This is a genomic window from Streptomyces sp. NPDC005803 (genome assembly GCF_040630435.1).
GTDB lineage: Bacteria > Actinomycetota > Actinomycetes > Streptomycetales > Streptomycetaceae > Streptomyces.
In genome coordinates, this window is record NZ_JBEXXO010000013.1 from 112,920 (window position 1) to 168,458 (window position 55,539).

56 protein-coding genes and 2 pseudogenes (2 of these 58 running past the window's edge) are annotated in these 55,539 nt (G+C 72.0%); 17 read left to right on the forward strand and 41 right to left on the reverse strand.

The window, feature by feature from the left end; all coding sequences use genetic code 11:
* Nucleotides 1-1,040 carry the 3' portion of a DUF885 domain-containing protein gene (locus ABZ454_RS19885; RefSeq protein WP_356317639.1) on the forward strand. 646 nt of this gene lie to the left of the window's left edge, so only the last 1,040 of its 1,686 coding nucleotides appear in the window; the start codon falls outside the window, past its left edge; it ends in the stop codon at nt 1,038-1,040.
* Nucleotides 1,041-1,091: 51 nt separating this feature from the next.
* Here the strand turns inward: ABZ454_RS19885 and ABZ454_RS19890 are convergent, their stop codons facing one another.
* Nucleotides 1,092-1,589 carry a rhodanese-like domain-containing protein gene (locus tag ABZ454_RS19890; RefSeq protein WP_359539553.1) on the reverse strand — a complete coding sequence of 166 codons (498 nt, stop codon included), beginning with the start codon at nt 1,587-1,589 and terminating at the stop codon, nt 1,092-1,094.
* 93 nt (nt 1,590-1,682) lie between these two features.
* On the opposite strand from ABZ454_RS19890, the gene ABZ454_RS19895 reads away from it, so the two are divergent.
* Nucleotides 1,683-2,129, forward strand: a complete 447-nt coding sequence (locus ABZ454_RS19895) for an Lrp/AsnC family transcriptional regulator (RefSeq protein WP_359539555.1) — start codon at nt 1,683-1,685, stop codon at nt 2,127-2,129.
* Here the strand turns inward: ABZ454_RS19895 and ABZ454_RS19900 are convergent.
* From ABZ454_RS19900 to ABZ454_RS19915, 4 genes are all read right to left on the reverse strand, one after another.
* Nucleotides 2,119-5,178 carry an SMC family ATPase gene (locus ABZ454_RS19900; protein WP_359539558.1) on the reverse strand — a complete coding sequence of 1,020 codons (3,060 nt, stop codon included), beginning with the start codon at nt 5,176-5,178 and terminating at the stop codon, nt 2,119-2,121. The two genes, ABZ454_RS19895 and ABZ454_RS19900, sit on opposite strands and share 11 nt — an antisense overlap.
* Complete coding sequence (locus tag ABZ454_RS19905; RefSeq protein ID WP_359539561.1) at nt 5,175-6,341, reverse strand: exonuclease SbcCD subunit D; 1,167 nt, start codon at nt 6,339-6,341, stop codon at nt 5,175-5,177. The genes ABZ454_RS19900 and ABZ454_RS19905 overlap by 4 nt, the downstream gene beginning before the upstream one ends.
* A 234-nt stretch (nt 6,342-6,575) precedes the next feature.
* On the reverse strand, nt 6,576-8,246 hold the full coding sequence (locus ABZ454_RS19910) for a sigma-70 family RNA polymerase sigma factor (RefSeq protein ID WP_359539562.1): 1,671 nt from the start codon (nt 8,244-8,246) through the stop codon (nt 6,576-6,578).
* Between the two features lie 168 nt (nt 8,247-8,414).
* A complete protein-coding gene (locus ABZ454_RS19915; protein ID WP_356317627.1) occupies nt 8,415-9,041 on the reverse strand; it encodes a YigZ family protein in 627 nt (208 codons plus the stop codon).
* A 59-nt stretch (nt 9,042-9,100) separates the two neighbouring features.
* Between ABZ454_RS19915 and ABZ454_RS19920 the strand changes: the two genes are divergently transcribed.
* The 3 genes from ABZ454_RS19920 to ABZ454_RS19930 all read left to right on the forward strand — a co-directional run bounded on the left by ABZ454_RS19920 (nt 9,101) and on the right by ABZ454_RS19930 (nt 11,384).
* Nucleotides 9,101-9,511: a CoA-binding protein gene (locus tag ABZ454_RS19920; RefSeq protein WP_359539565.1), complete on the forward strand. Its 411-nt coding sequence runs from the start codon at nt 9,101-9,103 to the stop codon at nt 9,509-9,511.
* Between the two features lie 75 nt (nt 9,512-9,586).
* Nucleotides 9,587-10,414: an AAC(3) family N-acetyltransferase gene (locus ABZ454_RS19925; protein WP_359539702.1), complete on the forward strand. Its 828-nt coding sequence runs from the start codon at nt 9,587-9,589 to the stop codon at nt 10,412-10,414.
* 106 nt (nt 10,415-10,520) lie between these two features.
* The gene (locus tag ABZ454_RS19930) at nt 10,521-11,384 is read left to right on the forward strand and encodes an alpha/beta hydrolase (RefSeq protein ID WP_356317623.1); all 864 of its coding nucleotides are present in this window, start codon (nt 10,521-10,523) and stop codon (nt 11,382-11,384) included.
* Between the two features lie 89 nt (nt 11,385-11,473).
* On the opposite strand, the gene fxsT is transcribed toward ABZ454_RS19930, so the two are convergent.
* The 6 genes from fxsT to ABZ454_RS19960 form a co-directional block, all read right to left on the reverse strand.
* On the reverse strand, nt 11,474-15,436 hold the full coding sequence (gene fxsT, locus ABZ454_RS19935; RefSeq protein WP_356317621.1) for an FxSxx-COOH system tetratricopeptide repeat protein: 3,963 nt from the start codon (nt 15,434-15,436) through the stop codon (nt 11,474-11,476).
* Nucleotides 15,420-16,790, reverse strand: coding sequence for a TIR-like protein FxsC (locus ABZ454_RS19940; protein ID WP_356317619.1), 1,371 nt, complete (start codon nt 16,788-16,790; stop codon nt 15,420-15,422). Before ABZ454_RS19940 ends, fxsT begins: the two co-directional genes overlap by 17 nt.
* A 149-nt stretch (nt 16,791-16,939) precedes the next feature.
* On the reverse strand, nt 16,940-19,369 hold the full coding sequence (locus tag ABZ454_RS19945; protein WP_359539570.1) for an FxsB family cyclophane-forming radical SAM/SPASM peptide maturase: 2,430 nt from the start codon (nt 19,367-19,369) through the stop codon (nt 16,940-16,942).
* 540 nt (nt 19,370-19,909) lie between these two features.
* Nucleotides 19,910-20,464, reverse strand: a complete 555-nt coding sequence (locus ABZ454_RS19950; protein ID WP_359539571.1) for a YbaK/EbsC family protein — start codon at nt 20,462-20,464, stop codon at nt 19,910-19,912.
* A 44-nt stretch (nt 20,465-20,508) separates the two neighbouring features.
* Entirely contained in the window at nt 20,509-21,081 is a 573-nt protein-coding gene (locus ABZ454_RS19955; protein WP_359539704.1) for an XRE family transcriptional regulator, read from the reverse strand.
* Nucleotides 21,082-21,228: 147 nt separating this feature from the next.
* The gene (locus ABZ454_RS19960) at nt 21,229-21,966 is read right to left on the reverse strand and encodes an acyltransferase (protein WP_356317611.1); all 738 of its coding nucleotides are present in this window, start codon (nt 21,964-21,966) and stop codon (nt 21,229-21,231) included.
* Between the two features lie 167 nt (nt 21,967-22,133).
* Here ABZ454_RS19960 and ABZ454_RS19965 point away from each other — a divergent pair, with 167 nt between their 5' ends.
* A complete protein-coding gene (locus tag ABZ454_RS19965) occupies nt 22,134-22,664 on the forward strand; it encodes a gamma carbonic anhydrase family protein (RefSeq protein ID WP_359539572.1) in 531 nt (176 codons plus the stop codon).
* Nucleotides 22,665-22,703: 39 nt separating this feature from the next.
* Here ABZ454_RS19965 and ABZ454_RS19970 read toward each other — a convergent pair whose 3' ends face one another.
* Nucleotides 22,704-23,363: a DedA family protein gene (locus tag ABZ454_RS19970; protein ID WP_359539574.1), complete on the reverse strand. Its 660-nt coding sequence runs from the start codon at nt 23,361-23,363 to the stop codon at nt 22,704-22,706.
* A gap of 154 nt (nt 23,364-23,517) precedes the next feature.
* Complete coding sequence (locus tag ABZ454_RS19975; RefSeq protein ID WP_359539705.1) at nt 23,518-23,955, reverse strand: DUF4442 domain-containing protein; 438 nt, start codon at nt 23,953-23,955, stop codon at nt 23,518-23,520.
* Nucleotides 23,956-24,112: 157 nt separating this feature from the next.
* On the opposite strand from ABZ454_RS19975, the gene ABZ454_RS19980 reads away from it, so the two are divergent.
* Together ABZ454_RS19980 and ABZ454_RS19985 are read left to right on the forward strand one after the other, a co-directional pair.
* The gene (locus ABZ454_RS19980; RefSeq protein ID WP_356317605.1) at nt 24,113-25,183 is read left to right on the forward strand and encodes a hypothetical protein; all 1,071 of its coding nucleotides are present in this window, start codon (nt 24,113-24,115) and stop codon (nt 25,181-25,183) included.
* 51 nt (nt 25,184-25,234) lie between these two features.
* Nucleotides 25,235-26,542, forward strand: coding sequence for an MFS transporter (locus ABZ454_RS19985; RefSeq protein ID WP_359539575.1), 1,308 nt, complete (start codon nt 25,235-25,237; stop codon nt 26,540-26,542).
* On the opposite strand, the gene ABZ454_RS19990 is transcribed toward ABZ454_RS19985, so the two are convergent.
* From ABZ454_RS19990 to ABZ454_RS20000, 3 genes are all read right to left on the reverse strand, one after another.
* On the reverse strand, nt 26,504-27,349 hold the full coding sequence (locus ABZ454_RS19990; RefSeq protein ID WP_359539576.1) for a fused MFS/spermidine synthase: 846 nt from the start codon (nt 27,347-27,349) through the stop codon (nt 26,504-26,506). The genes ABZ454_RS19985 and ABZ454_RS19990 overlap by 39 nt on opposite strands.
* A gap of 144 nt (nt 27,350-27,493) precedes the next feature.
* Entirely contained in the window at nt 27,494-28,663 is a 1,170-nt protein-coding gene (gene tuf / locus ABZ454_RS19995; RefSeq protein ID WP_359539577.1) for an elongation factor Tu, read from the reverse strand.
* Between the two features lie 308 nt (nt 28,664-28,971).
* Entirely contained in the window at nt 28,972-29,709 is a 738-nt protein-coding gene (locus ABZ454_RS20000) for a DNA alkylation repair protein (protein WP_359539579.1), read from the reverse strand.
* Between the two features lie 49 nt (nt 29,710-29,758).
* Here ABZ454_RS20000 and ABZ454_RS20005 point away from each other — a divergent pair, with 49 nt between their 5' ends.
* The 4 genes from ABZ454_RS20005 (at nt 29,759) to ABZ454_RS20020 (ending at nt 33,709) form a co-directional block, all read left to right on the forward strand.
* Nucleotides 29,759-30,478: a VTT domain-containing protein gene (locus ABZ454_RS20005; RefSeq protein ID WP_359539580.1), complete on the forward strand. Its 720-nt coding sequence runs from the start codon at nt 29,759-29,761 to the stop codon at nt 30,476-30,478.
* A 181-nt stretch (nt 30,479-30,659) separates the two neighbouring features.
* Nucleotides 30,660-31,532, forward strand: a complete 873-nt coding sequence (locus tag ABZ454_RS20010; RefSeq protein WP_356317594.1) for an undecaprenyl-diphosphate phosphatase — start codon at nt 30,660-30,662, stop codon at nt 31,530-31,532.
* A gap of 212 nt (nt 31,533-31,744) precedes the next feature.
* Nucleotides 31,745-33,184, forward strand: a complete 1,440-nt coding sequence (locus tag ABZ454_RS20015) for a PQQ-binding-like beta-propeller repeat protein (RefSeq protein WP_359539707.1) — start codon at nt 31,745-31,747, stop codon at nt 33,182-33,184.
* Between the two features lie 300 nt (nt 33,185-33,484).
* Nucleotides 33,485-33,709, forward strand: coding sequence for a hypothetical protein (locus tag ABZ454_RS20020; RefSeq protein WP_356317592.1), 225 nt, complete (start codon nt 33,485-33,487; stop codon nt 33,707-33,709).
* A 429-nt stretch (nt 33,710-34,138) separates the two neighbouring features.
* Here the strand turns inward: ABZ454_RS20020 and ABZ454_RS20025 are convergent, their stop codons facing one another.
* From ABZ454_RS20025 to ABZ454_RS20035, 3 genes are all read right to left on the reverse strand, one after another.
* A complete protein-coding gene (locus ABZ454_RS20025; protein WP_356317590.1) occupies nt 34,139-34,297 on the reverse strand; it encodes a hypothetical protein in 159 nt (52 codons plus the stop codon).
* 266 nt (nt 34,298-34,563) lie between these two features.
* Entirely contained in the window at nt 34,564-35,184 is a 621-nt protein-coding gene (locus ABZ454_RS20030) for a flavin reductase family protein (protein ID WP_356317588.1), read from the reverse strand.
* A gap of 34 nt (nt 35,185-35,218) precedes the next feature.
* A complete protein-coding gene (locus ABZ454_RS20035; RefSeq protein WP_356317586.1) occupies nt 35,219-35,602 on the reverse strand; it encodes a hypothetical protein in 384 nt (127 codons plus the stop codon).
* 232 nt (nt 35,603-35,834) lie between these two features.
* Between ABZ454_RS20035 and ABZ454_RS20040 the strand changes: the two genes are divergently transcribed.
* The 3 genes from ABZ454_RS20040 to lnt all read left to right on the forward strand — a co-directional run bounded on the left by ABZ454_RS20040 (nt 35,835) and on the right by lnt (nt 39,073).
* The gene (locus tag ABZ454_RS20040) at nt 35,835-36,689 is read left to right on the forward strand and encodes a universal stress protein (RefSeq protein ID WP_359539582.1); all 855 of its coding nucleotides are present in this window, start codon (nt 35,835-35,837) and stop codon (nt 36,687-36,689) included.
* Between the two features lie 125 nt (nt 36,690-36,814).
* Nucleotides 36,815-37,324 carry a nuclear transport factor 2 family protein gene (locus tag ABZ454_RS20045; protein ID WP_359539584.1) on the forward strand — a complete coding sequence of 170 codons (510 nt, stop codon included), beginning with the start codon at nt 36,815-36,817 and terminating at the stop codon, nt 37,322-37,324.
* A gap of 96 nt (nt 37,325-37,420) precedes the next feature.
* The gene (gene lnt / locus ABZ454_RS20050) at nt 37,421-39,073 is read left to right on the forward strand and encodes an apolipoprotein N-acyltransferase (RefSeq protein ID WP_359539586.1); all 1,653 of its coding nucleotides are present in this window, start codon (nt 37,421-37,423) and stop codon (nt 39,071-39,073) included.
* Nucleotides 39,074-39,082: 9 nt separating this feature from the next.
* Here the strand turns inward: lnt and ABZ454_RS20055 are convergent, their stop codons facing one another.
* From ABZ454_RS20055 to ABZ454_RS20065, 3 genes and pseudogenes are all read right to left on the reverse strand, one after another.
* A complete protein-coding gene (locus tag ABZ454_RS20055; RefSeq protein WP_356317578.1) occupies nt 39,083-39,442 on the reverse strand; it encodes a hypothetical protein in 360 nt (119 codons plus the stop codon).
* 110 nt (nt 39,443-39,552) lie between these two features.
* Nucleotides 39,553-40,452 (reverse strand): Gfo/Idh/MocA family oxidoreductase, encoded by a 900-nt coding sequence (locus ABZ454_RS20060; RefSeq protein WP_359539587.1) that lies wholly within the window; start codon nt 40,450-40,452, stop codon nt 39,553-39,555.
* Nucleotides 40,449-40,643 (reverse strand): annotated as a pseudogene (locus ABZ454_RS20065) (hypothetical protein); the annotation flags it as partial. The pseudogene ABZ454_RS20065 and the gene ABZ454_RS20060, both read right to left, overlap by 4 nt.
* 79 nt (nt 40,644-40,722) lie before the next feature.
* Here ABZ454_RS20065 and ABZ454_RS20070 point away from each other — a divergent pair.
* Nucleotides 40,723-41,052 (forward strand): annotated as a pseudogene (locus tag ABZ454_RS20070) (TetR/AcrR family transcriptional regulator); the annotation flags it as partial.
* Nucleotides 41,053-41,181: 129 nt separating this feature from the next.
* Nucleotides 41,182-41,622, forward strand: a complete 441-nt coding sequence (locus tag ABZ454_RS20075) for a hypothetical protein (protein WP_356317574.1) — start codon at nt 41,182-41,184, stop codon at nt 41,620-41,622.
* A gap of 110 nt (nt 41,623-41,732) precedes the next feature.
* Here the strand turns inward: ABZ454_RS20075 and ABZ454_RS20080 are convergent, their stop codons facing one another.
* The 19 genes from ABZ454_RS20080 to ABZ454_RS20170 all read right to left on the reverse strand — a co-directional run.
* On the reverse strand, nt 41,733-42,218 hold the full coding sequence (locus tag ABZ454_RS20080; protein ID WP_359539589.1) for a hypothetical protein: 486 nt from the start codon (nt 42,216-42,218) through the stop codon (nt 41,733-41,735).
* A gap of 177 nt (nt 42,219-42,395) precedes the next feature.
* Complete coding sequence (gene ung / locus ABZ454_RS20085) at nt 42,396-43,079, reverse strand: uracil-DNA glycosylase (protein ID WP_356317570.1); 684 nt, start codon at nt 43,077-43,079, stop codon at nt 42,396-42,398.
* A 111-nt stretch (nt 43,080-43,190) separates the two neighbouring features.
* A complete protein-coding gene (locus ABZ454_RS20090; protein ID WP_356317568.1) occupies nt 43,191-44,771 on the reverse strand; it encodes an ABC transporter substrate-binding protein in 1,581 nt (526 codons plus the stop codon).
* A gap of 118 nt (nt 44,772-44,889) precedes the next feature.
* The gene (locus ABZ454_RS20095) at nt 44,890-45,645 is read right to left on the reverse strand and encodes an SDR family oxidoreductase (protein ID WP_359539592.1); all 756 of its coding nucleotides are present in this window, start codon (nt 45,643-45,645) and stop codon (nt 44,890-44,892) included.
* Nucleotides 45,646-45,665: 20 nt separating this feature from the next.
* Nucleotides 45,666-46,427 carry a 3-oxoacyl-ACP reductase FabG gene (gene fabG, locus ABZ454_RS20100; RefSeq protein WP_136326319.1) on the reverse strand — a complete coding sequence of 254 codons (762 nt, stop codon included), beginning with the start codon at nt 46,425-46,427 and terminating at the stop codon, nt 45,666-45,668.
* A 215-nt stretch (nt 46,428-46,642) separates the two neighbouring features.
* On the reverse strand, nt 46,643-47,026 hold the full coding sequence (locus ABZ454_RS20105) for a DUF3037 domain-containing protein (protein ID WP_356317564.1): 384 nt from the start codon (nt 47,024-47,026) through the stop codon (nt 46,643-46,645).
* A complete protein-coding gene (locus tag ABZ454_RS20110; RefSeq protein WP_359539595.1) occupies nt 47,023-47,874 on the reverse strand; it encodes a HipA family kinase in 852 nt (283 codons plus the stop codon). Before ABZ454_RS20110 ends, ABZ454_RS20105 begins: the two co-directional genes overlap by 4 nt.
* Before the next feature lie 524 nt (nt 47,875-48,398).
* A complete protein-coding gene (locus ABZ454_RS20115) occupies nt 48,399-48,857 on the reverse strand; it encodes an Asp23/Gls24 family envelope stress response protein (protein ID WP_359539598.1) in 459 nt (152 codons plus the stop codon).
* Nucleotides 48,858-49,059: 202 nt separating this feature from the next.
* Nucleotides 49,060-49,338: a gas vesicle protein K gene (locus ABZ454_RS20120; RefSeq protein ID WP_356317556.1), complete on the reverse strand. Its 279-nt coding sequence runs from the start codon at nt 49,336-49,338 to the stop codon at nt 49,060-49,062.
* Nucleotides 49,335-49,562 (reverse strand): gas vesicle protein, encoded by a 228-nt coding sequence (locus ABZ454_RS20125; protein WP_356317553.1) that lies wholly within the window; start codon nt 49,560-49,562, stop codon nt 49,335-49,337. The genes ABZ454_RS20120 and ABZ454_RS20125 overlap by 4 nt, the downstream gene beginning before the upstream one ends.
* Nucleotides 49,563-49,565: 3 nt before the next feature.
* On the reverse strand, nt 49,566-50,381 hold the full coding sequence (locus ABZ454_RS20130; RefSeq protein ID WP_359539602.1) for a GvpL/GvpF family gas vesicle protein: 816 nt from the start codon (nt 50,379-50,381) through the stop codon (nt 49,566-49,568).
* 23 nt (nt 50,382-50,404) lie between these two features.
* The gene (locus tag ABZ454_RS20135) at nt 50,405-50,743 is read right to left on the reverse strand and encodes a gas vesicle protein (protein ID WP_359539604.1); all 339 of its coding nucleotides are present in this window, start codon (nt 50,741-50,743) and stop codon (nt 50,405-50,407) included.
* A complete protein-coding gene (locus tag ABZ454_RS20140) occupies nt 50,740-51,918 on the reverse strand; it encodes an SRPBCC family protein (RefSeq protein ID WP_359539605.1) in 1,179 nt (392 codons plus the stop codon). Before ABZ454_RS20140 ends, ABZ454_RS20135 begins: the two co-directional genes overlap by 4 nt.
* Nucleotides 51,919-51,924: 6 nt before the next feature.
* A complete protein-coding gene (locus ABZ454_RS20145) occupies nt 51,925-52,962 on the reverse strand; it encodes a histone H1-like repetitive region-containing protein (protein ID WP_359539606.1) in 1,038 nt (345 codons plus the stop codon).
* A 7-nt stretch (nt 52,963-52,969) separates the two neighbouring features.
* The gene (locus ABZ454_RS20150) at nt 52,970-53,224 is read right to left on the reverse strand and encodes a gas vesicle protein GvpG (protein WP_359539609.1); all 255 of its coding nucleotides are present in this window, start codon (nt 53,222-53,224) and stop codon (nt 52,970-52,972) included.
* Between the two features lie 2 nt (nt 53,225-53,226).
* Nucleotides 53,227-53,976 carry a GvpL/GvpF family gas vesicle protein gene (locus ABZ454_RS20155; protein WP_359539708.1) on the reverse strand — a complete coding sequence of 250 codons (750 nt, stop codon included), beginning with the start codon at nt 53,974-53,976 and terminating at the stop codon, nt 53,227-53,229.
* A gap of 2 nt (nt 53,977-53,978) precedes the next feature.
* Complete coding sequence (locus tag ABZ454_RS20160) at nt 53,979-54,437, reverse strand: gas vesicle structural protein GvpA (protein ID WP_356317541.1); 459 nt, start codon at nt 54,435-54,437, stop codon at nt 53,979-53,981.
* A 33-nt stretch (nt 54,438-54,470) separates the two neighbouring features.
* Nucleotides 54,471-54,791, reverse strand: coding sequence for a gas vesicle protein (locus ABZ454_RS20165; RefSeq protein ID WP_356317539.1), 321 nt, complete (start codon nt 54,789-54,791; stop codon nt 54,471-54,473).
* Between the two features lie 193 nt (nt 54,792-54,984).
* Nucleotides 54,985-55,539, reverse strand: partial view of an SDR family oxidoreductase gene (locus tag ABZ454_RS20170; RefSeq protein ID WP_359539611.1) — the 3' portion only. Its footprint extends 366 nt past the window's final position; only the last 555 of its 921 coding nucleotides appear in the window; its start codon lies beyond the right edge, outside the window; its stop codon occupies nt 54,985-54,987.

Genomic DNA, 55,539 nt, shown 5'->3' on the forward strand with positions numbered 1-55,539 from the left:
GGATGCGGGAGGTGTACGCCCCAGCGGTCGAGGGTGAGCCGGACACGGTGGGCCGCGAGCGGTACGCCCGCTGGTCGCGCTACTTCAACGGCACGGACCTGGATCTCGACGAGGCGTACGCGTACGGCTGGTCGGAATACCACCGGCTGCTCGCCGAGATGCGGACCGAGGCCGAGAAGGTGCTGCCGGGCGCGGGTCCCTGGGAGGCGCTGGCCCATCTCGATGTGCACGGCAAGCACATCGAGGGGGTCGACGAGGTCCAGGCGTGGCTGCAGGGCCTGATGGACGAGGCGATCGAGGCCCTGGACGGCACGCACTTCGAACTCGCCGAGCGGGTCCGCAGGGTGGAGTCCCGGATCGCTCCGCCCGGCGGCGCCGCGGCGCCGTACTACACGGGTCCGTCCGAGGACTTCTCGCGCCCCGGCCGCACCTGGCTGCCGACGATGGGCGAGACCCGGTTCCCGGTGTACGACCTGGTCTCCACCTGGTACCACGAGGGCGTGCCCGGTCATCACCTCCAGCTGGCCCAGTGGGCCCACGTCGCCGAGAGCCTCTCGCGCTACCAGGCCTCCATCGGCATCGTCAGCGCCAACGCCGAGGGCTGGGCGCTGTACGCGGAGCGTCTGATGGACGAGCTGGGCTTCCTGCCCGACGCCGAGCGCCGGCTCGGCTACCTGGACGCCCAGATGATGCGCGCCTGCCGGGTGATCGTGGACATCGGCATGCACGCGGAGCTGGAGATCCCGGCCGACTCGCCGTTCCACCCCGGTGAGCGGTGGACGCCGGAGCTGGCCCAGGAGTTCTTCGGCAACCACAGCGGCCGGCCCGCCGATTTCGTGGAGAGCGAGCTGACCCGCTATCTCTCGATGCCGGGTCAGGCCATCGGTTACAAGCTGGGCGAGCGTGCCTGGCTGCTCGGCCGGGAGAACGCCCGCGCGGCGCACGGGGACGCCTTCGACCTCAAGGCCTGGCACATGGCCGCGCTGTCCCAGGGGCCGCTGGGTCTGGACGACCTGGTCGACGAGCTGTCGAAGCTCTGACCCGGCCGCCGGCCGGTCCCGGACGGGGTGTCCGGGACCGGCCGGACCGTGTCAGCACCCGCAGTCGTCGGATTCGTCCGGTGCGGTGAGCGGGTCCGCGGTGCGCCGTTCGCGCCCCTGCCAGGTCTCGAACTCGAAGCCCTCACGCACCCAGTACTCGAAGCCGCCGAGCATCTCCTTGACCTGGTAACCCAGTTGGGCGAGGGCGTACGCGGCGCGGGTGGCGCCGTTGCAGCCGGGCCCCCAGCAGTAGGTGACGACGGGCACGGCGGGGTCGAGCAGCTCACGCGCCTGTCCGGCGATGAGCGCCGTCGGCAGATGGACGGCTCCGGGGACGTGTCCCTGGTCCCAGGACGCGGTGGAGCGCGAGTCGAGGAGTACGAAGCCGGGGTCACCGTCGGACGCCAGTGCCGCGGCGACGTCCGAGACGTCGGCGTGGAAGGCGAGCGAGGCGCCGAAGTAGGCGGCGGCCACGGCCGGGTCTGCGGGAGGAACGCGCAGAACGGGGCTGGTGGCGGTGGTGGCGGTGGCGAGGGGCTGCGTAGTCATGGGGGAAAATCTACGAGCGGCGACCGTTCGCCGGAAGAAGGGATCCCCGGCACAGCTCTTGATTCGCCGGGGAATCCCCTGTTTCCTCTCTCCATGACCGACTATTCCCCGGACGCCACCGACTGGCGCATTCTCGACGTCCTGCAGCACGAGGGGCGGGCGACGTTCGCCGAACTCGCGCGAGCCGTCGCGATGTCGTCGAGCGCCGTGACGGAGCGCGTGCGCCGGCTGGAGGAGGCCGGAATCATCAGCGGGTACGCGGCGGTGGTCGACCCGGAGCGCCTCGGTCTGCCGGTTCTCGCCTTCGTACGGCTGCGGTATCCGAACGGCAACTACAAGCCGTTCCACGACCTTCTCGACGCGACACCGGAGATCGTGGAGGCCCACCACGTCACCGGCGACGACTGCTTCGTGCTGAAGGTGACCGCCCGTTCCATGAAGCATCTGGAAGCGGTCTCCGGGAAGATCGGCGCCCTCGGTTCCGTCACCACCAGCGTCGTCTACTCCTCGCCGCTGCCGCGGCGGGCGGTCAGCCGCTGATCCCGTCCGCGGCCCGGAGCCGCACGGCCGACCCGTTCCGCTCCTTCACCACTTCCAGCTGGGCGGGGATGCGGCGGCGCAGGTCGCCGACGTGGCTGACGATGCCGACGCTGCGGTCCCGCTCCCGCAGCGAGTCCAGCACGTCGAGCACCTCGTCGAGGGTCTGCTCGTCGAGGCTGCCGAAGCCCTCGTCGATGAAGAGGGTGTCCAGCCGTACGCCCCCCGCCTCGTCGGTGACCACGTCGGCGAGTCCGAGGGCCAGGGCGAGCGAGGCGAAGAACGTCTCGCCGCCGGAGAGCGTGGCCGTGTCACGTTCGCGCCCCGTCCAGGCGTCGATCACGTGCAGGCCGAGTCCGGCCCGGCGGCCTCCCGTCCGGGCATCGGAGTGGACCAGTTCGTAGCGGCCGGACGACATCCGCCGCAGCCGGGCGGTGGCGGCCGCCGCCACCTGTTCGAGACGGGCCGCGAGCACGTACGACTCCAGCCGCATCTTGCGTTCGTTGTCCGCGGACGTTCCCGCGGTGAGTCCGGCGAGCCGGGCGACCCGTTCGTACTCCTCGCGCACCGGCCCCAGGCCCCGCACCTCCTCCGCTGCGCGGCGGGAGAGCCTGTCGAGCTCGGCACAGCGCTCCCGGGCCGAGGCGAGGGCCGCCGACGCGTCGCGCAGCCGGCGTTCCTCCGTGTCGTACACCTGCTGCGCGGCATCCGGTGCGGCCGGGGCGCGGCCGGCTGCGGCACGGGCGTCGGTCTCGGCGAGCCGGTCGGCCACCGCGGCCGCCTCGGCCTGCCAGGCGTCGATACGGTGCTGGAGCGCACGCTGCACGGAGTCGGGGAGCAGGGTCTCCACCGCCGCCTGCGGTGTGTCGAAGCCGGCCCGGAAGGCGGCGTCCGCGAGCCGGTCGTCGGCCTCCTTCAGCCGCTCCGCCGCGCTCTCCTCCTCGCGCACCGCCGTAGCCGCCTCGACGAGGAGGGCGACGCGGTTCTGCAGCAGGGCGGCGTGCGCGGTGACGCTGTCCGACTCGCCGCGCGCCTGCGCCAGCACCTCTTCCAGGGCGGCCTGTTCACCGTCGAGGCCTTCGCGCCGGGAGGTGCGGGCAGCGGCCCGGCGCTCCGCCTGCTGCCGGTCCTCGGCCCGCCGCTCCTGCTCCCGTTCGGCCGCCGCCAGGGCCTCACGTGCGGCGTGCATGCCCGCGGCGGTCCGGTGCGCCTGCGCGTGCTCACGGGTCAGCGTGTCCACGAGCGCGGCAAGCGCGTCGGCCGTCGGATCGGCCGCCCCGCCCGCCTCCGGGTCCGCCGCGCTGTCGGTGCCGGCCGCCTCCACGGCTTCCGCCCGGGCTGCCGCGTACCGCTCGCGTACGGCTCCGAGCGCGTGCTCCGCCTCGGTGCGGGCCTGCTCGGCCCGCCGGTGGGCTGCCTCCGCCGCGTCCTCGGTCGCCTGGTCGACATGTCCGTCCCCGGGGCGGGCGGGCTGCGGGTGGTCGGCGGAGCCGCAGACCGTGCAGGCCTCGCCCTCGACGAGTTCGCGCGCGAGTTCCGCCGCGATGTCGCGCAGCCGTCGCTCGCGCAGGTCGAGCCAGTGCTCGCGGGTGCCCAGGGCGTGCTCCCGGGCCTCGGCGAGCCGGTTCTCGGCGGACGACGCCTCGGTGGCCAGCGCGTCCCGTCGGCGGGCCGCTTCCAGCCGTCGCCGGGCCGGGTCCAGCCGGCCGGCCAGCAGCTCGGCCCGGGTCGCCGCTTCCTGCGCCGCCTCGATGCGGGCGAGCAGCCCGCTGCGGGTGGCTTCCCAGTCGGCCAGCCAGCCCTCCGCGTCGCGGATCAGCTCGTCGTCCGCCTGGGCCTGCCGCTCCAGCGCGGAGCGTTCGCTGTCGATCTCCGCACTGCGCCGCTCGGCGCGGCGTGCGGCGTCGAGTCCCCCGAGCTCCTCGCGCAGTCTGCGCTCCAGAGCCGCCAGGTGCTCGGCGCCGGCGTCCGCCAGACTGTCCGGCAGCCCGGTCCGGCAGCGGTCGCGGGCCGCGCTCGCGCGTCGGTGGGCCCGCTCGGCTTCGTCGCGCAGTTCCAGTGCCGGGGCGACGCGGTCCGCCTTGCGGGCGCGCCTCAGCTGTTCCTGTGCCTCGTCGTGTCCGGTCCGGCCCGCTTCCGACAGGGCGGCGCGGCGCCTGGTCTCCGCGTACCGCTGCTGGAGTGCGGCCAGTTCCCGTTCGGCGTCCAGGGTGAGCCGGGCCGCCCGGTGGCGGCCCTCGGCCGCGGTCAGCACCACGGCGGCGACGTCGAGCCGCTCCCGGGCACTGCTGCGGGCCGTCGCGGCCCATTCCAGTACGGCGTCGGCGAGTCCCGGCTCGCCCGGTTGGAACTCCGGCATCGGGGCTTCGCGCCCGGCCGGTCCGGCGGCCTGGGCGAGGCGCTGGGCGAGGGCGAGGATCTGCTCGTCTCCGGCCCGCACCTGGCTCTCGGCGACCCGGCGGAGATCGGCGAGGCGCTCCTCGACGGCGGCGAAGCGACGGGTGTCGAAGAGCCTGCCGAGCAGCTTGCCGCGCGCCTCCGCGTCGGCCCTGAGGAAGCGCGCGAAGTCGCCCTGCGGGAGGAGCACCACCTGGCAGAACTGCTCCCGGTTCATCCCGATGAGCTGGGTGATCTCCTCACCGATCTCCTGGTGCGAGCGGCTCAGCGCCCGCCAGCCCTGCTCGGCGTCGTAGGCGCGCAGCCAGCTCTGCGCCTTCTCCGTGGTGTGGCCGCCGCCCCGCTTCTTGGGGCGGGGCTGGGCGGGGCGCCGGGTGATCTCCAGGCGGCGTCCGCCGACGGTGAGTTCGAGGCGGACCTCGGTGGGCAGGTCCGCGGGTGCGTGGTCGCTGCGCAGGGATGTGCCGGGGCTCTGCCGGGCGCCGGGCACGGCCCCGTACAGGGCGTAGCAGACGGCGTCGAGCACCGAGGTCTTGCCGGCGCCGGTCGGTCCGTGCAGCAGGAAGAGCCCGGCTGCGGAGAGCGCGTCGAAGTCGATCTCCTGCGTGGCCCCGAACGGGCCGAAGGCGGTGATGCCGAGCCGGTGGAGCCTCATCGGTTCACCTCGTGCACGGTGTCGTCGACCCGCACGTGGTCGAAGGCGCTGCGCAGCACCGTGCGCTCGTGTTCGTCGGTGCCGTAGCCGCCGCGGACATGGGCCACGAAGTCCTCCGCGATGCTCTGGTCGTCGCGTCCCCGCAGCCGCTGGGCGTAGGAGGTGTGCGGGTCTTCGGGCGCCCGGTCCGGTTCGAGGACGAGGCTGAGCGTGTGCGGGAAGCGCTCGACGAGACGGGCCATCGGGTCGGCCGGGCGGACCGGGTCGGTGAGCGTGGCCTCGACCCAGGAGTGCGCGTGCCGCTCGAGGGCGGGGTCGTCGAGGAGGGTGTCGAGCCGGCCGCGGAGCCGGGCGAGCGGGCGGGGGACCGGGCAGTCGATCCGTTCCGCGGCGACGGCGCCCGTGGCGTCGAGGTCGATCAGCCACATGGTCTTGCGGTGGCTGGTCTCCGAGAAGGAGTAGGCGAGCGGGGAGCCGGAATACCGGACCCGCTCCGCGACGGTCTGGCAGCCGTGGAGGTGGCCCAGCGCCACGTAGTCGACCCCGTCGAAGACCCCGGCGGGGACGGCCGCCACTCCGCCGACGGTGATGTCGCGTTCGCTGTCGCTCGGCTCGCCACCCGCGACGAAGGCGTGGGCGAGGACCACGGACCGGGTGGCGTCCGGCCGTTCGGCGAGATCGGCGCGGACCCGGTCCATGGCGGCGGTCAGCACGGCTTCGTGCCCGGCCCGCTCCGTCTTGAACACGTCCTTGACGAGGGCGGGTTCGAGATAGGGGAGACCGTAGAACGCCACGTCGCCGTGCGCGTCCGGGATGACGACGGGGGTGGCGCACCGGGCGGGGTCGGTCCGCAGGTGGATGCCGGCCCGTCCGATGAGTCCCGCGCCGACACCCAGCCGGCGGGCCGAGTCGTGGTTCCCGGAGATCATCACCGTGGGCACACCGGCGGCGGCGAGCCGGTGCAGGGCGTCGTCGAAGAGCTCCACGGCGGCGAGCGGCGGCACCGCCCTGTCGTACACGTCACCCGCCACGAGCACGACGTCGACGTCCTGGTCGCGCACGGTGGCCACGAGGTGGTCGAGGAAGGCGGCCTGCGCCTCGTGCAGCGAGACCCGGTGGAACGACCGGCCCAGGTGCCAGTCCGATGTGTGCAGAATTCTCAAGAGCCGGCTCCGACCTGCATGTTTCGCTTCCTCGTCCCCGGGGTCCCGCCCGGCCGCCCACGGGGCCGGCCCGGGGCCACGGTGCCGGCGTCCACCCCGCGCGCACGCCCCTGCCCCTGTTCCCTCACGCCCCACAGTGTCCCATCACCGGGGACGGGGCCGGGGCTGCGGGCCACGAGGACGGCTGCGCTTCCCGGGCCGGTGACGCGGCGGGGCCGGCCGCTCCGCCGGGTCTCACATCTTCGCGCCGAAGTCCTGGGTCCACCACGGTCCGCCGGCGCCCCGGTGAACGCCGACACCGATGTCCTTGAAGGAGCAGTTGAGAATGTTGGCGCGGTGGCCGGGACTGTTCATCCAGGACCGCATCACCGCTTCGGGAGTCTGCTGGCCCGCGGCTATGTTCTCGCCGTACGTCGACCAGCGGTACCCGGAGTCGGTGACGCGCCGCCCGGGGTCGGCGCCGTCGGGGTTGGTGTGGGCGAAGAAGCCACGGGCTGCCATGTCGTCGGAGTGCCGCTGGGCCGCGTCCGTGAGCTGTGCGTCCTCCTGGAGCGGCCCGCATCCGGCTGCCGCCCGTTCCTTGTTGGCCAGGGCGACGACCTGGGCCACGGCGCCCGGGGGCGCCGCGGGCGGGGCGGGGGCGCTCGACGCGCGCGGGGTGGCCGTCTTCTCCGGCGCTGGGGCGACGCTCTTGCGCGGTGTCCGGCTCGGGGTGGAGGAGGCGCTCTTCTTCGCCGGGGGCGGGGAGGGCGACGCGGACACCGAGGGCGAGGGCGGTGACGTGGTGGCCGGGGACTCGGGCGCCGCGAGAGCCGTGAGGGGCGCCGCCGGCGTGACCGCCGTGCTGTCCCCGCCGGTCCCCGTTCCCGGGCCCAGGGACAGGTACCCCAGGCCCCCGCCGGCCAGGCACACCACCACCACGGCGCCGCCGGCCGCCCGGCGCCGCGTCCGCCGCCGTCGGCGCGCGTCGGCGCGGGAGGCGCCTCGGCCGCCGGTGTTCCGCCCGCCCGGCGAACGGTGCCGGCCGGGCCGGGCGGGTATCGCGGCGTCGAGCGCCGTGATGTCGTCGGCGGACATGTCGAGCGGGTGGGCGGCGGCGACGGTGGTCATCGTGTCGTGGGCGGGCCACAGCACGAGGAGTGCCGCGGGCACCGGGACCAGCGCCAGCCCCGCCAGCAGGCCCTCGGCGGGCATCAGACCGCTCCACAGCCCGGCGCACCGGAGGCAGTCACGGGCGTGCCGGGCTATGCGCTTGCGCCACAGCGCCGAGGGGCGGCCGTCCCATGGGGCGAGGACGCCGTGGAGTTCCTCGCACGTGGGCCGAGCGCCGAGCGCCCGCACCACGACGCGGGCCGTCTCCAGGTGCGCCTTCATCCGCTGGACCCGGACCGCCGCGTGCTGCGGCGACAGCTCCAGTGCTTCGGCGACCTCGGCCCGGGTCAGCTCTCCCGCGCACTCCAGCCACCACAGCGACAGCAGGCCCTGGTCCTCCGGCTCCAGCCACCGGGTCGCGCGCGCCGTCTCCTGACGCTGCCACGACAGTTGCAGGCGCGTCATCGTCAGATCGACGAAGTCGGCCCCGGAGTCGGCGAGCTCCCCGGCCTCCTCCAGCGTCCCCGGCGCGGCCTTGCGGTCCTGCCAGTGGGCGCGCACCTGATTCATCGCGATGGCCACCAGCCAGGAGCGGAAGTTCTCCGGGGCGCGCAGAGCGCCGAGCCCGTCCAGCGCACGGAGCATGGTGTCCTGCACCACGTCGTCCACGTCCGCCGAACCGTTCAGCGCGCGGCCCACGATGTTGTAGACGAGCGGCAGATACGCGCCGACCAGGGCGTCCTTCGCCCCCGCGTCCCCGTTGCGGACCGCTGTCACCAGTGCCGACGGGTCCACCGTGTGCTGATGGCTCATGTAAGAAGTTCCCTGTCCTGTAGGCCGCTGATGATGCCCGATGACTGGGAGACCGCTGCGGCCGGAGCCGATAACAGTTCTTCCGACGGCAATTTCCCCGGCACGCGACCGGGCAGGGTCCCGGCACCCCGGACCCGGGGGCGTGGCAACCGGGAGACGCTCCAGGACTCAGGCGTCCCCGTACGCCTCTTCGCCGAGTTCCAGTTCCGCCTCGCCCGCCGTGGCGTCGGCCAGCCAGCGCCGGAACTCCTCGACCTCGGCGTCCGGCAGCCCGATCTCGATGGCCACCGCCTCCGCGTACCGGACCTCGCGCACGGTGCGTCCGGTGGCCCGCAGTTCGTTCTCCAGCCGGCCGGCGCGCTGGTGCCCGACGGTGACCGTCGCGATCCGGAACCGCTGCCGGGTGAGCGTGCCGAGGGCGTCGAGGGCCTCTCCGACCACGCCCCCGTAGGCCCGGATCAGTCCGCCCGCGCCGAGTTTCACCCCGCCGTAGTAGCGGGTGACGACGGCGACGACGTACCGCATCTCGCGGCGGGTGAGCATCTGCAGCATGGGGACGCCGGCGGTGCCCCCGGGCTCGCCGTCGTCACTCGCCTTCTGCACGGAGGCGTCGGCGCCGATCACGTAGGCGTAGCAGTTGTGCGAGGCGGCCGGGTGTTCCCTGCGGACGCGTGTGACGAAGTCCTGGGCGTCCTGCTCGGTGGCGGCGGGGGCGAGCGCGCAGATGAAGCGCGACCGGTTGATCTCGGTCTCGTGCACGCCCGCGCGGGCGACTGTCCGGTACTGCTCCTGCATCCGGCCACCCTATGCGCACCTGCGGGAATGGTCCGGAGCGGTCGTCCGTTGTGTGGATCATGTACGCAGACACGGAGACGATCCGCAGGATTCTCGACGGCACGGGCGACACGTGGGCGGTGGTGGGGCTCTCCGCCAACCGCTCGCGCGCGGCCTACGGGGTGGCCGAGGTGCTCCAGCGCTTCGGCAAGCGGGTGGTGCCGGTCCATCCCAAGGCGGAGCGGGTGCACGGCGAGGAGGGGTACGCCTCGCTGGCGGACATCCCCTTCCCGGTCGACGTGGTGGACGTCTTCGTCAACGGCGAGCTGGCCGGGGCGGTGGCGGACGAGGCGGTGGCGATCGGCGCCAAGGCGGTGTGGTTCCAGCTCGGCGTGATCGACGAGCAGGCGTACGCGCGCACCCGGGCGGCCGGGCTCGACATGGTCATGGACCGCTGCCCCGCGATCGAGATACCGGCGCTGCACGGGTAGACCTCCCACGGCGGGCGGTCATATGTGCGGGGTGTCACACTCCGCTCCGGGCTGGGAGAATGACCGGCTGTGACTATGGCCCACGCCACGAGCGTGTCGATCGTTCCGCACACCCGGGCCCGCCTGGCCGGACAGCTGGCCTCGCTCGGTGTCGAGCGCGGCGGTGTGCTGATGGTGCACGCGTCGCTGCGCACGGTGGGGGCGGTGGCCGGCGGCGCGGACGCGGTCGCGGGCGCCCTGCGGGATGTACTGGGCCCCGACGGCACCCTGGTGGTCCCGGCCTTCACCCCGGAGAACAGCGACACCTCCACGCAGTACCACGCCCGGGTCCGCGGCCTCGACGAGCGGCAGCGTGAAGCCGTCCGGGCGGCGATGCCCGCGTTCGACCCGGCCACCACGGCGGCCCCGTCGATGGGCCGGCTCTCCGAAGCGGTGCGCCGGGCCCTCGGCTCCGCCCGCAGCGCGCACCCGCAGACCTCCTTCGCCGCGCTGGGCCGGCTGGCCGGCCAGGTGGTGGCGGACCACCGCCCCGACTGCCACCTCGGCGAGGACTCGCCGCTGGCCCGCCTGGACGAACTGCGGGCCCAGGTCCTGCTGCTCGGCACCGGTTTCGGCTCCTGCACCGCGTTCCACCTGGCCGAGTACCGGGTCCCCTCCCCGCCCCGCCGCACCTATCGCTGCGTGGTGCAAGACGGCGGCGGGCGCCGGTGGTGGGAGTACGAGGACGTGGCCCTGGACGACAGCGACTTCGCGGCGCTGGGCGCGGACTTCGCACGATCGGACCACGGCACAGCCGTCCGCACCGCCACGGTGGGCTCCGGAACGGGCCGCCTTTTCCGCTTCCCGGCGGCGGTCTCGTTCGCCACGCGGTGGCTACCGGCGCACAGGGGGGCGCACTCCTAGCGGCGATTCACGCCCGCGCAGCAACCTCCTGGCCGCTGCATCTATATCCAACTTCCCTCGCGGCACTCATACTTACCGCGTATCGGCCCCGAGGGGAAGGCACCGGATGGAACAGCTGATCCGCACGGAGGACGGCCGGGAGCTGGCCGTGGAACGTTTCGGGAATCCGCACGGCAGACCGGTGTTCCTGCTCCACGGCACCCCGGGGAGCCGGCTCGGCCCGGCCCCGCGCGGGGCCGTTCTGTACCGGCTGGGCATCCACCTCATCGCCTACGACCGTCCCGGCTACGGTGCGTCCGACCGTCTGCCCGGCCGCTCCGTCGCCCACGTCGCCGCCGACGTCGAGGCCATCGCCGACGCCCTGGGCATCGACGAGTTCGCGGTGGTGGGGCGCTCGGGCGGGGCGCCGCACGCGCTCGCCTGCGCCGCTCTGCTCAAGGGCCGCGCCGCCCGCACGGCGGCGCTGGTCGGGCTGGCGCCCCGCGACGCGCAGGGGCTCGACTGGTTCGAGGGCATGATCGAGTCCAACGTCCGCGAGTACATCAACGCCGCGGCCGGGCGGGGCAGGCTGACCGCCGCGCTGGAACGCAGATCGGCGTCGATCCGGGCGGATCCGATGGGCTCGGTGGTCGACATGCACCGCGGGCTGTCGGCCTCGGACCGCGGAATCGTCTCCGACACGGGCATCCGCGCGATGCTGGTGCGCAACTTCGCGGAGGGGCTGCGCAGTTCCGCGGACGGCTGGGTCGACGACGTCATGTCCTTCAGCAGCGACTGGGGGTTCCGGCCCGAGGACATCACCTCTCCCGTGCTCCTCTGGCACGGCGAGGACGACGTCTTCGCGCCGGCCCAGCACACGCGTTGGCTCGGAGAGCACATCCCCGGGGCGGAGACGGTGGTGGAGCGCGGCGCCGCGCACTTCGGCGCGCTGCGCGTCCTCACCCGCGTGCTCGGCTGGGTCACCAGATGACCGGCCGCCCGGCCGCGCCCTTCGAGGGCGGGCAGCCGGCCCGGTACCGCCCGTACCGGGCCGACGCCCACCTCGCCGCCTGAACGGGGTCAGACCGGCTGCGGTTCCAGATCGCGGTTGATGCGCCGCCCGGTGCGGGCCGCCACCGCGATCGGATGGTCCATGCCCAGGTGCTCGACGGCCAGCGGCACGACTTCGGCCCGCAGCCGCTCGGCCTCCCTCTCCCGGTCCATGGAGCGCAGGGTGACGGCCAGGTTGGAGCGGCAGGCCAGCACGTCGGGGTGCGCCGGCCCGTACCGGTCCAGCAGACCGTCGAGAGCGGCCCGTTCCCAGCGCTCCGCCAGTTGCGGCCGGTTCAGGTCGCCGTAGGCGTTGGCCAGGTTGATCGCGGCGCAGAGGGTGAAGGGGTGCTGCGCCCCCAGGCTGTCCTCCAGCGCGGTCCTGACCGCTTCGCCGGCCTCCGCGGCCGACCGGGCCGCGCCCATGCCCCGCAGATAGATGGCGACGTTGTTGCGGCACGCCAGCGTGAACGGGTGGTCCTCGCCCAGGGTGGCCCGGTAGCCGTCGAGGGACTGCTGCGCCAGGTCCAGCGCTGCTTGCTTGTCACCGACCGCGGAGAAGTCCGCCGCGAGGTTGAGCCCGCAGGCGAGCGCGTCGGGCACCTTCGTGCCGTACCTCTCCCGGTAGCGGTTGTACGTCTCCTCCGTCAGGAGCTTCGCCTCGTGCGGGTGGCCCGCCTTGCGGAGGGAGACGGCCAGGCTCTTGGCGGTGCGCAGCGCCTCGGGCACGTCCGCGTTGAGCACCCGCTCGAACGCGGCCTTGACCTCGCGGAGGATCTGCACCGAGGACTCGTACTCCCCGGTCTCCCGCAGGTCGCGTCCCAGGTGGCCCTTGGTCGTCAAGGTGTACGGATGGTCCTCGCCCAGCAGCGCGCTGCGGCGCTCCACGGTGAGGTCGTCGAGCCTGCGCGCCGCTTCGCTGTCGCCGGTGAGCCGGTAGTCGATGGCCAGGTTGTGGGCGGCGACGAGGGTACGCGGATGGTTGTCCCCGAAGGTCTCGCGCATCACGTGGTGGATCTTCTGGTCCCGTTCCAGCGCCTCGTCGAACCGGCCCAGGGCCCTCAGGTCCGCGGCCAGACTGCCGGTGGTGATCAGCAGGCTGGGGTGGTCCTTGCGCAGCAGTCGGGTCTGCCGGGCGAGGGTGTCCTCGTCCATCCGGCGGGCCTGCTGGTACCTGCCCTGGGCGCGCAGGGCGTTGGCGAGCTCGAAGCGCAGGTTCAGCGTCTGCAGGTCGTCCTCGCCCAGTTCCTGCGTCCAGGTCTCGTTGAGCTGGGTGCCGAGCGCCCTGGCGCTCTCCAGTTCGCCGCGCTTGAGGAGGTAGCGGATGCGGTCGACCATCAGCTGCCGGGCCTCGGCCTCGTCGCAGTCGGCGACCCCCGAGGGGCCCAGGTGCGGCCAGATCAGCTCGAAGGCGGGCCAGCTCCTGGGGTCGTTCACCGGGTTGTCCTGGTCCGCGCCCTGGGCCGGCCGGGCCTCGGCGAGGATGCGGTGCACCTCGTGGACGGCCGTGTCCCGTTCCTCGGCCGTCAGTCCGGCACGGACGGCCGCCTGGACGAGCCGGTGGACCTGGATGCTGCTGTCGGCCGGGTCCACCTTGGCCAGGGCGAAGCGGTTGAGCGCCTGGATGACGCGTCCCAGCATGTAACGCTCGCGGAGATCGGAGTCGTACGGCAGGAGCGAGCGGAACATCGAGTCGCTGCCGATGAGCGTCATCGATATGGGCTCGGCGGAGAAGAAGGAGCACAGTTCCAGCAGCCGGACCGCCGCCCTGGACTCCTTGCGCAGCCGGGCGATGGAGATGTTCCAGGTGGCGCCGATCTGGAGGGCGTAGTCCTCGGGCCTGCCGAGGGAGAGGACCTTGGTGCTCTGCTCCCTGAGCTGTTCGACATAGGCGTCGACGGGGGTCGCGGTCTCGGCCAGCCAGGCCGCGGCGACCTCCACCGCCAGCGGCAGGTCACCGACGGCCTCGGCCACCCGGTCCGCGTCCCTGGCCGGCAGCTTGCGCACCCTGCGGCACAGGTGCTCCACGCTCTCCGAGCGGGTGAAGACCTCGACCTCGACCGGCTCCACGCGGCTGGAGATCGGTTTGTTGCGGCAGGTGGCGAGAATGTGACCGTAGAGACCCGCCGTCAGCGGTCCGGTCTCGTCCGGGAGGAGTTCCAGCGCCTCGTCGAGGTCCTCGACGTTGTCGAAGATGAGCAGCCAGCGCGCGTACGGGGCCCCGCTGCGCAGCGCCTGGAGCGCCGCCTTGGCAGCCTCGGCGACCACGTCGCCGGCGCGCAGGTCCATCCGTTCGGCGAGTTCCGCCAGGGACGACACCACCCGGTCGGGCTGCTCGGCCTCGATCCACCACACCAGGTCGTAGTCGGCCCGGAACCGGTGGGCGTACTCGCGCGCCACCTGGGTCTTGCCGACCCCGCCGAGCCCGTAGAGGACCTGGGGCAGGTGCTGTGCGGAGCGGCTGCTGCCGCGTAACTGGTCGCGCAGCCGCACGAGTACGGATCCGCGGCCGGTGAACTCGGCGTGCCGGGGCCGTACGTTCCACACGCCGGGCACCGTCCCGGGGAACCGCGGGCCCCCGGGTGCGGCCGCCGTCGCGTTGTCGACGGCCTCGGCCCGGTCCAGCGCCGTCAGTACGGCGCCGACGGCCTCGCGTTCGTCCAGCCGCGCGACGTCGACGATGCCCCTGCTGTTGAGCGGCATGGTCAGCCGGACGTCGCTGATCCGCACGGGGACCAGCTGGCGCCGGCTCCCCGAGGGGTCGAGTCCCAGGGCGGACTCCCACAAACTGCGGGCGCGGCGCGAGTTCTGGTAGGCCTGGGAGACGATGGGGACGACGCGGAAGGCGCCGGCCGCCGCCCACTCCGCGTCGTTCCAGGCGGTGTGGGAGCTGCGCACGTCCACGGGCATGACGTGGAAGCCGGCGCGGGTGAGGACGGCCTCCAGCCAGTCCGCCCACATCTGGTCCTCCGCCACGTGCGTCAGGACGATGTTGGACGGGGGGACGGGCCGGCGGCGGGTGTAGGCCGCCACATAGGCCAGCCGTTCCGATTCGTCCATCGCGGGCAGCGCGGTGACCCGGCCCTCGGTGAGCACCGCGGTCAGCCGTTCGCAGGAGGTGAGCATGGAACTCGAGATGTTCGGGGCGTCACCGAAGGTGGCGAGGATCTCCTCGTAGGCGTAGAAGGGCCGGTAGGGGATCTCCACCGTGCCCCAGTAGTTGGCCAGTTCGTCCGTGGCCAGACCGCTGGGGAAGCCGGGGAAGCTCTCCCGGGCCAGCGCGCGTCCCGCGTCGGCCTTCTCCTTCTCCCCGTCGTCGATGCGCATCGGCACGGGCAGGATCCGTATGTGCTTGTCGTGGAAGCGCTCCTCGATGTCGCGGGCCACGGCGGACGCGCCCTCGATGCTCTGGTCGCTCAGGGTGAAGCAGACCACCAGTACCTGGGGCATCTGGACGGTGCAGATATCGGCGATGTCGCTCAGTCCGGTCCGGCTGTCGATCAAGGTGAAGTCATAGTGTTTCCGCATGTCGGCCCGCATGGCGTCAAAGAACTGGCCACCGCCGTAGCGTTCGTAGAAATCGTCCCAGTCCATCCGGCCGACGGTCGCGGAATAGTCCCGGTTGCGGCGTCCGGCAGACAGGAAGTCGAGACTTCCGCCGCCCTGGAATGCCCAGTTCAGGGAGGTGGCGTGCGGCCTCACGCGCGCGTATTCACGGTGCCATTCCGGATCCCGGGCCGCGGGCCTGCGCGCCTCTTCCTGGTATTCGGTGATCATATTGATCAGTCCGGGCGTGGCGGCCAGTTCGGAGAGATCGAGAAAGGGGTGGAAGAAGCGGTGCAGACCGGGGGCTTCCAGGTCCCAGTCGACGGCGAGTACCCGGTAGCCGTTCGCGGCCAGGATCCAGGCCGTATTGGCCAGCGCCATGGTGCGGCCGGTGCCGCCCTTGTAGGAGTAGAAGGTGACGACGGTGCCGTCACGGTTCTCGGTCATCTGCTGGGTCCTCCCCCTCGGGGGCGTCACCGTCACCGGGATCGCCCGTGTCGTGGCCCGTGCCGCTGACGGGTAGTGCGGAATTGCTGGTTCCGTAGCCCACGCCGTCGATCAGCAGCCGCGGCATCGCGCCGCCGGGGCCCTCGGGCGGAAACGTCTCGGCGTGAGCGGCGTAGTGACGCTCCGCGGCCTTCACCGCTCCTGGGAGTTCCTGGCTGAAAGCCTCCAGGGTGGGCACGCCTCCGCTGTGCGACCGGTGGCCCAGTTCCCCCTCGGGCCCGGATTCGAGGCACCCTTCGAGCACGGCGCGGAGGTCGGCCTCCCGGTGGCCGGAGTCGGGGTCGTCCCTGTTCCACGGGACCATGACACTGATCCAGGGGCGGCCGTTCTCACTCAGGCGTCTCAGCAGCTCCTGGCGGCGGGGGGTGTCCAGGGCCCACCGGTCCAGCAGCAGCAGCCCCGGGGCCTGGGGCCGCTCGGCGCCGAGCAGCCGCTCGGATTCGGCTTCGAACTCCCCCACCCGCACCTGGTAGTCGAGATTGCGCACGAGGTCGACGGCATGGTCGGCCAGCGGCCTGGCCGATTTGGGATGGTACGGATTCCAGTCGCGCTGGGTGGGCCCGTAGCAGTCGGGCGCACGGCCGGCTGGCAGATCGGAACGGGAGCAGGCGAGGACGGATATCTCCATCTGCCGGGCCCTGCCGGGCGGCCCGAAGGCGCTCGGTACGGCCGCGTAGTCCTGCTGCGGGTCCCCTTCCGGCATCCGGCTCTGCTCCGCCACCTTCACTATCCGCTTGGCCAGCAGATAGACGGCCCTTTCGTACTGGTCCCGCAGATAGCGCAGTTTGATCAGCCCGTAGAAGCCCTCGTCGGCGTACTCCTCACCGAAGGCGGCGTGGTTGAACTGCAGCCGTTCCGCGGGCTGCGGCAGCTGCCGGGGCGGCACGGGCACCCAGAGCGCCGGGACGATGCCGGACATCTGGCCGCCGTTGCTGCGGGCCGCCTGGTAGTGGACCGCGCGACTGGAGAACGCGTACCACTCCCTTCCGCACTGTTCGCTCAGGAAATAGCGCGGCGAGTAAAGCGGAACGAAGACCTTGCAGTACGCCAGGGCTTCGGAAAGGCGCTCCTGCCACCCCTCTCCGGGCTGCATCTGCTGATCCAGGAACCCGGCCGGAACCCCGGCGGGCAAGGACGTGAGCTGCAGGACGTGGGCGCACAGGTCCCGGTAGAATCTCTCGACCCAGAGATTCGGATCTTTGTCCTTCGGATCGTTCCTCGGTGTATGCGCATAGCTGAGGAAGAAGTACGGTCTCGGCTCATCTCCCTGTGCTCCGGCAGCTTCAAGATCCAACGTCTCCCCCGGTCCACGTGTGGGACCTCAGTCTAGGAAGTAAGGAATCTTCGACGGAACGGCAGGAACGCGCCTATTTATCGACCCCGCCCCTCCACTTTCGGTGCTGGACAATCAATTACTGCCATAACCGTCAATTCCGAATCGGATCATGGAGCGAGCTGCGCGGCGTGCACGGGATTGCGCGCCGTCCAGTCGGCGCGGTGCCGTTCGGCCGAGCCCCGCGCCTCAGCCAGGGCGCCGGCGGAGACCTCTTCCGCCTCCCACGCCTCGACCGTATGCCCCATTCCGGCCACGAACCGCTCACCGAGGGGGGTCAGCAGCCCTGATCCGGCCAGTACCCGCACCGCTTCCGTCGTCTGCTCCCGCCACCGGGCGAACTGCGCCTCGGCGGTGCGCGCCGACGCTCCGCCCGCGGTGTGCCTGCGCACGCGCCAGAAGTCCGTGACGGCGATGTGCGCGTACGTGCCCTGGAGCAGGCCCTCCAGCGGTCGCGGATCGGGGCGCCAGGGCGCGTAGAACAGCCGCCCGTCGTCGGCGTGTTGATGCAGGTCGAAGCTGTCCAGGACGGCACCCAGCTTCACATGCTGGAACTCGTGGACGATCAACAGGGCCAGCAGGTCGGGCGTTTCGGGGCGGGCCGCCCCGATCGCGCCGAAGGCGTCGCGGGACGCCGCGCTGACATCACCGCCCCCCGGTGCGTGCAGCGGTGTGACGACCCGGAGGCCGGCCGACACCCCCGGGGCGTAGGCCGGGAGTTCGTCCTGGATCAGCTCCCACGCCTCGGCCAGGTCCTGCGCCCAGAGCTTCGCCTCGCCGGCGGAGAGCCGACCGGCTACGGGCCACTGATGGCGGTCCCGCAGGGGATCGGTGTCCTCCAGCGCCACCGACCAGCCCGGACGTTCGACCACCCGCACCGGCTGCCAGTGCGCGGTGAGGCCGTCCAGCCCCTCCTCCCAGCCGATCCGCACATGGCGGCCCGCCGACCGAACCGAGAACCCCTCGGCGTCCGCGGACACTTCGGCGAGGGCGGCGTCGTGCGGCAGGGTCACCGCGCCGAGGCCGGGCAGGCGGAGCAGCCCCCGGCTCACGGGGACGGCGACGGTGTCACCGCGCCGGGCCCGCAGCGCGGCGGCGGCGGCGATCTCGGCCAGACCGGGGGCGGCGGCCCACCGCGTCCCTGCCTCGAGCACGCGCAGCGCCCAGGGACGTGTGTAGGGGTGCGCCAGCACCGTGTCCAGCGCCTCGGGAGCGTGGCTGTCGAGGTCGACCAGCAGTTCCCAGGCCTGCATCGCCGTGCGGTCACCGCGCGGGGCGCGTTCGCCGACCGCGGCCAGCAGTTCGTGGTTGATCTCCGCCTGGGCGGCCGCGAGCCGGGCCACGGTCGAGGCACCGCCGAACCCCGAGGCCAGCTCGTCGAGTGCGGCCGCGTCCAGTTCCCCGGGGCCGCTCACCACGGGTGCCGTCGCTTCCCGGTCACGAATGTTCATGATCATTTCCATCAGATCGGCGCAGAAGACCGACGGGTTGCGGAACCCGCTTCCGGTCCGGTAGCGGTGCGCGTAGAGGCCGCCTCCGCAGGAGTTGACCACCGGACAGGCCCGGCACTCGTCGCTGAGCTGCTCCAGCCCCTGCTGCCGGGCGAGCATGCCCGGGTGGGCGAGCACCTCGTCGAGGGTGTGGTCGACGAGATTCATGCCGGTGGCGGGGGCCGAGTCGTAGGCCGTCTTGAGGCTGTCCGCCTGTTCGAACGTGCCGTCCGTCTCGATGACCACGAGGTCCGCCGGCGCCAGGCCCAGGGACTCGGTGAGACTGCTCTCCCCGCGCAGTGTCCGCAGCACGGAGTCGAAGATCCGTACCGGCACCGGCCGCCCCGCGGCGTCCCAGCGACGGTAGATCACGTCGAGCCAGTCCGCGTACGGCGTCGCGGAACCGTGCGGCCGGGGCGGCGGCACGTCCCAGGTCGCGTGCGGGAGCAGGAAGTCGATGCGCGGCGGGTCCAGGGAGACGAGGGCGTCGTACACGGCGACCGGATCGTTCTCGACGTCGATGGTGCAGAGCAGCCCGGCGAAGAGCCTGCGGTAGCCCGGCCGGTTGAGCAGCGCCACGGCGCGCAGTACCTGGGGATGGCTGGTGCGTCCGTCCGCGTAGCGGCGGTGGCGGTCGTTGGAGGCCCTGTCTCCGTCGAGCGAGACCCCGACCTTGATGCCCAGTTCGGCGAAGAGTTCGCAGAACTCCTCGCTGAGCAGGACGCCGTTGGTGTGGATGCGCAGATCGAGTGCGCTGATCCCGTCGAGTGCGCGGGTGAGCTCCTCGGCCGCGTTCCGGATCCTTTCGGGCCCCGCGAGCAGCGGTTCGCCGCCGTGCAATACCACATGGACCACGGGAAGCCCGTGTGCCAGGGCGTGTTCGGCGATGCGATCCGCCGCCCTGGCCAGGGTCTGTCTCGTCACTGCCCGGGGCCGGCCACGCCAGCTCGTGTCCGCGTGCTCGTACACATAGCAGTGATCACAGGCGAGATCACAGCGGCTGTGCATCTTCAGCACGAATTGGCTCAAAGAAGGGGGTGGCCGGTCCATGACGGCTATCTGTTCGGCTGCTCAGACGGACGACTGAAAGGCTGCGATCACCAACGGACTCGCCCCGGCGTCGGTCGACATGAGTCGACTGATCGATGCGGGCAGGGCCCCGCCGCCCTGGACAGCGGCTCGCTGAGCGAGCGGCACCCGGGGCACGGCCTGGCTTCGGGGAGCGATCCCCGGCCTGCCGGCCGCCGAGACGAGGGTAGTTTTCATTTAAGGCCCTTCATGTTGAGGACGTCCATGATCGCGGCGAACCCCGATGTGGACAGGGATGAAAATCCCCGGCTTTCCCTATAAATAGGACAAATCTGCAAAGATAGCCACTCGGACACACGCGGGGGCGCCGCGTACCACAAACGCGCGTGCTTGCCCCGCGGTTTCGGTCGTATTCACGCACACCCCCCAGATGGGCTAAACCATGCCCCGCCCGGCCCAGCCGGGATCAGGCTCGGGGCATACCGGGCCCAGCCTCCCGCAGAGCGGAGGCCGGGACCAGACTGATGCACAAAGAGCACCCGCGCCCGAGACACGATTCGGTCAGACTCCCAGGCCTTCGACGACGACCGCGCCCGGCAGCGCCGCCAACGCCTTGCCCGGCACGATCAGCTTGCCCCGGCGGGTGCCGCTGCCGATGAGGACCCACTCCTCGTCCACCACGGCGGGGTCGATCAACAGGGGCCAGCCGTCCGGGAGTCCCACAGGCGTGATGCCGCCGTACTCCATCCGTGTCTCGCCGACCGCCGTGTCCATCGGGGCGAACGAGGCCTTGCGGGCGCCGAGGTGCTTGCGCACGGCGCCGTTCACGTCGACGCGGGCGTGGGAGAGGACGAGGCAGGCGGCCAGCGTCACCTCGCCCCCGCGTTTGCCCGCCACCACGACGCAGTTGGCCGACCGTTTCAGCAGGTCGGCCCCGTGGTGCTCGACGAAGGCCGCCGTGTCGGCGATCTCCGGGTCCGTGTCGACGTGGATGATCTGCTCCACGGGGATGCCGCCCCAGCCCTCGCGTACCGCTCGGGCCACCGGGGCGGTGAGCAGTCCGAGACGGTCGGCAGCGGGGCGGGCGTCCTCGAAGGAGCCGATGGGGGCGCGCATGCGCGCAACGCTAACAGCCCCTGACACCTTGCTGGTTGGGCGTCTCACCTGACGGGCGGGATGGACACGGCCATGGTGACGCCGACGGGCTCGGAGCCCTCGTTGCGGTAGGCGTGCGGGTGGTGCGCCTCGAAGGTCGCGGAGGTGCCGGCGGGCACGGCGTACGCAGCGCCGTCGACGACCAGGGTGAGGGTGCCCGCGGTGACGTGAAGGAGTTCCACGGTGCCCTCGGGGTGCGGGTCGGACGCGCTGCCGTCGCCGGGCATCAGATTCCAGGACCAGAGCTCCAGCGGGCCCCGGGCCTCGGCTCCGACCAGAAGGGTGGTGGAGCTGCCCGCCTCGGTCGACCACATGCGGACGGCCTGGCTCCCGGGGACCAGGCGGACCGGGGCGCCCTGTTCGTAGTCGAGCAGGGTCGTGATGCTGATCCCGAGGGCGTCGGCGAGCTTGACCGTGGTGCCGACACTGGGGTTGGTGCGGGCCTGCTCGATCTGGATGATCATTCCGCGGCTGACCCCGGCACGGGCGGCCAGGGCGTCCAGGGTGAAGCCCCGCTCACCGCGCCAGCGCTTGAGGTTCCGCGCGAGGGACTGGGTCAGCTGGTCGAGATCAGTCACATTGCGTCCCATGTCCTGGATCGGGGGTCGGGGATGCCGCACTACGGCGTGGTGCACCCACCGTTCATCGCACTGTACTGCGAGGGCCGCCCGGCCCAGCACCGTCCGTCCAGGCCAGGGGGCCTGCCCCGGTGGCCGGCGCGGGCGTCAGCTCTCGTCGAGCTCCGCCACGGCCAGGAGCTGTTCGGGGGTCACGCCCTCGGGGATCGGCACCGGGGCCGGCGTCCGCAGGGGCGGCTGCCACCCCTTCTCGGCGTCCCAGCTCCGTACGACCCGGGCCGGGGCCCCGGCCACGACCGCGTGGTCGGGCACTTCGCCGCGTACCACCGCACCCGCGGCCACGACCACGTTGCGGCCGAGCCTGGCGCCCGGGAGGATCACCGCTCCGGTGCCGATCCAGCAGCCGGGGCCGATGGCCACCGGCTCCATCCGCGGCCACTGCTTGCCGACCGGCTCCCGCGGGTCGTCGTAGCTGTGGTTGGTCGAGGTGATGTAGACGTACGGTCCGCAGTACGTGTCCGAGCCGATCGTCACCGTGGTGTCGGCGACGACATGGCTGCCGCGGCCCAGCACCACTCCGTCGCCGAGCGTCAGGACGGTGTCGGAGCCGAGGTCCAGATCGGGCATGAGCCCCGCGGTCAGGGTGACCTGTTCGCCGATGATGCAGTGGGCGCCCAGCTCGATCCAGGGCTCGCCGAACACCGTGCCCTGCGGGAAGGCCAGCCGGGTGCCCTCACCGATCCGGCGGAACCGCAGACCACCGGGGTGTGCCGCCGTGACGGCGCCCGTCTCCCGCACCCAGCGCCAGCAGCGGTGGACGGCCCCGGACAGGACTCGCCGCCGCCAGGCGGTCAGGGAGGAGAACGTGTTTCTGTTCTTCGGCACCCGCACACGGTAGTCGGCGGCCCCGCGGGCGATCCCCGGGCCGGCCTGTGATCTTCACCCCACCGGGTCTCCGGCCGGCAGGAGCGTCGCATACCGTTTGCCGGGCGGGACCGTGCGACGACGCTCGCACGACCCCGCCCCGGAACCGGAGCACGGAAGGACGCGCGATGGCAGAGCAGGCCTTGATCACGGCCATGGGCGGCAAGGAGCCGGTCATCGACGCGGACGCCTTCACCGCACCGACGTCGGTCGCGATCGGTGAGATCACCATGGCGGCGGGCTCCAGCCTCTGGTACCACGCGGTGCTGCGGGCGGACTGCGGGCCCATCGTCATCGGCGCCGGGTCCAACATCCAGGACAACTGCAGCGTCCACGTCGACCCCGGCTTCCCCGTCACGGTCGGCGAGCGCGTCTCGGTCGGACACAACGCCGTGCTGCACGGCTGCACCATCGAGGACGACGTCCTGGTCGGCATGGGCGCCACCGTGCTCAACGGCGCCCACATCGGTGCCGGCTCCCTCATCGCCGCTCAGGCCCTCGTCCCGCAGGGCATGCGCGTGCCCCCGGGCTCACTGGTCGCGGGCGTGCCCGCCAAGGTCAAGCGGCAGCTGACCGAGGAGGAGCTCGAAGGCATCAGGTTCAACGCGGTCGGTTACGTGGAGCTGGCGAAGGCCCATCGCCAGGCGTACGAGGACTGAGCGTGCGGCCCCGGCCGCCCGCCCGGACCCGCTGCCAGGTCAGTCGGCGACCGGTACGGACGCCGGTTCCGACGCGGTCTCGGCGGCGGACTGCGCGGCCGCCTTCTTGGCCCGGTTCTTCAGGATCAGCATCGAGCCGAGACCGATCAGGAGCGCGATCGCCAGACCCAGGTACGAGAACCGCTTGAGCCAGGCCTCGGCGACGACACCCACCGAGTAGATGACCGCCGTGGTGCCGCCCGCCCAGGCGATCCCGCCGAGCACGTTGGCGGTCAGGAACTTCCAGTACGGCATCCGCAGGACGCCGGCGAGCGGTCCGGCGAAGATGCGCAGCAGTGCGACGAAGCGGCCGAAGAAGACCGCCCACATGCCCCACTTCTGGAACGAGCGCTCCGCCAGGGCGATCTGGCTCTCCCCGAAGTGCCGGGGGAACCTGCCCCCGAGCCAGGCCAGCAGCGGCCGTCCGCCCTTGCGGCCGATGGCGTAGCCGATCGAGTCGCCGATCACCGCCCCTGCCGTGGCGCAGGCGCCCAGGATCCACGGGTTGATCCCGTCGTGTCCCGCGGCCAGCAGGGCCGCGCTGATCAGCACGATCTCGCCGGGCAGCGGGATGCCGAGGCTCTCGAGCCCGATGACGACGCCGACCAGGACGTACACGCTGATCGCGGGGACGGTCTCCAGCCACTCCTGGATGTGCAACGCCGGTTCCTCCGTAGTGATGTCCTCATCGCCCGCCGGACAGCTCCACGGCGCACGGCGAAAGCCTACCGGTCGCCGGCCCGGCCCGGACAGGCACGCAGCACCTGTCCGGGCCGGCCGAGGTGGTGGCGGCCCAGGCCGGGGCCGACCGGAATCAGGCGTTCGGGCGCAGCGTCCAGAGCACGGTCATCTCGCCGGTCACGGCGCCGTCGGCGCGCTGGATCCGGACGGCCACCGGGAACTCGGGGCGTGCGCCCGCGTCGAGCTCGGCGACGACGTCGGCCACCGGCCGGCCGAGGGTGGCGGTCGCGGTGACCTCCCCCATGGCCAGCTTCTTGTAGGCGATCTCGGCGTTCACCGCGAGCGGGACGGCTCGCGTCAGCTGCTCGCCGAACGCGGCCATGACGATGGCCCCGCTCGCCGACTCCGCCAGCGTGAACATGGCACCGGCGTGCGGTCCGCCGACGTGGTTGTGGAAGTCGGCCTGGTCCGGCATGCGGACCACCGCGCGTTCGGCTGTGGACTCCAGGAATTCGAGGTTGAGGGTCCGGACCATGGGGACCGACGCGGCGACCATGTCGCCCGCGGTCATCTGTTCAGCGCTCATGCCCCCGATGTTACTCACGAGTAGTGGAGATTGGCCATGCCTTCGCGGCTGCCCGCCCGCGCCCCGGCCGCATCGTTCTTCACCGTCCGCTCACGGGGGCGGCCGTAGCCGCCGGGGTGGCGCCCCTCTATCGTTACTCGCCATGTGGCCAGGACAGCAGCCGCCCGGGGGCGAGCAGAACCCGCAGGATCAGAACCAGAATCCGTACCAGCAGCCGGGGTACCAGCAGCCGAACCCCTATCAGCAGCCGGGGTACCAGCAGCAGGGCCAGCCCGGGCAGCAGCCCGGTTACGGCTACCCGCAGCAGGGCGGCCCGGGATACCAGCAGCCCAATCCGTACCAGCAGCCCACCGTCCCGCAGTACGCGGTGCCCGGCCCGCCCGGCGGGCCCCAGCCCGGCAACGACAAGAAGAGGACGACCGTCGTCGCCATCGTCGCGGCGACCGCGGTCGTCGTGGCCGCGGCGGTCACCGGTGTCGTCGTGCTGAACAAGGACGACGACAACGGCGGCAAGAACGTCGCCGACGACAAGAAGTCGTCCGCACCCGCCAAGCCCTCCGACGCCGCGTCCTCACCCGTGGCGAATCCGCGCGGCACCGACGGGGACGCCAAGCCGCTGATCGCGGGCTGGAAGGTCGTGACCAACCCCAAGTGGGGCACGCAGTTCGACGTGCCCGGCGACTGGGAGGTCGGCTCCCCCGGCACGTTCTCGTACTTCGAGGACGACGCGAAGGGTGACGGCTCGCCGCTCATCGGCTTCTCCGCACCGGCGGACTACAAGAGCAAGTGGTGCGTCGACGACGCGGACAAGGACGGCACCAAGGAGAACTACAGCCTCGCCGGCACCGGCACCCGCGGCGCGGAAGGCGCCACGGACGCCGCCCTGAACGCCAGGAACGAGGCGGGCACCTGGGCGTGGGGCGCCTACGCCCAGCACATGCCGAAGAAGACCATCAAGATCAGTAAGGCCACGCAGTACACCACCAAGTCGGGACTGACGGGCAGCCTGGTCACCGCCACCGCCCCGAACGTCACCAAGAAGAAGAAGTGCGACAGCGACGGGAAGACCATCGCCTTCACCTTCAAGAACAGCAGCGGGGCCTTCTCCTCCTGGGTGCTGTACGCCGCCACCGGCGTCGAGGGCGAGCTGCCGGACACGACGGTCCAGAAGATCCTGAGCACCGTGCGGCTGGTGAAGATCACCGAGTCCTGAGGGGCGGAAACGCATTTGGCACATCGGGGTCATTGCCGCGATAGTCCCTGAGTGACTGACGCAGCCGACGCCGTACCCCGCTCGCACCGCCCCACCCCGGCGGGCCGCAACTACCGGCTGCTGACCGCCGCCGCGATCATCACGGGCCTTGGCACCCATGGCGCGCTGATCGCGGCGGCGTTCGCGGTTCTGGATGCGGGCGGCGACGGCGGGGACGTGGGACTGGTGGCCGCCGCCAGGACCGCGCCCCTGGTGCTCTTCCTGCTGATCGGCGGGGCGATAGCGGACCGCCTGCCACGCCACCGCGTGATGGTCGCGGCCAACGCCCTCAACTTCCTCTCCCAGGGCGCCTTCGCCTGGCTGGTCCTGGCCGGTGACCCCCAGCTGTGGCAGATGATGCTGCTGACCGCTCTGTGCGGCACCGGCCAGGCCTTCTTCAACCCCGCGGCCGAGGGCATGCTGATGTCCAGCGTCAGCGGCGAACAGGCGAGCCGGGCCTTCGCCCTCTTCCGGATGGCCATGCAGGGCGCCGCCATCGGCGGTGCCGCGCTCGGCGGTGCCATGATCGCCGCGATGGACCCGGGCTGGGTGCTGGCCGTCGACGCGGCCGCCTTCGCCGTGGCCGGGGCGCTGCGCGCCTTTCTCGACGTCAGCCACATCCCCTCGCGGAAACCGGGCGGTGGTCTGTTCGCCGATCTGCGGGAGGGCTGGCAGGAATTCGTCGGGCGTCCCTGGCTCTGGGCCATCGTGGCGCAGTTCTCCGTGGTCGTCGCCGCCGTCGGGGCCGCGGAGGCGGTCTACGGGCCGCTGGTCGCCGAGGACGAGCTCGGCGGCGCCCGCCCCTGGGGTTTCGCGCTCGCCGCCTTCGGTGTCGGCACCGTGGCCGGGGGGCTGCTGATGGTCCGGTGGAAGCCCAGGCGGCTGCTGCTCGCCGGAACGCTCTGCGTCTTCCCGCTGGCCCTGCCCTCGGCGGGGCTCGCCGTCCCGCTGCCGGTGGCGGGGCTCTGCGCGGTGATGTTCGTCAGCGGGGCGGCCATCGAGGTGTTCGGCGTCTCGTGGATGACGGCCATGCACCAGGAGATCCCGGAGGACAAGCTGTCACGGGTCTCGGCGTACGACTGGTTCGGCTCGGTCGCCATGATGCCGGTCGCCACCGCGCTCGCGGGGCCGGTGGAGTCGCTGGTAGGCCGCAGTCAGGCGCTGTGGGGCTGCGCGGGTCTGATCGTGCTGGTCACCGGCGCGGTGCTGTTCGTGCCGGATGTGCGCAACCTGACCCGCCGGACCACGTCCACACAGAGGGCGGTCGGGATCCCGCAGCCATCAGCCGATGCCGAAAGCGCCGTCGGGCGGCTCGGGTGAGGCGACCGCCTCGTCATCGCCCACCGGCCGGGCACCCTTGAGGAACGCGGCGACCGCGGCTCCGTACTCGACCCGGGCCGCGAACGCGTCGGCCGCGCAGCGGCGGGTCAGGGCGGGCGTGTCGAAGGGCGACCGCGACGCGACGAGGACCACGTTGCCGAAGCGCCTCCCCCGCAGCACGGCGGGCTCGGCGATCAGCGCCAGCTCGTCGAAAACGGTCGCGAAGGTGGCCAGTTGGGAGCGCAGGAAGCCGAAGGGCGCCCCGTCCGCCAGGTTGGCCGCGTAGATCCCGTCCGCGCGCAGGGCCCGTGCCGCGGCCTGCGCGTAGGGCACGGACGTCAGATGGGCGGGCACCCGGGAGCCGCCGAAGACATCCGCGATCACCAGGTCCACCGAGCCGGCAGCGGTCTCCTCCAGCTGTCTGCGGGCGTCCGCGGCATGGACGGTGATCCCGCTCCTTTCCGGCAGCGGAAGGTGCGCGGTGACGAGGTCGAGCAGAGCCCGGTCCGCCTCGGCGACCTCCTGGCGCGAGCCCGGCCGGGTCGCGGCGACGTAGCGGGGCAGGGTCAGGGCGCCGCCGCCGAGGTGCAGGACGTCCAGCGGCTCCCCCGCTCCGGCCGCACAGTCCACGACGTGGGCGAGCCGCCGCGCGTACTCGAATTCGACGTGCTCCGGCGCGTCCATGTCGACGTACGACTGGGGTGCCCCGTCGACCGTGAGCAGCCAGGCCCGCTCGCGGTCCACGTCGGGGAGCAGCCGGGCGGTGCCGTGGTCCACGTCGCGCACGACGGGTATCGACTCGTTCACTCCCCCATTGTGCTGGGTGGGGTGACCTGCCCCTGACCGCGAGGCGGGCCTGGGCGCGGGGCCGGCCACGCCCCCGTCCGCGCGCACGGACGGCGGGTCCGCCGCCCGCGGGTGCGGGAGGCGGACCCTGTCCAGCCGTACGCCTCAGAGCAGTCCGGTGACGGTGCCCGCGCCGACGGTGCGGCCGCCCTCACGGATGGCGAAGCCGAGACCGGCCTCCAGCGGCACGTCGCGGCCCAGCTCGACGGTCATGGTGACCGTCTCGCCGGGGCGCGCGACCGCCGCCGTCCCGAGGTCCACGTCGCCGACGACGTCGGCGGTGCGGATGTAGAACTGCGGCCGGTAGCCGGTGGTGACCGGCGTGGTGCGGCCGCCCTCGCGCCCCGACAGGACGTACACCTGCGCGGTGAAGCGCCGGCTCGGCGTGACGCTGCCCGGCGCCGCCACGATGTGGCCGCGTCGCACCCGGTCGCGCTCGACCCCGCGCAGGAGCAGGGCGACGTTGTCGCCCGCCTCGGCCGACTCCATCGGCTTGCCGAAGGTCTCCAGCCCGGTGACGACCGTCTCGGTGTCCGCGCCCAGCACGGACACCCGGTCACCGACGCGGACGGTGCCGCGCTCCACGGCACCGGTGACGACCGTGCCCCGGCCGGTGATGGTCAGGACGTTCTCCACGGGCAACAGGAACGGCGCGTCGGTGTAGCGCACCGGCATCGGTACGTACGTGTCGACGGCGTCGAGCAACGCCTCGATCGACGCCGTCCAGCGTGGGTCGCCCTCCAGCGCCCGCAGGCCCGAGACCCGGACGACGGGCACGGTGTCGCCGCCGTAGCCGTGCGCGGACAGCAGCTCGCGCACCTCCAGCTCGACCAGGTCGGTCAGCTCGGGGTCGCCCGCGTCCGCCTTGTTGAGCGCGACGACGATGTGGTCGACGCCCACCTGACGGGCGAGAAGCACGTGCTCCGCGGTCTGCGGCATGATCCCGTCGAGCGCGGAGACGACGAGGATCGCCCCGTCGAGCTGGGCGGCGCCGGTGACCATGTTCTTGATGTAGTCGGCGTGGCCGGGCATGTCGACGTGCGCGTAGTGGCGGGTGCCGGTCTCGTACTCGACGTGCGCGATGTTGATGGTGATGCCGCGCCGCGCCTCCTCGGGCGCCCGGTCGATGCGGTCGAACGGGACGAACGCGCCGGTGCCCCGGTCGCTGAGGACCTTGGTGATGGCGGCGGTCAGGGTGGTCTTGCCGTGGTCGACGTGGCCCATGGTGCCGATGTTGAGGTGCGGCTTGGTGCGCACGTATGCCGTCTTGGGCATGGTTCATTCCTTGGGATGCGAAGCTGGGAGTAAGGACCCCGGGGCCCGGCCGACCCTCCCCTTGCGGGGTCCGCCGGACAGTCGGGGGAGGGTCAGCTTCGGGCGCCGCCGAAGGGCGCTGCGGCAGCGGTGAACGCTGCCGCGACAACTGCTGCGAGGGGGCTCACGGCAGCCTTCGGCGAGTCCGCGACTGCGGACTGCGCTGCGAGGAAGGCGTACCGGAACATGGCTCGATCATCTCCGACGGCCGTCGGCCCGTCGAGCGGATTTTCCGACGGCGGTACGGGGGCCGGCGGTGCGGTCCCGCCTCAGAGGTGCCGGGTGGCCTCTCGTACGGACAACGGCGCCAGGCGGCCCCGGGCGTCGTCGACGAAGTCGCGTACGGCCTGCGGGTCCGTCTTGGCGTACTCCCGCAGGCACCAGCCGATCGCCTTGCGGATGAAGAAGTCGGGATGGTCGGCGCGGCGCAGGCAGTACGCGAAGAGCCGGCGCGCGTCGGTGGCCTCCTTGAAGCGGAGTTGGTGCAGCAGCGCGGTACGGACGATCCAGAGGTCGTCGTCCTCGATCCACTCGTCCATGGTGTGCCGGAGCTCCGGGTCGGCTGCCACCAGCGGGCCCGCGACATGGGCGGCCAGGGTGTCGACGGTGTCCCACCAGGGCACGGTCGTGACCAGGTGGCGCAGTACCGGCACGAAGCCGGACGAACAGCGTGCGACGTGGCGGCGCAGGTAGTCGGCGGCGAAGTAGTGGTACTCGCGCTCGGGCAGGGCCCAGCAGCGCAGCGCGATCGCGGCGCAGTCCGCCTCCCCGGGGCGCGCGGCGCCTTCGAGGACGGAGCGGGACAAGGCTCGGCGGCGGGGCGTGGGAATGCCGAGGAACGGCGCCACGTGCTTCATGTACGCGGCGGCCGACCGGGCACGCACGGGGTCGGCGGCCGGGGGGTAGAGCAGTGTCAGCCGCTCCAGGACCGTGTCGGCGAGCACGCTGCGCGGCAGGGCCGGGGCTGGCTCGGCGCGTTCCCTTACCGGTTCGACCGGGTAGCTCATCACACTCACAATACGGTGATCACACACGGGAGTCGGTTAGTCTCCCCGAATGCTCGACCGCGTCTCCGCCCCCGCCGCCCGGCCCGCCGCCGGCCTCGCCGTGCGCTGCACGCGGGTGCTGCTGTCGCCCTGGTCCCGGCTCTCCCTGCTCGTGGCCGTACTGCTGGCCGCCGCGACGACGATGCTGCTTCTGGAGCCCCAGCGGCTGCTGTCCTCGGGCTGGCCGGCCCAGCTGAGCGGCGGGGCCGCCGCGGTCGTGGTCTTCGGCCTCGCGTACGGCGTCTGCACGGTCGCCTTCGTACCGAGACCGCTGCTCAATCTCGCCGCCGGCGCGCTGTTCGGCGCGCAGGCGGGGCTGGCGGCGGCGCTGGCGGGCACGGTGCTGGGCGCGGGCATCTCGTTCATGCTCGGCCGGGTCCTGGGGCAGGAGGCGCTGCGTACGCTGCTGCGCGGGCGCTGGATGCGGGCGGCGGACGGGCAGCTGAGCCGGCACGGCTTCCGCTCGATGCTGGCGCTGCGGCTCTTTCCCGGGGTGCCGTTCGCCGCCGCGAACTACTGCGCCGCCGTCTCGCGCATGGGGTATCCGCCGTTCCTCGTCGCGACCGGCCTCGGGTCGATCCCGAACACGGCCGCCTATGTCGTGGCCGGGAGCGAGGCGTCCTCACCCACCTCACCGGCCTTCCTGGCCGCGATGGGCTTCATCGTGCTGACGGGCGCGGGCGGGGCCGTGGTCGCCTGGCGCCGGCGCCACCGGCTGGGAGCGGAGTGATGCGGCGGGCTGCGCGGGGGCAGTCGTCAGTGTGTTCATCCGGGGGCGATACGCTGCCCGCGACCGACTGACGATCTCCGGGCCCGGTGCGGCCCTGTCATCGCACGACCGCAATCCGCACGCCGCCGACGGCTCGACGCCGTCGGCCGATGCATGATCACTCCGGGATGGCCCAAGCCCCATGAGCTGGTTCGAATCGTTCGTCCTCGGCCTCGTTCAAGGACTGACCGAGTTCCTGCCGATCTCCTCCAGCGCGCATCTGCGGCTCACCGCGGCATTCGCCGGCTGGCACGATCCGGGCGCGGCGTTCACCGCGATCACCCAGATCGGCACGGAGGCCGCAGTCCTCATCTACTTCCGCAAGGACATCGTCCGCATCGTCTCGGCGTGGTTCAGGTCGCTGACGGACCGTTCGATGCGCGGTGACCACGACGCGCAGATGGGCTGGCTCGTCATCGTCGGCTCGATCCCCATCGGCGTGCTCGGCGTGACGTTCAAGGACCAGATCGAGGGTCCGTTCCGCGATCTGCGGCTGATCGCCACGACCCTGATCGTGATGGGTGTCGTCCTCGGCGTCGCCGACCGGCTGGCCGCGCGCGACGAGACCGGCGGCAAGCACCGGGCCATCAGGGAGCGCAAGTCGCTCAAGGAGCTCGGCGTCAAGGACGGGCTGATCTTCGGCTTCTGCCAGGCGATGGCCCTGATCCCGGGTGTCTCACGGTCGGGCGCGACGATCAGCGGCGGCCTGCTGATGGGGTACACCCGCGAGGCGGCGGCGCGTTACTCGTTCCTGCTCGCCGTCCCGGCGGTGCTCGCCTCCGGGGTCTTCGAGCTGAAGGACGCGGGCGAGGGCCATGTGTCGTGGGGCCCGACGATCTTCGCGACCTTCATCGCGTTCGGCGTGGGGTACGTGGTCATCGCCTGGTTCATGAAGTTCATCACGACCAAGAGCTTCATGCCGTTCGTGATCTACCGCGTGCTGCTCGGACTCGTCCTCTTCGCCCTGGTGGCGGCGGGGGTGCTGAGTCCGCACGCGGGCGAGTCCGCGGGCTGACCAGACCCCCCGGCGAGCGGCTCTCCCGGCTCCGAGCGGAGCTGACCGGGAAACGGCCTGGGAGGGGTGGGCCGCGGACGCCCGGGAGTTACCATCGACCGTCGCATCTCTGGGGAGGGAGCGGCAGTTGACGCCAGGGGGGCGACGTGGTGGAGGACAGCAGACCTGCGCGCGGGACACGTGGAGCTGTGTGGGGAAGGGCGTTGCTCGTCGTGGCGGCCGGGTCGGTCGCCGGACTCGCGGTGGCCTTCCACTGGTTCGGCTGGACCTCGATACCGGGCAACGCGTGCGGCGACCATTACGGCCCGTGCCCCGACGGCACCGTCCCCACCATCCTGCTGGCCTTCCTGTGCACCTTCGCGGGCATGGGCCTCGTGACCTGGCGGGTCGTTGAACTGACCAGGGTCCGTTCCGGCAAGGCGCTGCCGGCCGTGCTCGTCGTGACGGGCATGCTCCTCGCCCTCTGGCCGGGATGGCGGGCGTACGCGTGGATGCGCGGTCCCGTCCTCGACCGGGTCTGGCAGGCGCCACTCGACCGGCCGAACACCGTCAAGGGTGTGGGCAACTGGGTGCTGGACGGCGCCGTGGTCCGCGCCCGCACCGACGGTCTCACCAGCTTCGACCTGGCCGACGGGCGTGAGCGGTGGAACGTGGACGCGCCCGTGCGCGGATCGGCGTGCGCGATGAGCGACACCGTCCCGGACGGCGTCGGTGTGATCGCCTTCGGTCGCGAGGCAGGGCCGTGCGACACGGTGTGGGGCATCGACACCGCGAGTGGCCGAAAGCTCTGGGAGCGGAAAACCACGGGCGTCGCCGCGTTCGGCCCCACGGACGGCAGGGTGACCGCCGACAGCGGCGTCGCCGTCGCCCTGGAGGCCGCCGCCGTCCAGGGTTTCGCCCTGCGCACGGGCGTCCCGCGCTGGAAGGTGGACCTCGGCGAGGGCTGTTCGCCGGTCGTCGCTTCGGCCGCGGCGGGCCGTACCCGAGTGGTCAACCAGTGCGTGAGCGGCTCCGCGTTCCGCTCGCTGGAACTGGTCACGTTCGACACCGCGAACGGCACGCACGTACGCCGTACCGCGCTGCCGGCGGAGAGCGACGCGGAGACGGTCATGGTCATCTCCGCCCGGCCGTTCGCGCTCTGGCTCAAGGAGAAGGACAAACGGGGGACCGACGCCGTGCTCGCCTTCGACGATCAGGACCGCCTGCGGGGGACGGTGAAGACCTCGGGGCGTGCGGAGGACCTGCACCTGACCACGTACCCCGAACACGGCTTCGACGCCCGGCCGTCGCTCCGCGCCGCGGTCGTCGGAGACGTCCTGGTGACCGCCGTGACGAAGCCGGGCGAGGCGGTCCCCGCCGCCGTGTCCGGCTACGCGCTCGACGGCGGACGGCGTCTGTGGCACACCGGGGCGGGCGGGCCGGTCACCGCCCTCACCCGGCTGCCCGAGAACCGGCTCGCCGTCCTCGCGGACGGGCGGATCCGCTCTCTCGACCCGCACACCGGACACCTCGCGGAGGGGCCGCTGATCCGCGAAGGCCTCGACGAGGTCGCCGACGCATCACAGCTGGTGCCCGGCCGCGACGGGGACTGGGTCCTCGTCAACCCCGAGGGAACCGGCGTCATGCCGCCTCTCCTCGGGGTGGGCCGCTGACCCCGCTTCCGTACATCGCCGGCCGGGCGGCGGCGTCGGGAATCGGGCGCCGAGCGACGTGACCGGGCGCCGTACGGCAGAGCCCGGCGGCGGCCCGGTGGGGCGGGCGGGGCTGGATCCGCGGGAACGGCGGGGATCTCGGGGCGCGGGGCCCGGCGGCGTCGACGGGGCGGGCAGCAGCGGCGCGAAGGCGAACCGCCTGTACGGATGCGGATGGCCGGGCCCCTGCCGGCCGGCGTCCGGGCCGGGCCCGCCCCTGAACCGGATGCGGGCACGCACGTCCGGGGCCACGCTGGAGGTATGGCTACTCCCCCGATTGTGATCCACCGGCCGACGCCTTCCGGCGCGCGGCTCGTCACCGTGCACATCGCGGGCCGCGAGGAAAAGCTCGGGCTCGCCCACAGCGATCACGACGTGATCGTGTTCCTCGCCGACGCCGGCCTGGCGGACCCGGCGCGGGCCCTCGACACCCCGTCCCTCGTCGAGTGGCAGGGCGCAGCCGCCCACGAGTTCGCGGCGGGCTGAGCGGGCGGGGGTGGCAGGGCGTTCACCGGCCCGCCCACGGGCTCGGTGGCCGTCGGAGGCTGAGCCGGTCGAGCGTGCCGGCTCCGGCCGCACTTCGCGCTGCCTGGCGGGTCACGGCGAACGGCGGGACGGCGGTCCTCCGGGCAAACCGCCCCCGCGGCCGGATCGCGCCCCGCGTGCCCACACGCTCGGGTGCGCAATCCGCACCGGACGGCGTGCCCACACGCGTCAAGCGTGACCGGCACTCGTCAGCCATGAGCCGCCAGGCGGTTCCGGCTCCGGGACGGGTTCGTGCGTGGTCCGGCGCGCGAGGTCCTCGGTGATCCGCTCCCGCATGGCCCCGCCGCCGTGCGAGGCCCCGGACGCCATGCTGCCCCCGTCCCCGCCTGAGCGGGTACGGGGGCAGCACGGGCCTCGACGCGGGTGGTGTCACTCGGTCTCGACGAAGGGCGGAAGATCGGGTTCGACGAACAGCCCCTGGTAGCGCGGTGTCGGCATGGCCTCGGCGCGGCCCGGGGCCTCGGACGCCGAGCCCGCCGCGCTCTCGTCCGAGCGCCGCTGAACCTGGCGGGGCGGGGTATCAGCCATCGGGGTCTCCTGTTTGTTTCGCGGTTGCTGTGAGGGCCTCGGGACGCCGTCCGGTCCTCGGATCGCGGCGGCGACGGGGTGTGGCACCGTCCCGGCCCCACACCCACCAGGGCACCGGTATCCGACGAGGCCTGCTGAGACTATCCGTTGTCCCGGACCGGGCAGTAGGCAGCGTCGCCCATCCGCTCGTCATTCGCCTGCACAGCCGCGTCGGCGGGCCCGTGCGCCCCCCTGCGGCAGGCGGCCGGTCAGGGCCCTGCACGTCCTCAGCGGGCCTCGCGGTCCTCCTGCCACCGGGTGTACGGAACGCGGGAGATCTCCCGTACGCCTCCGAAGGTGCCCCACTCGTCCTTGCCGAGCCGGGTCAGCGGGCGCAGGGCGGTGACTTCCGGATGGCCGTCCGCCATGACGTCCTCGTCGACCGCGGCGTGCACCACCCGGCCGAACACGACGGTGGAGTCGCCGAGCAGGACCGTGCTGTGCAGCTCGCATTCCAGGGCGGCCGGCGAGCCCGCCACGCGCGGCGGCTTCACCCGCAGGCTGGGCTCCTGCCCGACGCCGACGGCCTCGAACTCGCTGATGCCGCGCGGGAAGTCGGTCGCCGTGGCGTTGATCTGCTCGAAGAGGTGTTCCGGGGCGAAGTTCACCACGAAGGAGCCCGTCGCCTCGATGTTGCGCAGGGTGTCCTTGCGCCCGACCGAGGTGAACTGCACGACGGGCGGGCTGACGCAGGCGATCGTGAAGAAGGAGTGGGGAGCCAGATTGGCCGTCTCGCCGTCCGGCGTGACGGTGGAGATCCACGCGATGGGCCGGGGTACGACCACGGCGGTGAGCAGCCGGTAGAACGTGCCGGTGTCCGTGGCTCCGGGATCGAAGTCGATGCGCATGACGCCGAGTATGGCGGCCCGCCGGCCCGTCCTCTCACACCTCCGTGTCCGGGCCCTCCGGCCCCTCGGATCCGAACTGCTCCGCCCGCAGCGCGAGGTCCTGGAGGACATCGGCGGACGACACGTCCGTCTGCCCCGAATCGTGCACCTGCGCCAGCATCGCGAACGCCAGGGTGAACGCGCCGACGAGCTGTTCCACCGCGCCTCCGACCTCCCGGCCGACCAGGACCACCACGTCCTCGATCGTGGCGTCCTCGGGGATCGCGATCCGGGGCATCGTCTCGTTGAGGAGGGCGGTCACCACGGTCGAATCGGTGCTGGGGTCGTCACGGTCCGGGTTCTCCTCCAAGAGGCGGCGCATCTCGCCCGCTTCGGTGAGGATGCCGATCACACGCTTCACGACTTCGCTCTGCTCCATCCCGCGAGCATAGGGGCAGGCGCCCCGGCCGACGAGGACAACGGGGGTCCGGCGTCCGCCGTGCCGGACCCGCGCGCGGCGGCTGCCGCCGCGCCTCCCCTGCGGCGGGCGCCGTCCGGCCGTAGCGTACGGGGCAGGCAGGCGGGGCCGGCGGAACGCGTCCGGACCGCTGACGCGCGCCCCGCGGACGCACCGGCCCCGGAGCACGCACCCCCGCACTCAGGAGGCACTCATGACCGGCACCGAGCTTCCCGTGATCGCCGCGGTCGACGGGTCCACGCACAGCCGCGACGCGCTGGACTGGGCGGCCCGTGAGGCGTCCGGGCGCGGGCTCCCCCTGATGATCGTGCACGTACGCCTCCTGACCCGGCGCACCGCCCAGGAGGCGCAGCAGCACGAGGCGGAGGACCTCCTCGCCCGGTCCGTCCGGCGGGTGAACCGGATCGCTCCCCAGCTGCGCCCCACGACGCTCGCACCGCTCGACTTCCCTTCGGCCGCGCTGGTCTCGCTCAGCCGCGACGCGTCGCTGGTGGTGGTCGGTTCACGCGGGCTGGGCGGGTTCCGCTCCCTGATGCTGGGCTCCAACAGCCTGGCGACCGCGTCCATGGCCAAGTGCCCGGTGGTCGTCGTCAACGGCGGGCAGCCGGACGAGGAGCCGGACGAGGACGCCGGGGATGTTGTCGCCGGGGTGGCCGCGGACGAGAGCAGCGAGGCGGTGCTGGAGTTCGCCTTCGAGACGGCGGCGGCCCGGCCCGGTGCGCGGCTGCGGGTCGTACACGGCTGGACCATGTTCTCGTCGATGCTCGCCGGCGGACCCGTCTTCGACCGGGACGCCGCGGCCGATTCCGCCGAGCGGTCGCTCGCCGAGCTGACAGCGGGCTGGCGCGAGAAGTATCCGCAGGTCGAGGTCATGAAGGAGCCCGTCAACGGCTCCGCGTCGCGCACGCTGGTGACCGCTTCCGCGACCGCGGCCCTCACGGTGATCGGCCGGCGCAAGGGCGGCGAGTCCCTCGGTCTGGGCCTGTCCACGGTGGCGCAGACGACGCTCACCCACGCGCTCGGGCCGGTGGCCGTGGTGCCCTGCTGACCCGCTGGGCGCCGCCACCGCCGCCACGCCCTTCGGCGACCCGAGCCCGGCCGGTTCCCGCCATTCGCAGCCGCCGTGTGTGCACGGCCCTTGGCCCCTGCCGTCCAGGGGCCCACACTGACCCGATGACGCAGCGTGTGGATCTCGCGACCGTGATGGACCGGCTCGCCATCGATGCAGTGGTCACCGGCTACGCGGTGGCGGTGGACGACGGTGCGTGGACCGACTACCGGGCGCTGTTCACCGCGGACGGCCGCGCCGACTACCGCACCGCCGGCGGCATCGAGGGCCCCGCCGACGAGGTCGCCCGGTGGCTCTCGCAGACGATGCTGCTGTTTCCCGTACGGCAGCACCTGATCGTCAACCGGCGGCTGGATTTCCAGGACCTCGGCGGCTATCCGGGCGACCGCGCGCGGGTGCGGGCCGACTACATGAACCCGATGCGGCTCGTGAGCGGACCGGACACGGCCGGGAGCGGGGACGCGGGCTCCAACGGCCGTCCGACCGCGCCGAACTTCGTCTCCGGCGGGCGGTACGCCTTCGACCTGCGTCGCACCGACGGCGGCTGGCGGATCCAGGACGTGACGGTCCACGAGAAGTGGCGGAACGTGCCGGACCCGCTCACCGCCAGGTGATCCGCCCCGGCTCGCTTCCGCTGCCCCACACTGGGCACAACAGGGAGAACGGATTTTGGATGACGCCTGCCGCTGGGCAGGACGAGGAGGCGCGGCATGCCGAGCGGGGCAGTGGGGCGCGAGCGGGGCGCACGGATACTCGGCTCGGCCCCGGGGCGGGCGGGTGCCGCGCTCCTCGCGGGGACGCTGCCCGCGCTCGCCTTCCCCGCGCCGGGACTGTGGTGGTTCGCGTACGTGGCCCTCGTCCCACTGCTGCTGCTGATCCGAACCGCCGGTTCGGGGCGCAGGGCGGCGCTCGACGGCTGGCTCGGCGGGACCGGCTATATGCTGGCGGTCCACCACTGGCTGATGCCGAGCCTTCACGTGTTCATCGTGGTGCTGGCGGCCCTGCTCGGTCTGCTGTGGGCCCCGTGGGGGCTGCTGGTCTCCCGGCTCCTGCGCGGGCCGGTGTCCGGCGTGCGAGTCGTGGCGGCCGTGATCGTGGTCCCGTGCGGCTGGCTGATGATCGAGACGGTCCGGTCGTGGGAGGGGCTCGGCGGCCCCTGGGGGCTCCTCGGCGCGAGCCAGTGGCAGGTGTCGCCGGCGCTCCGGCTGGCGTCGGTCGGCGGGGTGTGGCTGGTGAGCCTGCTGGTGGTCGCGGTGAACACCGTGCTCGCCCTGCTGCTCGCGTCCCCCGCCGCCCGCACGGTGGCCGTCGTCACGCTCGTGGCGGCCGCGGTGGCCGTGGGGTCGGTGTGGGTGTGGGCGCCGCGGGTGGAGCGGTCCGGGACGGCGCGGATCGCGGTCGTGCAGCCCGGTGTCGTCGAGGGGCCGGACAGTGTGCGGCGCCGCTTCGCGCGCAGCGAGGAACTGACGCGTTCGCTGGCGGGCCGGAACGTCGACCTGGTCGTGTGGGGGGAGAGCAGTGTCGGCGTCGATCCGGCGCGGCGGCCCGATGTCACCGCCCGGATCGCCGCGCTCTCGCGCCTGGTGGGCGCGGACGTGCTGGTGAACGTGGACGCCAGGCAGACCGACGCGGCGGGCCGGACCGGCATCTTCAAGAGTGCCGTGCTCGTGGGTCCGCGGGGGCTGACCGGGGACCGTTACGACAAGATGCGCCTGGTCCCCTTCGGCGAGTACATCCCGGCCCGCTCGGCGCTCGGCTGGGCGACCTCGATGGGCAAGGCGGCGGGCGAGGACCGCCTGCGCGGCACGGGTCCGGTGACGATGACGCCGCCCGGCGCGCACGGCCTGCGCATCGGTCCACTGGTCTGTTTCGAGTCCGCGTTCCCCGACATGAGCCGGCGGCTGACCCGTGACGGCGCCGCGCTCCTGATCGCCCAGTCCTCCACGTCCTCGTTCCAGCACGGGTGGGCGCCCGGCCAGCACGCCTCGCTGGGGGCGCTGCGGGCCGCCGAGAACGGCCGCCCGATGGTGCACGCCACGCTCACGGGCGTCAGCGCGGCGTACGGCCCGCAGGGGCAGCGCGTCGGGACGCCGCTGGACACGGACACGAGCGGCGCCGCGGTGTACGGCGTGCCGCTGGCCCGGGGGACGACGCTGTACGTCAGGCTGGGCGACTGGCCGCTGTACGGCGCGCTGGGGGTGCTGGCCGCCTTCTGTGCCTTCGAAGGCGTACGGAACGTGCGTCGGCGCGAGCGGACGGAACCGCCGGGCGCGGTCGCCCCGTCGGTCCCGGCAGGTGGTGCGGGGGCGGCGGGCTTCGCCCGTACGGCCGAAGAGGAGCCGAGGGAATCGGCGCCCCGCTGAGTCCGGGTCTCAGAGGATGCTGCGGCCCGGGCCGTGCACGGTGACGATGTCGCCCATGGCGTCGACGGTGAGCGCGACCCGCTCGACCTTGTTCGTCACACCCAGGACCAGCCAGACCACGCCCCACAGGAAGCAGGTGAGGGCGGTCAGCACGGCGTGCAGCACGTGGTTCGGCGGCCGGCCCCTGACCATGACGGTCTGGGTCTCGGAGCGGGACTCCACGCTCCAGCCGCTCGCGATCCGCTGGTTGACCGCCCAGTCGAGGATCAGGGCACGCTGCCCGGCGTCGGGCGGCCGCCCGTCCGCCGAGTAGTACCCCGGAGGCGGCTGGAGCGCACCCCAGCCCTCTGGCTCGCGGTGGTGCTTCACGAGGTCACCTCCACGGGCCGGCGGTCCATCCACCCTGCCTGCATCGGGGCGGTGCCGCACGCATCCGGAGTCGTTCCCGGTGCGGTGCCGAGGCGGTGGGCAGCATGCCCTCAGGCGCAGTCGAGGTCCCGCAGGACGCGTTCGCACAGCTCGTGCGTCTCCAGGGCGTCCCGGGCGCTCAGCAGCTTTCCGGCACGCACCGCGTCCAGGAACGACCACACGCTCTGCTCGATGCCGCGCTGGCGGGCCACCGGGACCCAGTCGCCGCGCCGCCGCAGGCTCGGCTGGCCCTTGTGGTCGATCACGTCGGCCAGGTTGACCACTTCGCGCTTGGAGTCCTGGCCCGAGACCTCCAGCCGCTCCTCGGTCGAGCCGCTGAGCCGGTTCATCGCCCCGATGGCGGTGAAGCCGTCCCCGGCCAGCTGGAGCACGACGTGGTGCATCAGGCCGTCACGGATCCTGGCCCGGACGACGGTGTGCTCGACGGGCCCGGGCACCAGGAAGCGCAGGGTGTCGACCACGTGGATGAAGTCGTCGAGGACCATGGTCCGCGGCTCCTCCGGCAGGCCGACCCGGTTCTTCTGCATGAGGATCAGCTCGCGCGGGTGCTCGACGCACTGCGCGTAGCCGGGCGCCACCCGTCGGTTGAAGCCGACCGCCAGGCTGACACCGCGTACCTCGGCGAGCTCCACCAGCCGCTCGGACTCGGCGAGTTCGTAGGCCAGCGGCTTGTCGACGTACGTCGGTACGCCTGCTTCGAGCAGCCGGCCGGTGATCTCCGGGTGCACGGCGGTCGGCGCGTGCACGAACGCGGCGTCCAGGCCCTGGGCGAGCAGCGAGTCGAGGTCGGAGTGGCACTGCCCGGCCGGGATGCGGTGGGCGGCGGCGACCGAGGCCAGGGTGGCGGGGGTGCGGGTCTGCAGATGCAGTTCGACCCCCGGCAGGGTGGTGAGTACCGGCAGGTACGCCTTCTGCGCGATGTCGCCGAGCCCGATGCAGCCGACCTTCACAGGGTCTCCTTCTCGCTGTTCAGCGCCGCACGTCGCGGTCGTCCTCCCTGGGGGCCGACCGCGACGTGCGGCGCGTCCTTCGTGCGGGCAGCATACGTGTGCTGCGGCGGACGCCGGTCGGCGATGCCGTCGAAGGTGCGCAGGACGAGCCCCGGCCCGAGCCGGGAGAGCGTGGACATCCCGAAGTCCCGTGTGGATCCCGCGTCCGGGGCGGCCACGCCGGGCCGTTCGTCCGTGACCGCAGCGCCTCCCGCCACCGACGCACTGGTCGCGGGGCTGGCGCTCGTCCTCCACCGCTACCTCACCCGCCGTCCCGACCTGCTCGTCTGCCGCTACGAACTCGCCCTGGAGGCCACCCGCCGCCCCGGACTGCGCACGTTCTGCGACGCGACGGGCCGGCAGCTCCGCGAACCGCTGGAGGCGCTGATGACGGCGGCCGGATGGGCGGCGCCACAACGGCACGCCCTGTCCCTGGTGGCCTGGTGCGAGGGGCTGATGTTCTCCTGCACGGCCGGCTCGTACCACCGCCGCGTCCCGACCAAGGCGGCGCTGCGCACCGGCTTCGGCGAACTGCCGCGCGGGATGCCGGGCGGCCGCTGACGCACCCGGCGGCCGGACGTGCGGAAGGCCGGCGACACCCGGGGCGCCAGGCTGACCGGGGTCACTCGTGCGGGCCAATCCGGGCTCGCCGGCTCACCCGGCGGCCGGTCCGCACCCACAGTTGATCAGGTGCATCGAACCAGAATCACCGTGAAACTCCTGGTCGGCGTGGCGGTCACGGCCCTGTCGGGCTGTGTGGCCGTGGACCCGCAGCCGAGCGCACCGGCGCTCCCGGAGACCAGTCGCCCGACGCAGGATTTGGCCCCGCAGATCATCCGCCCCCCGGTACGGGACACGCTGGAGGCGCTGCCGGACGCGAAACCCTCGTCCCCGGCCTCCCGCCGGGCGGCCCCCACACCCCCGACGGCGCGGCGCGAGGGCCCACCGCCGCAACAGCACCTCCCCGGACCGGCTCGTGCACAGCCACGCCGGATCGCGCCCCCCGCCCCCGCTCCGGCCTTGCCGACGCCCGTCACCGGGGCGGACCTGTGTGCGCTCGGCCGCGGGTACGGCCACTGGCCCGCGGGCAGCCCGCAGTCGCGGATCTGCGACAACGCCTACGGCCGCTGACGCGGCGGACCCGCACGGGAACCACCGGTGGCCCACCCGGGCGGGCCACCGGCACCGGAGCCCCTCCCCGTCCGCACCGCCACCGGCCCACAGCTCGGGCCGGCCGCCGGTCAGAACTCGCGCAACCTCTGCTCCAGCCTCCCGATGGCCGCCCGGACGCCTCCTCCGTATCCGTCGTCCCTTCCGTCGGCCGCGAGGGCGCCGGAGGCCTCCCGGGCCTGGTCCAGATGGATCCGGGCGGCGGCGGGACGTCGGAGCTTCACGTAGTCCGCCGCGAGACTCAGGTGCAGCGAGGGGTAGAGGGCGCGCACCGCGAGCACGTCCCGGTGCCGCGCCACTCGCTCGCCCATCAGCGCCTCCGCGGCGGAAAGCGCCCGCAGGTCCCACAGCAGTTCGTCGCCGGGGTCGTCCTGGGTGTCGGCCATGTAGTGCGCGAGGGTGCACCGGCGCAGTGCGTCACCGCCCTCGCCGATCTCCGCCCAGAGCGTGCCGAAGCGATTGCGGGCCTCTTCCCGGTCACCGCCGTGGAGCAACATGATCGCCTGGCCGATCCTGGTCATGACGACGTCCTGCGACGCCTCCTGCTGCTCCGTCACTGCGGTCTCCCTCGCGCCTGTCCGCACCTGTCCCACCACGGCCGGCCGAACCGCCGTCGGTGTACTCCGGCTGATCCTGCGGAATTCTTACCGTTCCTGCCGGTTCCGCCCGGTGACAGCCGGTTCGACGCTAGCCGCCGTGGGGGGCATTCGCACTCAGGCTCGGGCGTGCGCCCCTCAGCCCAGGTCGGGGATGCGCCAGTCGATGGGCCGGTGACCCTGCGCCGCGACCGCCTCGTTGATCTGCGTGAACGGGCGCGAGCCGAAGAACTTCTTGGCCGAGAGCGGCGAGGGGTGCGCCCCCTTGACCACCACGTGGCGCTCCTCGTCGATCAGGGGAAGCTTCTTCTGCGCGTAGTTGCCCCAGAGCACGAAGACGGCCGGATCGGGGCGCGCGGCGACGGCGCGGATCACCGCGTCGGTGAACTTCTCCCAGCCCTTGCCCTTGTGGGAGTTGGCCTCCCCCGCGCGCACCGTCAGCACCGCGTTGAGGAGGAGGACGCCCTGCTCGGCCCACGGCATCAGATACCCGTTGTCCGGGACCGGGAGGCCGAGCTCCTCCTTCATCTCCTTGTAGATGTTGCGCAGGGAGGGCGGCGTCTTCACGCCCGGTCGCACGGAGAAGCACAGCCCGTGCCCCTGGCCCTCGCCGTGGTAGGGGTCCTGGCCGAGGACCAGGACCTTCACCTTGTCGTACGGAGTCGCTTCCAGAGCGGCGAACACCTGCTCCCGGGGCGGATAGACCGGCCCGCCGGCCCGCTCCTTCTCGACGAAATCGATGAGATCCCTGAAGTACGGGCTCTCCAGTTCCTCGCCGAGGACGCCGCGCCAGGACTCGGGCAGCGGGTAGGTGTCGGTCACGTCAACAACCTCCGGTAAGCAATCGGTTCTTGTTCCCAGAACCTACCGGGGGCCACTGACAACGGACCCGGGGAGTCCGGCGGGAGCCGGGCGGCCCCGGGTCCGGGGCCGCTACCAGCTGGCCTTGCGGTACAGCTCCCACATCTGCATGACCGTCTGCGGGTCCAGCGCGCGCTCGCCGCCGCCGATGTCCTCGCCCGCGGCGACGTAGAGCTTGCCCTGCCACAGCGGCAGCAGCCGGACGTCGTCGACCAGGATCTTCTGGGCCCGTTCGAACTGCTTGCTGACCGCGCCGCGGTCACTCTCCTTGCGGGACTGGGGCAGCAGTTCCTTCGTGATCTCGTTCTTCACGTAGGGCATGCCGGTGACGCTGTCCTTGCCGACGAACGGGGCGATGAAGTTGTCGGGGTCCGGGAAGTCCGGGAACCAGCCCCGGCCGAACACGGGGTACTCGCCCTTGGTGAAGCCCTCCTGGAAGGTCTTCCAGGGCTTGCTCTTCAGGGTGATCCTGAACAGCCCGGAAGCCTCCAGCTGGCGCTTGAGCTCGGCGAACTCGGGCGCCGTCGACGATCCGTACCGGTCGGTCGTGAACCAGAACGTCATCGCGACGGGCTCGGTGATGCCCGCGTCGGTGAGGATCTTCTTGGCCTTCTTCTTGTCCGGGTCGCCGAACGTGTCGAAGAAGCTGGTCGTATGCCCGGCGATGCCCTTGGGGACCATGGAGTAGAGCGGCTCCGCGGTGCCCTGGTAGACCTTGGCCACGAGGGCGTCACGGTCCACGAGCTGGGCTATCGCGCGCCGGACGGCCGGATTCCCGGCAGCCGGGTCCTCCGGGTTGAACACCAGGAAGCGGATGTCGGCGCCCACCGTCTCGACGATCTGGAGGCCGCTGTCCGCCTCCTTGTTGTCCTCGAGGGCCACGACCTCCTCGGCGCCCAGGCCGCGGTACGTGGCGTCGATCTCGTTCTTCTTGAGCGCCGCGACCATCGCGCCGGACTCCTTGAAGTACCGGATGGTCACCGCGTCGTTCTTGCGGTCGGCGAAGCCCTTGTAGTCGGGGTTCTTCACCAGTTCGGAGCGGTCCCCCTGCTTGTAGGCGTCCAGCAGGTAGGGGCCCGACCCGGTCACCTTGCCGTCGGTGCGGATCTTGTGCTTCGAGTACGCGCTGGGGGCCACCAGCGACATGGCGGGCGTGGCCAGGATGAACGGGAAGGTGGCGTCCGGCTTGCTCAGGTGGAAGATGACGACGTCGTCGCCCTTGGTCTCCACCCGGTCCAGCGAGCCGAGCATTCCGACGGGGCCGCCCTTGACCGCGATGGACCGGATCCGGTCGATGGAGTACTTCACCGCCTCGGCGTCGAGCTTGTCCCCGTTGGAGAACTTCAGCCCCTTGCGGAGTTCGCAGCGGTAGGCGGTGCTGCTGGTGTCGGTGAACCTGCAGTTGTCCGCGGCGTCGGGCTCGGGGCTCGTACTGCCGGTCGGGAAGCTCACCAGGGTCTGGAAGACGTTGCGCATGAGCTCCCAGGAGCCGTCCCAGGCAGCGGCGGGGTCGAGCGTCGACGGCTCGCTGGTGGTCCCGACCGCCAGCTTCTGTTCCACGTCCGAACCGCCGCCGGACAGCAGACCGCAGCCGGCCAGCAGAGACAGGGAAGCAAGGGCTGCAGCAGCCTTCAGACTGGCCCGGTAGAACACGTGCACGCTCCTCGATCAGCCATGGGTCGGCAGACCATACCGCAGCGCCCCACCAGGTCAATCCGCTGGCCCGGCGGGGCACTTGAGGCAATCGGGGCCAAACCGGCCCAGGCCGATCTCAGCTCACGCCGGCATTCAGGAAAATCCCGCCGTCGACCACGAGGGTCTGCCCGGTGATCCAGTCGGACTGGCTCGACGTGAGGAAGGCCGCGGCCCCGCCGATGTCCTCCGGCACGCCGAGCCTTCCCAGCGGGTAGGCGGCCGCCGCCTCCGCCTCACGGCCCTCGTACAGGGCCTGCGCGAACCTGGTCTTCACGACCGCGGGGGCGATCGAGTTGACCCGGACGACCGGCGCGAACTCGTGTGCCAGCTGCAGGGTCAGATTGACCATGGCCGCCTTGCTCATGCCGTACGCGCCGATGAAGGGCGAGGCGGAGACACCCGCGACGGAGGCGATGTTGACGATCGCCCCGCCGTTCTCCTTCTGCCAGGCCTTCCAGGTCTGCTGGGCGAAGCCGAGCGCCGAGATCACGTTCGTCTCGAAGACCTTGCGGGCCACGTTGAGGTCGAGCTCCGCGATCGGCCCGAAGACCGGGTTCGTACCGGCGTTGTTCACCAGGAAGTCGACCCTGCCGAACGCCTCCATCGTGCGCTCGACGGCCGCCGCCTGGTGCGCCTCGTCGTGCGCCTTGCCGGCGACGCCGATGACCCGGTCGGAACCGAGCGCCTCGACGGCCTCCTTCAGCGCGTCCTCGCCGCGTCCGGTGATGCACACCCGGTCGCCGCGGGCGACGAGCGCCTCGGCGATGCCGTAGCCGATCCCCCGGCTCGCGCCGGTGATCAGCGCGACCTTGCCACTGTCCTGCACAGTCATGATGCCTGTCACCCTTCGGGTCAGTTGAGCGGTCCGCCGGCGACGTACATGACCTGACCGGAGACGAAGCCGGCGTCGTCGCCCGAGAAGAAGGCGATGGCGTTGGCGATGTCCTCCGGGAAGCCGACGCGCTGCACCGGGATCTGGGTGGCGGCGGCGGCCTGGAACTCCTCGAAGCCCATGCCGACGCGGGCCGCGGTCTGGGCGGTCATCTCGGTGACGATGAAGCCGGGGGCGACGGCGTTGGCGGTGATGCCGAACTTGCCGAGCTCCTTGGCGAGGGTCTTGGTGAAGCCCTGCAGACCCGCCTTGACCGCGGCGTAGTTGGCCTGGCCGCGGTTGCCGAGGGCCGAGGAGGAGGAGAGCGAGACGATCCGGCCGAACTTGGCGTCCACCATGTGCTTCTGGACGGCCTTGGCCATCAGGAAGGCGCCCTTGAGGTGCACGTTCATCACGATGTCCCAGTCGGACTCGCTCATCTTGAACAGCAGGTTGTCGCGGAGCACACCCGCGTTGTTGACGAGGATCGTCGGGGCGCCGAGCTCGGCGGCGACCCGCGCGACGGCGGCCTCCACCTGGGCGCTGTCCGACACGTCGCAGCCGACGGCGAGGGCGCGGCCGCCGGCCGCGGTGATCTTCTCGACGGTGTCCTTGCAGGCCGCCTCGTCGAGGTCGAGTACGGCGACGGCGCGGCCCTCGGCCGCCAGGCGTACCGCGGTGGCGGCACCGATGCCCCGTGCGGCTCCCGTCACGATGGCTACGCGCTGCTCGGTGGTGGACATGCTTGGCTCTCCTCGCCCTTGGGTCGCGGCTCAGCGGACGTCAGGACGTTCCCAGGAGAACGTTCCCGATAACTGAGCAACCGCTTAGTACCTTCAGCAGACGAGACGCTAGAAGCCCTGGCACCCGGTGTCAACGGCCCACGGAGGCAGCGGCGCATGTCACACCCGACGGCGCCGCCTCCGCACCGCGCGGGGCGGCGCCGGGGAAACCGTGATCAGCGCACCAGCAGGTCGAGCAGCCGTTCGACCTCGGCGGCGGGGTCGGTGGTGAGGCCGCTGTGCACCGGGCTCGGCTGGATGACGGTCGAGCGCGGCGCGATCAGCCAGCGGAAGCGCCGCCCCGGATCGTCCCCGGCGGCCTGGCCCGCGTCCGTACCGCCGCGGCAGACGCCCTCGACCGCGTGCAGCGCCGCCCGCACCCCGGTCACGTCGGCGCCGGGGTCCAGGGCCCGGAGCTTGCCCTCGTCGAGTTCGGTACGGGCGGCGACGAACCCCTTGGCGCGGCAGTAGACCACCACTCCGGCGTTGAAGAACTCGCCGCGCTGGACCCGGGGCACCACGCGCAGCAGGGCGTACTCGAAGACATCGCGCTTGCTCACGGCCGGCCGCCCTTGTCGGTGTTCTCGTTGTCATGCCGCGGGGCGAGGCGTTCGACGAGCCAGCCCGGGGCCTGGGAGGGCTTGGAGACGGTCGGCGCGTCCAGGATGATCCGCTCGTGGATGGTGGAGGCGCGCGGCAGCAGCGCCTCCACATAGGCGCGGCGCAGCTGGTCCGTCGTCTCGAAGCCCGGCTCGTCCACCAGCCACTCGTCGGGCACGTCGGCCGCGACCTGCGTGAGCAGTTCCTCGGTGACCAGCGGGGCCAGTTCGGCCGCGGCCGCGGCGATGTCGGGTCCGAAGGGCGCCAGCGCGTGGTCGGAGGCGTTGTACGGCTTGGCGGCGGAGGCCTGGGCGCCCGGCCAGTTGTGGTGCCAGATCATGGTGGCACCGTGGTCGATGAGCCACAGGTCGCCGTGCCAGACCAGCATGTTCGGATTGCGCCAGGAGCGGTCCACGTTGTTGATCAGCGCGTCGAACCAGACCACGCGTCCGGCCTCCCGCGCATCCACCTGATAGGCCAGCGCGTCGAACCCGAGGGAGCCGGGGAGGAAGTCCATCCCGAGGTTCAGCCCGCCGCTGGCCTTGAGCAGCTCCTGCACCTCCTGGTCGGGCTCGGCCAGACCGATAACCGGGTCCAGCTGGATCTGGACGAGATCGGGGACGCGCAGTCCGAGCCGCCGCCCGAGCTGTCCGCAGATCACCTCCGCGACGAGCGTCTTGCGGCCCTGTCCGGCGCCGGTGAACTTCATGACGTACGTACCCAGATTGTCGGCCTCGACGATCCCGGGGAGCGATCCACCCTCACGCAGGGGCGTGACGTAGCGGGTCGCTACGACCTCTTCCAGCACTTTCTCAGGCCACCCATCTCTACAGCCTTGCAATCCACGGACAACTTCTTCGAGGTGGAGCGGCGGGAATCGATGGTCGACGATGCCGGGGATCGTGCGGGAGTTCCGGCCGCGTGCCGCTCTCCCTGCTCCCCGAGCAGTTCCTCGATGGTGCCGCGCCCCTTGCTGCCGGCCTTCGGCATGAAGTGAACATAGTAACCGAGGGTGATCGCGAGTGAGGAGTGCCCGAGCCACCGGGGCCGTGCACCGCCCTCCTCGCTCGGGGGCGGCACGCGAGTCACCCGTGACCGGTAGGCCCAGCCCGCGCGGCTCTTCCGGTACCACGCCTGACTGCGGCTCGGCACCGGGTGCCTCCGTCCTGCCGTGGAACGTCCTGGCCGGTGCGTACCGCTCCCCCACGCACACGGGGCCCGCGCCGGCGGCCGTACCGCACCGCCGGCGCGGGCCCTCGCCCTACGCACCGATCACCTGTCACTCACGGGTGGGGGTGCGGCCGGTCGGCGCCCCGCACGCGTGAGCCCGCGTCACTTGACGCGGGATCTCGACGAGGAGCTCTCCGACTCGTCCTCACCGTCGTCGGCTCCCGGCACATGGACGTCGAGGACCTTGATGTTGATCTCGACGACTTCGAGCCCGGTCATGGTCTCGACCGCATCCGTGACGTGGTTCCGGATGTCCTTCGCCGTGTCCAGGATGGCAGCGCCGTACTCCACCACGATGTCGAGATCGATCGCGGTCTGCTTCTCACCCACCTCCACCTTCACCCCGCGGCTGGGGTCGCTGGAGCGCGAAACCTTGTCCTTGACCGTTCCCAGGGCCCGTGAGGCGCCCCCGCCGAGGGAATGGACTCCCTCTGTCTCTCGCACGGCTATTCCGGCGATCGTCGAGACCACGTTGTCCGCGATGACGGTGGTCCCGCGGGTCCCGCCCGAGGTGTCGCCCGTTCCGAGTTCAGTGTCACTCCGGCTGTCGATGGTCGCCATAGTTCCTCGCACAGAGTTGTCGTGGCAGGCGGCGGCCCGGACTGAGCGGGTTCTCCCGCCGACCTGTGCCCCCAGTAATTCCACTGTGCTCCGGAAGGCCGACCTCCGCCATTCAGGTGCCGGGTGGACGAGGCGGCGGCCACCCCACCCCGCCCGTCACGCCACGTCAGCGGGGCGGTGGCCTTGCTCGCCTTGCTCCCCCTCAGTCCCGTGGCAGGAGACTGCCGAGCGGGCCCAGGTCGAGATTGAGGTCCTCCGGACGCACTCCGTGCTGTTCGCAGAGTTCCGTCATGCGCTGGTCGAGCATCATCAGCGTCGTGCCGATCTCATCGGTCTGGTCGTCGGTGAGGTCGCCCTGGTCGATGCGGCGCAGGGCCTGCCGTTCCATCAACTGGCGCAGCAGCTCGACCACGGTGAGGACCAGGGTGACGAGGTCACGCCCCATCTGCTCGGAGTCCAGGTCGACTCGTGCACTGGTCACAGCGGCCCGCTGTCCGCCCAGGGGGCAGGTACGCGTTCGTTGACGGACGACAGCAGCGCGTGCAAGGACAGCCGGACGAGCGGGACATCGGCGATGGCGATGACCAGGTCCCCACTGATGACGACCCCCGTCGCCAGGACCCGGTCGAGGAGATCCACCAGCGGCACCCCGATGGGGCCGCTCAGGGCGCCCGGGTTGTCCCACGGAACGACATCGTGCGCCACGGGTCACACCTCGCCCACGAAGGAGTACGGGACCCACGGGCCTGAGACCTCGATCTCCGCGCCGGTGCGTTCTCGTAAACCGGCTGCCAGCGCCTGAAGTTCGCCGGACCGGTGCTCGGCCACCAGATACGTGGCGTTGAGCACCTGGACCCTGGGACCGCCCGCGCTCCCTTGACCGTGCGGCCGGAGCCGCCGGGACGCGGTGGCGATCCGGCTCACGTCCGCGTCCACGGCGTCGGCGATGCGGAGGGAGTCCTCCTGCCGCTGCTCGCGCTGCGCCCGCTGGTTCCGCTTGCGATCGAGATACGCCCGCCCCGCTCCCGGGGCCGGACGGGTGCGGTCGACCGGTGCGCTCGGCCGGAGCGGCGGAGCGGCGCCTCCGCCGCCCGGCTGCGGCGGTGCGTACACCTTCACGCCCCACTCGGCGTGGTGCTCGATCCGCTTCAGGGCGGTGTGGAAGCGCCCCGCCTCGTCGTTCAGCGCGCTCCTGGCCCGGTCGTCCCCCTGGTACAGCGTGGCCAGCGGCAGAGGCACGGTGGGCGCCTGGCCGGCGACCGCCGAGACGACCGCGTGGTGGGCGCGCGCGTACCGCTCGAGTTCGACCGCGTCCGAGAGTCGCTCCTGCCAGGCCGCGTCCGTGAACTCGGCCGCCGCGACGGTCTGTACGACCGCGGTGAGAGACCCCAGGGGCAGCGTACGGACAGGCTCGTCCCGGGTGACCCCGGGGACCGTACCGAGCGCCAGGGGGGCCTCGGTACGGCAGACCGCGTACACGTAGATGGCGTGCGCACCCGAAGTCCCGGGGCCGCGCTCCGGCATGTGCTTCCGTCCTTCCTCGGTCATCACTCGGACGAAGCCCTCTCCTCGGACCTGGATTCGAGTGCCTCCAGGCGCTCACGCAGTTCGCGGTTCTCGTCCTGCAGCGCATTACGCGCCGCGTGGGAGCTGAGCGCCGGATCGGTTTCCCACCAGTCGATGCCGGCCTTCTTCGCGGTGTCCACGGACGCCACGAACAAGCGCAGCCGGATCGTGAGCAGCTCGATGTCGAGCAGGTCGATCTTGATGTCGCCGGCGATCACGATGCCCTTGTCGAGGACGCGTTCGAGGATGTCGGCGAGGTTGGTGGTCTGCGGCCCTGGGACGGGAGGGGACACGTCGTGCCTGAAGTCGAGGTCGGTCACCGAGCCCTCCGCGATCGCTGCTTGGCCGACCGCCTCCTGGGCGGCGCCTCATCCTCTTCCTCTTCCTCGTCTTCGTCCTCGTCCCCTTCCTCGTCCTCGTCTCCCTCCTCTTCGTCCCCTTCCTCTTCTTCCTCTTCCTCGTCTCCCTCCTCTTCGTCCCCTTCCTCGTCCTCGTCCTCGTCCTCTTCGTCTTCGTCTTCGTCTTCGTCCTCTTCGTCTTCGTCTTCGTCTTCGTCTTCGTCCGTCAACTGGTCGCCGTCTTCGCCCTCTTCACCCTCTTCATCCCACTCGCCCTCGTCTTCGTTCTCCTCTTCGTCCTCGCCGCCCGAGCCTTCCTCGTCCTGCGCCTCTTCCTCTTCCATGGCCTCGTCGTGGGACTTGACGACCTCTCCGTCGCGGATCTCGCCGCGCCACGCTTCCGGCTCCTCGTCGGTGAGGGACACGTACCGCTGGAAGTGCTTGAAGTCGAGTCGCACACGGCGGCCTTGTGCGCGCCAGAGGTTGCCCGTCTTCTCGAAGAACCCGGACGGGTAGTACTCCATGACCAGAACGATGCGCGTGAGGGACGGTGCGAGCTCGTGGAAGCTCACGGCGCCCCGCGTGGTGCCCTTGGCGCCCTCGGACGTCCACACGATGCGTTCGTCGGGCACCTGTTCCTGAACGGTGGCCTTGAAGCTGCGTGAGGACGGACCGACCTTGACCTTCCAGTCACTGGACGTCTCGTCCTCCGTCGAAACGTCGCGGACGCCCTTGGCGAAACTGCTGAACTTGTCGTACTGAGTCCAGTGGTCGTAAGCGGTACGCAGCGGCACTCCCACATCGAGCACCTCGATGATGTTCATCACCTTGCCACCGCTCGCCTTGCGCTTGCCCTTCCCGCCGCCGCCGAAGGTTTCCTTGGCCTTGTCCACGACGTTGTCCTTGACGCCCTTGGCCTTCTCCGAGACGAACGCCTTCACCGGGGAATCGCCCTGGAGGATGCGGGAACCGACAGCCGGCAGGGAGCCGCCGTTCTCCGCGGAATCGGTCAGCTGCCCCGCGATGTCCGTCAGCTTCCCCCCTGCCTTTTCGGCGAGCTTCTCCACCTTCGTGCTGAGGAATGTGGACAGCTCCCCGCGGAGCCTGTCCACGCCGGACTCTTCTGCCTCGGGCTTTGCGTTCTCTGTCCTGGCCATGACTCGCTACCTCCGAGGACTCGTGCGCTTGGATGCAGCCCGCTTCGCTGACGACGAACCACCCGCTGCTGTCTTCCTGGCCGCCGTCTTCCTGGCTGCGCCCTTCTTGGCCGGGGCGGTCTTCTTCGCACCCGTCCTCTTCGCAGCCGTCTTCTTGGCAGGTGCCTTCTTGGCAGCCGACTTCTTGGCCGGGGCGGACTTCTTCGAAGCGGCCTTCTTGGCCGGGGCCGACTTCTTGGCAGCCCTCTTCTTGGCCGCGCCCTTCTTGGCCGGGGCGGTCTTCTTCGCAGCCGACTTCTTGGCCGGGGCGGACTTCTTCGAAGCGGCCTTCTTGGCCGGGGCCGGGCGCTGCTCCGCACCCTTCTTGGCCTGGGAGGCCTTGCCGTCCCCACCGCTCTTGGCCGCCCCCGACCCGGTCCGCCGGGAAGAGCGCCTTCTCGGCCGGGTCTCCTCCGGCTCCTCCTCGGGCTCCTCCTCCGGCTCCTCCTCGTGTTCTTCCTCCTCAGGCTCCTCCTCGGGCTCTTCCTCCTCGTCCTCCGGCCGGCCGCCCTCGTACTCGTCCTCCGAGTCGCCCTCGTCCTCGGGTTCCTCTTCGTCCTCGTACTGGTCGCCCTCGTCCTCGTCCTCGTCCTCGTACTCGTCGTCGTACTCAGCGCCTTCGTCGTCCGGCGCCTCTTCGTCCTCGTACGCGTCGCCCTCGTCCTCATCGGCCTCGCCCTCGTCGCTCGGCGGTTCGATGAGGCGGGCAGTGCGGTCGCTGATCGCGTCGGCCAGCGAGCCCATGGTCCGGTTGGCGGCGGCGGTCACGGCCTTGCGGCCGGCGTCGAGGACCTCGCCGCGCAACTGGTCCTGCAACTCCGCGAACTGGGGAACCTCTCCGAGACGGCGCATGCCTTCCGCGGCCAGCTGACGGGGCTCCAGGCCGAAGCGCCGGCCGGCCAGATAGGTGGCGACCGTGAGCGCCATCCGCCCCTTCTTGGTCCTGCCCAGCACGTAGCCGCCCACCACTGCCGCCGCGAGCGTCACCTTGGTCTGGTCTTCCATGAGCACGTCACCTTCTATCGATCTGTGCCGGGCCGACCCGTACGGCGTCCAGCCGGTCAAGCAACCGTTCCTCTTCCCGTTCGAACTCCTCCTGGGTGATGTCTCCGGCTTCGAATTCCTGGTTCAGTACGGCCAACTGCGTGCGCAGCACGGCGGGATCGTGCAGCTCACGCTGCGCGGCGTCGTCGAGCTTCTCCGCCACCCAGATCACGCCGCGGACCGGCGCGAGGGGAAACGTGAGCAGGCCGGTGATGAGTCCCACCGTCACACCCCTCCCACCGGTACGGGGCGTGCCTCGGCAGTGACGAAGCTGTAGCACGGGAGCGGGCCCGCCAGCCGGAGTTCCACCTGCTCGCGATGGGCCTGGGCGAAGCTCCGCGCCCGGGCGAGAAAGGCGTCGGCGTCGCTGTGGTCCACGAGGAAGGACATGTTGAGCGCGCACCCCGGGACCTCGGGTCCTGGGGCGACCGCACGGGCTCCTGGCGCCAGCTCACGCAGCAGCCGCTGCCCCGCCGCGGCCGCCCTGCGGGTAAGGGCGGAGGCGATGGCTTCGCCCAGCCGGAGGCTCGCCTCGTAACCCGGGTGCCGCCGAGCCGCCTCGCGGAGTCTTCGTACGTTCTTGTCCTCGGCGACGAGGGCCGGCAGCGCGTCCTGCGCCGGCAGCGCCTTGACGTTGATCTCGATGTGGCCGGCGAGCTGGTCCAGGGTGGCGACGTGCCCGCCCTCGGCCGCGGCCAACTGCTTGAGGACCGTCTCCTCGTCCGGCGCGACCATGCCGAACCGCATGGGCAGTACGGGTCCTTCGTCCGACAGCCGCATCAGCAGTTCTTGGTGTGCCAGCAGGTCGCGGCGGCGTGCGCGAAGGTCGGGGGGCGCGTCGCTGACGGCCGCGCCGAGCAGTCCCTGCCTGATCATGCGGACGGGCGCGGGAGGGGACCCCACACCGCCGGCTCCCTCGGGGAGCGCCGTTCCCGCCCGCAGGATCGCGTAGACGTAGACGCCATGAGCCACCACGGTCATGCCTCCGCGCGTCGTCGGCTCGTGCTGCCGCGGGCCGGAACACGCCGCTTCTTCGGCCGCTCGTGCGCTTCTTCCTCGTCGTCGTCGTCCTGCGACCGCTCGCCGCCGCCTACCGCCTTCTTCACGGTGTCGCCCACCGCCCCGGCGGCGCTGCGCGCCTTGCGCTTCCCGACGGATTTGGCCACGCCGCCACCGAGGAGTTCGGGAATGGTGGTGCTGCCGGAATCGCGCTCCAGGTCGAGCCGGTTGCACGCCTCGGCGAACCGCAGATACGTGTCCACACTCGCGACGACGATGCGCGCGTCTATCTTGAGAATCTCGATGCCGACCAGCGAGACCCGGATGAACACGTCGATGACCATGCCGCGGTCAAGAATCAGTTCCAGGACGTCGTACAACGTGCCGGCGCGGGGCGGGCAGGCCACTACTTCGTCGGAGTAAGTGGTCGCGCTCATGGAAAGTCCTTCCAGCAGGGGAGTGAAAGCGGATCACTCGTCGGCTGCACCCCGTCGGTAACGCCGGACCCTGCGGTATTCCAGGAGTTCACCGGCCCGGTCGAGCTGCACCTCGTACGAGGCGAGGAGGCTTGTGGTGTCGGGAATCCGTGGCACTTCGAGAACGTCCACCACCACACACCAGCCGTCGTCGGAACGCCGGACAGCGGACACACCCTCCGTGGGGTGCCCGATCAGCCCCTCCAGGGTCTGGCAGGCAGCGCCGGCCGCGTACTCCGGCCCCCGCGCGGTCTTCGCGCGGCGGGCGGTTGCCGTCTTGGAGGTCTCGGCGCGTGTGCGACGTTCTTCTGCCATAGAGCCAGTCTGGCGACTGGGGCCCGCCGCGCATCTTGAGCGTGCCATCGGGGCGTACCGCCGTCACCGGAGGCGGTGGCAGGCCTGGGCGGGCCCCGCCGAGCGCCCGCCTCATCAGCGCCTCCGGCCCTCACCGGCGGCGGTGACAGGCCGGGGCGGGGCCGCTCCTCCGCGTCGTCATGTCGTCATGTCGTCAGAGGGCTCCGTACACCGGCTGCGGGGTCCCGGCCGCCGCCAGCAGGCCGGTCACCGCCTCCCCCGCCTCGGCGGGGGTCCAGCGGGCGCCCTTGTCGGCGGTGGGACCGGGACGCCAGCCCTCCATCACGGTGATCCGTCCTGCCTCGGTCTCGAAGACCCGGCCGCTCACCCCGGCGGACGCGGCGGAGCCCAGCCACACGACCAGCGGCGAGACGTTCTCCGGGGCCATCGCGTCGAAGGCTCCCTCCCCGGGGGCCGCCATCGTCTCGGCGAACGTGGCCTCGGTCATCCGGGTCCGGGCGGCCGGGGCGATCGCGTTGATCCGGACGCCGTAACGGCCCATCTCGGCGGCGGCCACCAGGGTCAGGGCGACGATGCCCGCCTTGGCCACTGCGTAGTTGCCCTGGCCGACACTGCCCAGGAGCCCGGCCCCCGAACTGGTGTTGACGACCCGGGCCTCGGGCGTCCGCCCGGCCTTCGCCTCGGCGCGCCAGTGCGCCGCCGCGTGCCTGAGGGGCAGGAAGTGCCCCGTGAGGTGGACGCGCAGCAC

Coding starts and splice junctions, on each gene's coding strand:
- ABZ454_RS20000 (WP_359539579.1), bottom strand. CDS start 29,709: ATGAGCTACCCGGTCGAACCGGTAAGGGAACGCGCCGAGCCAGCCCCG.
- ABZ454_RS20005 (WP_359539580.1), top strand. CDS start 29,759: ATGCTCGACCGCGTCTCCGCCCCCGCCGCCCGGCCCGCCGCCGGCCTC.
- ABZ454_RS20095 (WP_359539592.1), bottom strand. CDS start 45,645: ATGACTGTGCAGGACAGTGGCAAGGTCGCGCTGATCACCGGCGCGAGC.
- ABZ454_RS20040 (WP_359539582.1), top strand. CDS start 35,835: ATGACCGGCACCGAGCTTCCCGTGATCGCCGCGGTCGACGGGTCCACG.
- ABZ454_RS19925 (WP_359539702.1), top strand. CDS start 9,587: ATGGCCCACGCCACGAGCGTGTCGATCGTTCCGCACACCCGGGCCCGC.
- ABZ454_RS19895 (WP_359539555.1), top strand. CDS start 1,683: ATGACCGACTATTCCCCGGACGCCACCGACTGGCGCATTCTCGACGTC.
- ABZ454_RS20020 (WP_356317592.1), top strand. CDS start 33,485: ATGGCTACTCCCCCGATTGTGATCCACCGGCCGACGCCTTCCGGCGCG.
- ABZ454_RS20045 (WP_359539584.1), top strand. CDS start 36,815: ATGACGCAGCGTGTGGATCTCGCGACCGTGATGGACCGGCTCGCCATC.
- ABZ454_RS20035 (WP_356317586.1), bottom strand. CDS start 35,602: ATGGAGCAGAGCGAAGTCGTGAAGCGTGTGATCGGCATCCTCACCGAA.
- ABZ454_RS19910 (WP_359539562.1), bottom strand. CDS start 8,246: ATGAGCCATCAGCACACGGTGGACCCGTCGGCACTGGTGACAGCGGTC.
- ABZ454_RS20145 (WP_359539606.1), bottom strand. CDS start 52,962: ATGGAAGACCAGACCAAGGTGACGCTCGCGGCGGCAGTGGTGGGCGGC.
- ABZ454_RS19930 (WP_356317623.1), top strand. CDS start 10,521: ATGGAACAGCTGATCCGCACGGAGGACGGCCGGGAGCTGGCCGTGGAA.
- ABZ454_RS20030 (WP_356317588.1), bottom strand. CDS start 35,184: ATGCGCATCGACTTCGATCCCGGAGCCACGGACACCGGCACGTTCTAC.
- ABZ454_RS19975 (WP_359539705.1), bottom strand. CDS start 23,955: ATGACCGCGGGCGACATGGTCGCCGCGTCGGTCCCCATGGTCCGGACC.
- ABZ454_RS19900 (WP_359539558.1), bottom strand. CDS start 5,178: ATGAGGCTCCACCGGCTCGGCATCACCGCCTTCGGCCCGTTCGGGGCC.
- fxsT (WP_356317621.1), bottom strand. CDS start 15,436: ATGACCGAGAACCGTGACGGCACCGTCGTCACCTTCTACTCCTACAAG.
- lnt (WP_359539586.1), top strand. CDS start 37,421: ATGCCGAGCGGGGCAGTGGGGCGCGAGCGGGGCGCACGGATACTCGGC.
- ABZ454_RS19915 (WP_356317627.1), bottom strand. CDS start 9,041: ATGCAGGAGCAGTACCGGACAGTCGCCCGCGCGGGCGTGCACGAGACC.
- ABZ454_RS20140 (WP_359539605.1), bottom strand. CDS start 51,918: ATGGCCAGGACAGAGAACGCAAAGCCCGAGGCAGAAGAGTCCGGCGTG.
- ABZ454_RS20160 (WP_356317541.1), bottom strand. CDS start 54,437: ATGAGCGCGACCACTTACTCCGACGAAGTAGTGGCCTGCCCGCCCCGC.
- ABZ454_RS20010 (WP_356317594.1), top strand. CDS start 30,660: ATGAGCTGGTTCGAATCGTTCGTCCTCGGCCTCGTTCAAGGACTGACC.
- fabG (WP_136326319.1), bottom strand. CDS start 46,427: ATGTCCACCACCGAGCAGCGCGTAGCCATCGTGACGGGAGCCGCACGG.
- ABZ454_RS19965 (WP_359539572.1), top strand. CDS start 22,134: ATGGCAGAGCAGGCCTTGATCACGGCCATGGGCGGCAAGGAGCCGGTC.
- ABZ454_RS19920 (WP_359539565.1), top strand. CDS start 9,101: ATGTACGCAGACACGGAGACGATCCGCAGGATTCTCGACGGCACGGGC.
- ABZ454_RS20165 (WP_356317539.1), bottom strand. CDS start 54,791: ATGGCAGAAGAACGTCGCACACGCGCCGAGACCTCCAAGACGGCAACC.
- ABZ454_RS19945 (WP_359539570.1), bottom strand. CDS start 19,369: ATGGACCGGCCACCCCCTTCTTTGAGCCAATTCGTGCTGAAGATGCAC.
- ABZ454_RS20115 (WP_359539598.1), bottom strand. CDS start 48,857: ATGGCGACCATCGACAGCCGGAGTGACACTGAACTCGGAACGGGCGAC.
- ABZ454_RS20025 (WP_356317590.1), bottom strand. CDS start 34,297: ATGGCTGATACCCCGCCCCGCCAGGTTCAGCGGCGCTCGGACGAGAGC.
- tuf (WP_359539577.1), bottom strand. CDS start 28,663: ATGCCCAAGACGGCATACGTGCGCACCAAGCCGCACCTCAACATCGGC.
- ABZ454_RS19890 (WP_359539553.1), bottom strand. CDS start 1,589: ATGACTACGCAGCCCCTCGCCACCGCCACCACCGCCACCAGCCCCGTT.
- ABZ454_RS19950 (WP_359539571.1), bottom strand. CDS start 20,464: ATGCGCGCCCCCATCGGCTCCTTCGAGGACGCCCGCCCCGCTGCCGAC.
- ABZ454_RS19980 (WP_356317605.1), top strand. CDS start 24,113: ATGTGGCCAGGACAGCAGCCGCCCGGGGGCGAGCAGAACCCGCAGGAT.
- ABZ454_RS20130 (WP_359539602.1), bottom strand. CDS start 50,381: ATGCCGGAGCGCGGCCCCGGGACTTCGGGTGCGCACGCCATCTACGTG.